Here is a 57,671-nt window from a genome sequence, read left to right on the forward strand (position 1 = left end):
TGGGATGTCCTGTCATGGGAACGCCTGTAGGCGGCATGACCTATGATGACGCTAGAGATCCGAAGAAGAGGGAAGAGTTATACCAGGATATGCTGGAGTCCCTCAGAAAGCTGGCGGCTTACGGCAAAGAAAAAGGCTTGAAGGAGATCCATATTGAAGCGACTCCTCTGATCACGGAATTTCCTCACAGCCCGGAGGTGTCCGTCAAGATGATGCAGGATCTTGAGGGAAGCAAGATCCCGATTAAGTTGCTTGTAGACTGGGGACACGCCCTGTTCAAACCTCTCCTTAAAGAAGAGGCGGACATTGAGCTGTGGTTTAATAAATGTGCTCCATACATCGGTTCCATCCATCTCCAGCAGACGGATGGACTGTGGGACAGGCACTGGGATTTCACTCATGAAGGAGGAATTGTCACACCGGAGCTGATCAGGCGGGCGACGGAAAATGCGCATCTGGATGATATTCCTCAGTATCTGGAAGTGGTCACTATATTTGAGGATGATGACGACCATGTATACGAGGGGATGAAAAAAACGATGGATTACCTGCACAGAGAGCTCGGTTAAAGGGGGGAAGATGGTATGGATTACAGGGAAATGTATGAGAAAATACTGGATGAGCACAGGCAGGTATATGAGAAGACTGATCAGGCGGGACTGAGAGACTTTATAGAGGAAGTAAAAAAACATGACCGTATTTTCCTTATAGGCGTTGGAAGGGAAGGCATGGCAACAAGAGCTTTTGCCATGAGGCTGATGCATATGGGGAAGGAGATCCACTGGATCTGGGACGATACCACTCCCGCGATCGGGGAAGGCGACATGCTGATCGCGACTCTGGGAGACGGGCGTATCGGGCATATTAATTATGTATGTGAACGGGCGAAAGAGGCCGGGGCCATGATCTATGTGGTGACCGGTTCGCCGAGTGGAGATACGGCTAAAAATCTGGCAGACAAAGTCTTTTTTGTCCCGGCAGCAGTGTACAGAGGGACTGATGAGGTGGTTCCCTCCTTCCAGCCCATGGGAAACCTGTTCGAGCAGTGCCTGTTCATTCTGTTTGATATGATCGTTATGATGATAGTGGATGAGACGGAGGGACTGTCTTTCGAAAAAATGGCTAAACGCCACAGAAATGTAGAGTAAGGAGGCGTCTTGGATGAGTACGAAAAAAATCCTGAACAAGGATGTATCAAACGTGGTGGAGGAGAGTCTTACAGGTTATTTGATGGCCTATAAGAAATATTATAAAAAAATCGGTGAGTACAATGCATTTCAATACAGAGGGCACAGAAAAGACAAGGTCGCTCTGGTCATCGGCGGCGGGAGTGGACACGAGCCCCTGTTTACAGGGTATTGCGGGGCCGGACTTGCAGATGCCGTGGCATGCGGAAATATCTGTGCTTCCCCCAACCCGGAACTGATCATGATGGCTGCGAAAGCAGTGGATCAGGGGAAAGGTGTACTCTTTGTATATGGAAACTACGCGGGAGACAATCTGAATTTTGATATGGCGGAGGAGATGTGCAGGGCGGAAGGTATGAAGACAGCACACGTCCGCGAGTGGGATGATTTCGCATCGGCTCCCAAAGAGAGGATAACGGACCGTCGTGGCATCGCGGGAGATGTTTATACTATTAAGATTGCGGGAGCGGCCTGCGATGCGGGCCTGGATCTGGATGAGGTTGTGCGGATCACGGAGAAGGCCAGAGATAATACCAATACGATCGGGCTTGCCACTTCCCCCGGAACTCTGCCGGGCAATGATAAACCTACTTTTGAGATCGCGGATGACGAGATGGAGTTCGGTATGGGGCTTCACGGAGAGCCGGGGATCGAGAGGACAAAGATGATGCCCTGCTGTGATATGGTGGAGAGAATGTACAATGAGCTTATGGCTGAAATGGGACTGAAATCGGGAGACGAGATCGCTGTCCTTGTCAACGGGCTTGGCTCCACCCCTCTGCTGGAACTGAATCTTGTCTATTATGAGCTGTATAAGCGCATGCACAGAGACGGGCTGAAGGTGTACGACGCAGAGGTCAAGACATACTGCACCTGCATGGAGATGGGAGGATTTTCCATCACTTTCCTGAAGCTTGACGATGAACTGAAAAAGTATTACGATGCGCCCTGCTATTCTCCCTATTACGCCAAAGGATCATTTTCAGGAGTGGTGGAGGACGCCTCTTCAGACGCGGACGAGGAAGAGCCGGAATTCGACGAGACCGATGTGGAGCCGGCTGTGATCACCAGGAGCAAAGACGGTGTCCTGGAGGAGCTCAATGCTGAAGATACGAGGAATATGCTTCTCTACATAGCGGATAAGATCATAGCTAACAAGCCCTACCTGACAGAGGTGGACAGTGCGATCGGTGACGGAGATCACGGCATAGGAATGGCCGGCGGCATGCAGAAAGCCAAGAAGAAACTTCTGAAAATGCAGGGAGAAGAAAATGCCTACCATCTCTTTGAAACCGCGGGACAGGCGATGCTCATGTCCATGGGCGGCGCGTCAGGAGTTATTTTCGGAAGTCTCTATCTGGCCGGCGCGAAAGGAATGGATCCCAAGGGGACTATCACAGCAGAAGATCTTGCTAGGATGGAGAAGAAGAGCCTTGACGCCATTCAGGAGAGAGGCGGTGCCCAGGTAGGGGACAAGACAATGGTAGATGCGCTGGCACCCGCTGTCGACGCCCTTGAGGCCAACTCTGGAAAAGGACTTCTTGAAATGCTCAAAGCGGCAGAAGAGGCAGCCAGATGCGGTATGGAAGACACAAAGAAATATGTAGCGAAATTCGGACGCGCGAAATCTCTCCTTGAGAGGGCTATCGGACATCAGGATGCGGGCGCTACGTCTGTGTACCTGATCTTCCAGGGAATGCGTGAGTTTGTAGAAGGTGCGATAGATTAGGAGATAAGGTGTTATGAGCAGAAAAGTAAAATGGGGGATCCTTGGGTGTGCCTCCATCGCAAAAGTGCGCACCATCCCGGGACTTCTCCAGGCCGACAATGCGCAGCTTTACGCAGTGGCCAGCAGAGGAGGAAAAAAGGCGGAGGAATTCAGGGAGCTGTTCTGTGCAAAGAAGGCGTACGATACGTATGAGGCTCTTCTGGCGGATGAGGATGTGGAAGCCGTTTATATTCCTCTCCCGAATTCCCTGCACTGCGAATGGGTGAAAAAAGCCGCAAAGGCAAAGAAGCATATCCTGTGTGAGAAGCCGCTGGCTTTGAATGAGGAGCAGGCGAAGGCGATGTTTGACGTCTGCGAAGAGGAGGGCGTTCTCCTTATGGAGGCATTTGCCTATCGACATGCGCCTCTGATCCGGAAGGTGAAGGAACTGATTGATCAGGGGGCTGTCGGGGAAGTGAAATATCTGGAGTCCCATCTCACAGATGTGCTGACAGATATGTCCAACATCCGGATGAACCGGAATCTTGGAGGAGGATCTTTCTACGATATGGCCTGCTACAATATCAGCGCTATCAGCTATCTGCTGGGCTTTAAGGAGCCGGTCCGGGTCAAGGCTCTGGCAGAGATGTCTCAGGAATACGGAGTGGATGTCAGCAATACAGCACTTCTGATGTACGAGGATGGCGTCCAGGCGGCCAGCTACTCTTCCCTGAATTCATACCCGAGAGGGTATTATGCGGTGGTAGGGGAGAAGGGAAGGATAGAAGTCCCCTGCAATTTTAACTGCCGGTATATCCAGAAGTTCACGGTCACTTCCGGAGGCAATGTGGATAATGTGGAGATCCTGGATGAGGAGAAGACAGAGCACACTGTCATGTGTCCGGACAATTACATGCTCGAGATCGAGCAGTTCGGAAGATGTATCCTAGAGGGCGAAAAGCCGCTCGTGTCCAAAGAAGAGACTCTTTTGAACGCGAGGATACTTGACCGGATTTTTGAGGATGCGAATAGATAGGAAAATGTTGAAAAGTTTTGAGAGGCCGGACAGAAGTAAAAGCTGTCCGGCCTCGTATCAGATTGGCTTTCTGAGTGTCATGCCAGCAAATCCTTCAGACACGCCATCAGCCGGTCATTGTCCTCCGGCATCATGACACAGAAGCGGATGTACTCCCCCTCCAGGCTCTCGAAGGAGGAGCAGTCGCGGATCATCAGGCCCTGGCGGATGGCCGCCTCGAAGACCTGGAAGGAGGAGAGATCCTCCTTTAGGATGCGCACCAGGATGAAGTTGGCGTAAGGTGTGTAGACCCGGGCGTGGCGGAAGCCGGAGAGGATCCCTGTGAGTCGGTCCCTCTCGGAGCCGATGAGCCGGCGGGTCTTCTCGATGTAGGGGGCGTCCTTTAGCATCAGCTCCCCCGCCAGTGCGGCGATGCTGCTGACGCTCCAGGGGTTCTGGTGGATCGCCAGGGACGAAAGGAAATCCCGGTTTCCCGTGATCCCGTAGCCAAGGCGCAGACCCGGGGCGGCGAAGAATTTGGACACGCCGCGGATGACCATCAGGTTGTCGAAGTCCCGTGTGAGGGGAACGGCAGTGATGTGGCCCGGATCGGGGGCGAACTCCACATAGGTCTCGTCCACCATGACAAAGATGTCCCGCTCCCGGCAGGCGTCTATCAGGGCTTTAAGGCTGTCCTGGCTGACGGCGGAGGAGGTGGGGTTGTTGGGGTTGCACAGGATGAGCAGATCTGTGTCCTTGGGGAGAAATCCAAGGAGATCCGGGATGTCCAGCCTGAAGCGGTTCTCCTCCTTCAGGTCGTAGGCAGTGATCCTGCCGCCGGTCAGCTCAAGCTCCCGCTGGTACTCCGAGTAGGTTGGGCCGATGACCACCGCGTGGCGGGCTTTTCGCTGGCTGATGAGAAGACAGATGAGCTCTGTGGAGCCGTTTCCCACAGCCACGAAGGAGGCGGGGATGTGGCAGTAGTCTGAGATGGCGGCCTTCAAGGACGCGTAGTCCCGGTCGGGATAGCGGCTGATGACGTCCAGGTTTTCTGCCAGGGCTTCCTTCACAGAGGAGGACAGGCCCAGGGGATTGACATTTGCCCCGAAGCCTGTGATCTCCTCCTTTTTGATGTGATAATACTTTTCGATCTGTTCCAGGTCGCTGCCGTGGAAGGCAGGGCGTTTTGCGCTTTTCATGTGTATTCCTCCATGTTTCTCTTAAATTTTTCTTTATTCTCTTATATTCTTCCAGATTTTCAGATTACGGCATTGCCATTCTGATTGCAGTAATGATATAATCTATTATAGTATGTCTAATAAAGGCGATGCAAGAAGAGGTGGAAGGCTTGAAGAATAAAATTAAGAAATTTTCAAAAGGTGACTTTCAGACGGCGGGCCCGGAGATCGTGTTCGACGAGACCTGTCTGATCCTTACCATCGGTGAGGGGGAAGTGTACCGTGGAAGTTTTACGATCAGAAGCCAGACAGACGGGGCGATCCGGGGGATTGTGTATCCGTCTTCTTTTCGTATGCGCTGCGTGGAACAGGGATTTGAGGGAAATCCCGTCACAGTGAGGTTTGAGTACGACGGGAGAAATCTGCGCCCCGGCCATGTGGAGCAGGGGAAGTTCTCGGTTGTCTGCAACGGGGGAGAGTACGAGGTGGCCTTCACTGCCATCATCGAGAAGCCCTATGTCATGACCGCCTACGGAAAGGTCCAGAGCACGGATGATTTCAAGCGTCTGGCCATCAAGGATTTCTCGGAGGCCCAGAGGCTGTTCCGCTCCCGGGAGTTCTACGAGGTGCTCAAGTACGAAAATCCCAGAACCTTCCATCTCTATGACAATATGCGCAAATGGGCCCTGGACGAGCAGGCTATGGAGGAGTTCCTGGTCGGGATCAAGCAGAAGGAGTGCATCTTCCTCACCCTCCAGGGGGAGGGAATGCTCTTTGAGGATCTGAAGGAGGCCACTAAGGGGAGCTTCACTGTCATCAAGAACACGTGGGGATTTATGCCTGTACACATCAAGACAGAGGGGGGCTTTATCACTGTGCCCCGGCCGGAGATCACCACCGACGACTTTGTGGGCAATGTGTATGAGCTGGAGTTTGTGGTGAACACAGATCACCTCCACGCGGGACGGAACTTTGGCAAGATCTACCTTGTTACCCCCTACGAGACTCTCACATACGATGTGGAGGTCCTGCAGAACGGGGAGTACGACGAGAACCGCCGGGAGATCGAGTTTCTGGCAGCTCAGATCCTGAAGGAATACATTGCCTGCGAGGCGGGCAGGATCGACCTGAATACCTGGACGAACAGCGCGGTGGAGAAGTCCAAGAAAATGCGCCAGTATGCGCCCCTGGATGACGGGCTGCAGCTCTTCCAGGCCCATATCTATATAAAGGGGGAGCGGATCGAGGAGGCCAAGTGGATCCTGGAAAACTATAATTACAATCGGTTTGCCATCGGCAAGGATCCGATTACAAACGCCTACTATCTGTATCTGACCGCTCTCATCCGGAAGAACGGAAGCCATGTGGAGAGGGTGCTGGATGAGATCGGGAAGACCTACCTGCGGCACCAGGACTCCTGGGAGCTGCTCCTCATGCTGCTGACCCTAGACCCCCAGTACCGGGATCCCTACCGCAGGCTCCGGGTGCTGGAGCAGCAGTTCTACGGGTACGAGACCAACCAGGTGCTTTTCTACCAGATTGCCTACCAGTGCTTTATGGAGAGGACGAACCTCTTGAAGAAGCTGGGAAAATTTGAGCTGCATGTGCTGAATTTTGCCGTGAAATACAGGCTGCTGACAAAGGAGCTGGCCCTCTACGCGGCCAACCTGGCCAGCCAGCAGAAGAGCTATGACGACCTTCTGTTCCATATACTGGAGCAGATCTACGACATGTACAAGGAGCCCATGATCCTGAACACCATCTGCACCCTCCTCATCAAGGGAAATAAGATGCAGCAGCGGTATTTTGTCTGGTATCAGCGGGCAGTGGACGCTGAGCTGAAGATCGCCCAGCTCTACGAGTACTATATGGAGACCATCGAGGAGGATAAAGTGCGGGAGGCCCTGCCCAGATCCATTTTCCTGTACTTCATGCACGGGAACAGTCTGGACTACAAGAAGGCGGCTCTCCTCTACGCCAACCTGATCACCTATGAGCAGTACGCCAGCGATCTGTACATCAGCTACCGGGAGCAGATGGTGGAGTTCGCCTGGGATCAGCTAGTGAAGAGGCACATCAACGAGTCCCTGAAGATCATTTACAAGCGCTTCTGCACCGAGGAGGAGATGACCGGGGAGAGGCTGGAGGCCATGCGGGATATCTGCTACGCCTACGAGGTGACTACAAAGGTGAAAGGCCTCAAGTGCGTCCTCGTCATCGAGAAGGACGGCTCCATCAAGCAGAGGGTACCCTACCGGGAGGAGGGGGCTATCGTCTACCTCTACGACAAAGAGGCCAGGATCATCTGGGAGGGCATGGACGGCCGCCACTACACGGACTCCATTGCCTTTGAGACAAGGCGGATGTTCTATGAGCCCAGATACCTGGAGATGTGCAAGAAATATATGTCCCACATGAACAGCTGGGGCGGGGATGGCGGCAAGGAAGAGGTCACCTTTGAAAATCTTCATATAAAGGATATAGATGAGTTTGACGAGAAGGAAGTGTTCCAGCTGTGCAGCAGGAGAATCCGTGAGGACAACTACGAGGAGGATGATTTCCTCCTGTACCTGTGCTTTGAGATGTTCAGGCGGCAGCAGTACGACAAGGTGACGCTGACCTATCTGTCTAATTTCTACTGCGGAGCTACAAAAGACATGAAGCAGCTCTGGAAGACAGCCAGAGATTACGGCGTCCAGACCGGGAAGCTGGGGGAGAGGATCATCACCCAGATGCTCTTCTCGGAGGACATGTTCGATGAGGAGGAGATCTTCATTGAATATTATCTGGGTGGAAACGCCTACTTCCGGCTGAAGCAGGCCTACCTGGCCTACGTGTCCAGAGAGTACATGGTGCGGGGCCGCAGTACCGGGAACACCATCTTTGAGATCATTGTCAATGAGAGGCGTCAGGAGGAGGAGCTGGCAGATATATGCAAGATCGCCCTGCTGCGCTACTACTCTGAAAGGGAGTACGGGCACGAGGTGGAGGGAGTGCTCCACAGCGTGCTGGGAGAGCTCTGCGAGAAGCAGATCATTTTTCCCTTCTACCTGAAATACCCGGAGAGCTGGCTGCGGGAGGCCCAGCTCTATGACAGGACCATGGTGGAGTACCGGGCCTCCAAGGGAGGAAAGGTGCGCATTGTCTATAAAATGCGACAGGACGGCGTGGACGATCTGGGATACCAGAGCGAGAGCCTGACCCCCATGTATGAAAATATTTACGTGAAGGATTTCATCCTCTACAAGGGAGACCTGGTGCGCTATTATTTCCAGGAGTCCCAGGGAAAGAAGACCTCCAGCCAGGAGGAGCACACCCTGGAGCAGACAAGGGATGTGCCGCCCATCGGCCGCTATGGAAGGCTGAACGCCATGTCGTCCATGGGGCCCGAGGAGAGGAAGGCGGCCATGGAGGAGTATCAGCAGGAGATCTATCTGGCTGAGCAGATCTTTGAGGAGTATTAAGGAGGAATTTTGCTGTGAGAGGCGGAAGCATATTAGGAATCGAACTGAATGACCAGTACTGCCAGATCAGCTTTTACGATGAGGAGAAGAATGAGCCGGAGACGCTGGAGACGGCGGTGGACAACTACCAGATCCCGCTGATCCTGGGCTACTACCGGGAGCAGTGGGTGTACGGAAGAGAGGCGAAGCGCCTTGCCACGGTGAACGAGGGCTGCACGGTGATAGACCTGTTTGAGCGGGCCAAGCGCCAGGAGAAGGTGCGGGTGGGGGCCAAGAACCATGACGCGGTGTGGCTGCTGGCCAAATTTTTCCAGCTGGCCCTGGCCCAGTTCCGGCATATCGAGTACCTGACCTTTTCAGTCCCCTACACGGATATTGACATCAGCAAGATGCTCAAGGGAGTGGGACAGTTTGTGGGCGTGCCCAAGGAGTCCGTCTACGTGCAGGACTACAAGGAGAGCTTCTGCCACTACATGTTCTACCAGCCAAAGGAGCTGTGGCAGTACGAGGCGGCCCTCTTCTACTGCGACAGAAATGAGATCAGGGCCTACATGCTGCGGCGGCTGCGGAAGCTGAGGGGCCGCGGGGACGAGCTCTTTGTGGCGGTGGACGAGGTGGCCAACGCCCATATGAAGGAGCTGGCGGCGGTCTATCCGGTGCTGAACGTGGACAAGGCAAAAGATGCGGACGAGAGGTTCAAGTCCTTCATCCAGAGCGTGTTTGACAAGAAGGTTGTCTCCTCCGTCTACCTGACAGGGGAGGGCTTTGAGAACAACTGGTACCCGGCCTCCCTGAAGGTGCTCTGTAATGGCAGACGGGCTTTCCTAGGCAACAATCTGTACAGCCGGGGGGCCTGCTACACAGCCTACAGAAAGTGCAGGGATTACGAGGACAGCCCCATCTATCTGGACAACACAAAGATGACGGACCAGATCTGCCTGCGCATGCGGGTGAACGGCAAGGAGGGCTGGTATCCCATCGTCCAGTGGGGCTCCCACTGGTACGAGGCGGACGGGCAGTGGGATGTGCTCCTGGAGGACACCTCTGACATTGAGATACACATTGAGTCCCTGGGGAGCGGGGAGCTCCAGGCGGAGACGGTCTCCCTGGCCGGGCTTCCGGAGCGGAAGGACTATGCCCTGCGGCTCACCATAGAGGTCATGTTCCTGGACGAGTACACCTGCAGGATCAGCTTCAGGGACGCAGGCTTCGGAGAGTTTTTCCCGGCTACGGATTTCCATGTAGAAAAGACGATTCACTTAGGAGGAAGCAATGGGCAGTTTAATTCTCTGTCATAAGAAGAAGGCAAAACATCCATATGAGATATCCAGGATCCACATGCGGATCTACACCATAGAGGAACTGTGCTATTATTTCTGCAACAACCTGTACCTGGTGGACTACACCATCATTAACAGGCAGCTCTGCGACTGGCTGGAGGAGGAGCTGGAGCTCTACGACCTGGCGGAAGAGCTCAGGGGCATCCTGGACCAGAACGGGCCGGTGGAGCAGTTCCTTCTGGCAGTGCTGAGCCACGCTTCCATCTACTCCTCCTCGGAGATCACCCGGATCCACAATGTGCTGGAGCACTTGAAGAACCAGAATGAGGTGGAGAGGGAGAAGTATAAGGCGGACAATCTCCTGAAGGCGGGGGAGGTGGCCTCGGCCATCCTTGTGTATCAGTCTATTGTGGGTAAAGAGTGGGACGACTCTGTGGGCAAGGAGTTTTACGGCCAGGTCTACGGCTGTCTGGGGTCGGCCTACGGCAGGCTCCTTCTCTATGAGGAGGCGGCCGCCATGTACGAGAAGGGCTTTAATGTGTGTCAGGACACGAAGATGCTGAAGGCCTATCTCTACTGCTGCTACAGGTATCTGCCCCAGGAGCAGTACGTGAAGATGCTCTCCAACGAGCCGGTCTACTTAAGCATCGGCTCAGTGCTGAAAGAAGAGATCCGGAAGGCGGCCGAGAGCGTGCAGGTGGAGGCGACGGACGAGCAGCTTAAAAAGTGGAAAAAGGAATACCAGAGAGGCAACATCTGAGCGGAGGCTCTTTGCTTGAAGAGACACTTATCCATAGTTGACAGGCCGTGGATAAGTGTGTTATTATAACTAGGCGATTTAGCGTGGTAGAGTAATCAATTGATAAATTGCTACTACAATAAAGCTGAATACGGGAGGAAACGAGAGATGAAAAAGAGACTGGCACTTGTGATGGCACTGACGATGACCACAGCGACCCTGCTGGCGGGCTGCGGCGGCAGCTCCGATAAGGGCGGGGACGACAGCTCGGACAGCCAGAGCGCATCAAAGACAGAGTTTACAGAAAAGAAAGAGGGAGACACATTCACAGTCGGCTTTGACCAGGACTTCCCGCCCATGGGATTTGTGGGAGAGGACGGAGAGTACACAGGCTTTGACCTGGAGCTGGCACAGGCTGTCTGCGACAAGATGGGATGGGAGTTCGTCCCGGAGCCCATCGCCTGGGACGCCAAGGACGCCATGCTTGAGTCCGGGGCTATTGACTGTATCTGGAACGGATTTACCATGAATGGCAGAGAGGACGACTACACATGGTCCGAGCCCTACCTGGACAACAGCCAGGTGTTTGTCGTGAGGGCTGATTCCGGCATCCAGTCCGCCGCGGACCTGGCCGGAAAGACGGTGGACGTGCAGACAGACTCCTCCGCCCAGGCGGCTCTGGAGGACAACCAGGAGCTGTCCAGCACCTTCGGCAATCTCCAGGTGATCGCGGACTACAACACGGGATTTATGGAGCTTGAGTCCGGTGTGGTGGACGCTGTGGCCATGGATATCGTGGTGGCCAGCTACCAGATCGAGTCCAGAGACGCGGACTTTGTGATCCTGGACGATGTGATCTCCACAGAGGAGTACGGCGTGGGCTTTGCCAAGGGCAACGAGGCAGTGAGAGACCAGGTGCAGACAGCCCTTGATGAGCTGGCTGCGGACGGAACTGTGGCTGAGATCTCCACAAAGTGGTTTGGCGAGGACATCACCACCATCGGAAAGTAAAAAGGTAAGAAAATATACAAAAAGGGCTGTCCTTTTGGGCAGCCCGTTTTGCCGGACTGGCAGAGAGGAGTTTTGTGATGGAATTTTCGGTTATGCTGGATCTCCTGATCAAGGGAACCGTGATGACGGCGGAGATCTTTTTCGTGACGCTGGTGCTGTCGCTCCCTTTGGGCCTGCTTGTGTGCTTTGGGAGAATGTCGAAAAATATTATTGTCCGCTCGTTTTTTAAATTTTACATATCAGTCATGCGGGGAACGCCCCTGATGCTGCAGCTCATGGTGTTCTATTTCGGGCCCTACTATCTGTTCCACATACAGATCACGGACACCTGGAAGCAGCTGGCCTGGATACTGGGATTTTCCCTGAACTATGCGGCCTATTTTGCGGAGATCTACAGGGGAGGCATCGAGTCCATGCCCCGGGGACAGTACGAGGCGGCCAAGATCCTTGGATACAGCAGGTCCCAGACCTTTATGCGGATCATCCTTCCCCAGGTGATCAAGCGGGTGATGCCCTCCATCACAAATGAGGCCATCACTCTTGTGAAGGATACATCCCTCGCCTTCACCCTGTCCATTATGGAGCTGTTCAACCAGGCCAAGGCCCTGGCGGCCCGGGAGACCAACATGATCCCCTACGCCATCGCGGCCCTGATCTACTATGTGTTCTGTCTGCTCGTGGCCTTTGTCATGGAGCGGGTGGAGAAAAAGATGAGCTATTACCGGTAGTGAGGAGGAGGCAGTCATGAGTCTGTTGGAAATTCGAGGTTTAAAAAAGAGCTTTGACGGCCTGGAGGTGCTGAAGGATATCTCGCTCCAGGTCAGACAGGGGGAGGTGCTGGGCATCATCGGCCCCTCCGGGTCCGGAAAGTCCACCCTTCTTCGGTGCGCCACCGGTCTGGAGACGCCGGACGGAGGAGAGATACGCTACGAGGGGACCTTTGGGCTGGTCTTCCAGAACTTTAATCTTTTCCCCCACTACTCTGTCATGAAAAATATCACGGACGCGCCTATCAAGGTACAGAAGCGCAGCAGGGAGGAGGTCTTTGCGGAGGCCCGCGCCCTGCTGGCCAAGATGGGGCTCTCCGACAAGGAGGATGCCTATCCCTACCAGCTCTCCGGCGGACAGCAGCAGAGGATATCCATCGCACGGGCTCTGGCCATGAACCCGGACATTCTCTTCTTCGACGAGCCCACGTCGGCTCTGGACCCGGAGCTGACCGGGGAGATCCTGAAGGTTATCCGTGATCTGGCCGCGGAGCACATGACTATGGTCATTGTCACCCACGAGATGAATTTTGCCAGGAACGTGGCGGACCAGATCATTTTCATGGACAAGGGCGTTATCGCTCAGCAGGGCACGCCGGAGGAGGTTTTTGGATCTTCTAACGAAAGAATGAAGGAATTTCTTGGGAAATTAGGGGAAAACTTATAAATCATCCAATGTTATTAAGAAATACTAATAAATAGACCGGAAAATAAATAATGAGTGCCAATCTTTGGCTGGCGGGGAGGAATATTGCTTTTCTCCCCGCCTTGTATTATACTTTTATGGGAAATTCAGCTGAATTTCCCGGAAACCAGACAATATGAAGCAACAGGCAGCGGCTCTTACGGGGGCGCTGCGTGGAATAAGGAGCGAAGGAAGCATACATGGAGAACTTTGAAAAAGTGACAACAGGTCTTGGAGAGGAATGTGGTGTTTTTGGAGCTTATGATATGGATGGGGGCGATGTGGCCCCCACTGTCTATTATGGGCTTTTTGCACTGCAGCACAGAGGGCAGGAGAGCTGTGGGATCGCGGTGACGGACACGTACGGGGAGAGAAAGGTGCGCTCAAAGAAGGGGCTGGGCCTCGTCAACGAGGTGTTTGACGAGGAGTCCCTCCACTCCCTTCACGGCAATCTGGGAGTGGGACATGTCCGCTACTCCACAGCCGGGGGCTCCAGGGCGGAGAATGCCATGCCCCTGGTCATTAACTACGTGAAAGGGGTGCTGGCCATCGCCCACAATGGGAACCTGACCAATGCGGTGGAGCTGCGGCATGAGCTGGAGCATACAGGGGCCATCTTCCAGACCACCATCGACTCGGAGGTGATCGCCTACCACATTGCCAGAGAGAGGCTGAAGGCGCCCAATGTGGAGGGAGCTGTGAAGAACGCCATGAAGAAGATCAAGGGGGCCTACGCCCTTGTGGTCATCTCTCCCAGAAAGATGATCGGAGCGAGAGATCCCTTCGGCCTGAAGCCCCTGTGCATCGGGAAGAGGGACAACACCTATGTCCTGGCCTCCGAGAGCTGCGCTCTGGCGGCCATCGACGCGGAGTTTGTGCGGGACGTGGAGCCCGGCGAGATCGTGTCCATCACAAAGGACGGAATCTCCTCGGATATGAGTATGGCCATCGACCCGGCAAAGCAGGCCAGATGCATTTTTGAATATATCTACTTTGCGAGGATGGACAGCACCCTGGACGGGGTGAATGTGTACCATGCCAGGATGACAGCCGGCCGGGCCCTGGCAGAGTCCTACCCGGTGGACGCGGACCTGGTGGTGGGTGTCCCCGACTCAGGCCTTGTGGCCGCCAGAGGCTACTCAGAGCAGTCCGGCATCCCAAACGGTATGGCCTTCCACAAGAACAGCTACGTGGGAAGGACGTTCATCAAACCGAGGCAGAGCGAACGGGAGTCCAGCGTGCGCATCAAGCTGAACGTGATCCCGGAGGTGGTCCGGGGCAAGAGGATCGTCATGGTAGACGATTCCATCGTCCGGGGTACTACCTGTGCCAACATCATCCGCATGCTGAAGAAGGCGGGGGCCACGGAGGTGCACGTGCGGATCAGCTCTCCACCCTTCCTGTACCCATGCTATTTCGGGACGGACGTGCCCTCCAACGAGCAGCTTATCGCCCACTCCCACACCACGGAGCAGATCCGGGAGATGATCGGGGCGGACTCTCTTGGCTACATGGAGATCGACAAGCTGAGGGACATGGTGGGAGACCTGTCCTACTGTGACGCCTGCTTCACAGGGAATTACCCCATGGAGGTGCCCGGGAAGGATGTCTCCCTGGCTTTTGAGTAGAAGCTGTGCTAGAATGAGAGAAAGAGAAGAGAAACCATTTTTGAGCAGAGAAAGGAAAGAAAATCTATGAGTCACGACAGATATGTAAGCCCGCTCTCCGAGCGGTATGCCAGCAGGGAAATGCAGTACATTTTCTCACCTGATATGAAGTTCCGCACATGGAGGCGCCTGTGGATCGCTCTGGCGGAGACGGAGAAGGAGCTGGGACTTCCCATCACCGATGAGCAGATCGAGGAGCTGAAAAGCCACGCGGACGACATCAACTACGATGTGGCGAAGGAGAGGGAGAAGCTGGTGCGCCACGACGTCATGTCCCACGTCTACGCCTACGGCCAGCAGTGCCCCAAGGCAAAGGGGATCATTCACCTGGGCGCGACATCCTGCTATGTGGGGGACAACACGGACATCATCATCATGTCCGAGGCGCTGAAGCTGGTTCGCAGGAAGATCGTGAATGTGATATCCGAGCTGGCGGATTTTGCCGACAGGTACAAGGATCTTCCCACTCTGGCTTTCACACACTTCCAGCCGGCACAGCCCACCACGGTGGGAAAACGCGCCACTCTCTGGCTCCAGGAGTTCATGATGGATCTGGAGGATCTGGAGTATGTGCTGGGGAGCCTGAAGCTCCTTGGCTCCAAGGGAACAACGGGCACCCAGGCCAGCTTTCTGGAGCTCTTTGACGGGGATCAGGAGACCATCGACAAGATCGATCCCATGATCGCCAGGAAGATGGGCTTTGATGCCTGCTATCCGGTGTCCGGCCAGACCTACTCGAGAAAGGTGGACACAAGAGTGCTGAACGTGCTGGCGGGCATCGCTGCCAGCGCACACAAGATGTCCAACGACATCCGTCTTCTGCAGCATCTGAAGGAGGTGGAGGAGCCCTTCGAGAAGAACCAGATCGGCTCCTCAGCCATGGCATACAAGAGGAACCCCATGCGCAGCGAGAGGATTGCGTCCCTCTCCAGATACGTCATGGTGGACGCCCTGAACCCGGCCATCACATCCGCCACCCAGTGGTTTGAGAGAACCCTGGACGATTCCGCCAACAAGCGCCTCAGCGTGCCCGAGGGCTTCCTGGCCATCGACGGCATCCTGGACCTGTGCCTGAACGTGGTGGACGGCCTTGTGGTCTACCCGAAGGTGATCGAGAAGCATCTCATGGCAGAGCTTCCCTTCATGGCTACCGAGAATATTATGATGGATGCCGTGAAGGCAGGAGGAGACCGGCAGGAGCTCCATGAGCGCATTCGTGAGCTGTCCATGGAGGCGGGAAAGAACGTGAAGGAGAAGGGCCAGGAGAACAACCTCCTGGAGCTCATCGCGGCTGACCCGGCCTTTGGACTTAGCCTGGACGAGCTGAAGAGGACTATGGACCCGGCGAAGTACACGGGCCGCGCCTCCGTCCAGGTAGACAGATACCTGACGGACATCGTCCGCCCCATGTTGGAGGAGAACAAAGAGCTCCTGGGTGTGAAAGCGGAGATCAATGTGTAAGAAGAATAAACAGAGGAGCCAGTCCGGCTCCATACAGGGCGGGCAGGAAGCAGAATGTTTCCTGCCCGCCCTTTGTCTGTCAAAAAAAGGTGTGATAAAAAACTAACAAAATTTCAAGTCTGAATTTGTGCAGAACACACAAAAATAATCTTCTTGACAATGCGGGTATTGCAAAAAAGTTACAATTAGGGTAGTATGAACTTGTCATTGAACAGACCTATAAATCATAAAGATTTATAGATGAGACAAATGAGACATGCAATTGGATACGGACGATCTCTTTCACGAGAGAGCTGACAAAGAGCAGCCGCCGAAGAGGCAAGCCGGAGGACGAAAAAGCTGGTTCACCGGTGAAACTTTCAGGCAAAAGGATTGGAAGAGGGACGAATTCTGAATATAATGCAAAGATGGGCATGGGGCGGATGCCCATGCGCAGGCAGAAGTAGACAGAGCGGGGCGGCAGACACGTAGAAGTGTTTGTGACGCCTCTTTTTTATTCCAGAGAAAAGACCTCCGGACAGGTAGAAGGAGAGAAGAGGATGGACAGCTACATGATTTTGACTAACAATCCGCTTGCGGCCCGGAAGCTGGAAGGGCGCAGGAGGGTATGTTATATATCCGTTCCCTATGAGGAACTTCTAAGAGAGGCGGAGAAAAAGATCTGCCAGGGCTACAGGCTTCTGTCGCACCCCCTGTCGGGGAGTGTGAAGCCGAAGGAGACACCATACAAATCGGTCATGCTGAGCGGGAAGAAGGAGGAGGTGGACCCGCAGTCCGTCAGGCTGATCGAGGCGGCCATACAGACCTGTGAGAAATTCACAGACCGACAGAAGAGCTACGGGCAGGAGGTGTACGAAGACTTTCAGCTCATTGACTGGACTCTGCTGGAGAGTGCAATGGAGTCGGCGGACGTATGGTAGACCCGTCATTGAGAGGCAGCGAAAAGCTGCGGGAAATCATGGCAAGCAATCATAGCGTAGAAGAGCAAGGAGGTAAAGAAACGTGAGATTAGAAATGGGCCACATTTACATCAGGGATATCCAGTTCGCGGACGAGAGCAGAATTCAGGACGGTGTCCTTTATGTGTCAAAGGAGGAGCTGGAAAAGACAGCTCTGGAGGATGAGAAGATCAAGGCAGTGTCCTTTGATATTGCCCGCCCCGGCGAGTCCGTCCGCATCACACCGGTGAAGGACGTGATCGAGCCGAGAGTGAAGGTGGAAGGGACAGGAGGCGTATTCCCGGGAGTGATCTCCAAGGTAGACACAGTGGGAAGCGGAAAGACATACGCTCTCAAAGGCATGGCTGTAGTGACAGCGGGACGCATCGTCGGATTCCAGGAGGGTATCATCGATATGACAGGACCGGGAGCACAGTACACACCCTTCTCCCAGACACTCAATCTGGTGATGGTGTGCGAGCCGGTTGACGATATCAAACAGCATGACTATGAGAAGGCAGTCAGATTTGCCGGATTCAGAGTTGCGGCTTACATTGGGGAGCTTGCCCGCAGCCTGACACCGGATGAGACAAAGGTGTACGAGACATGCACCATAAAGGAGGGGATGGAGAAATACCCGGACCTTCCCAGGGTAGCTTACGTGCAGATGCTGCAGAGCCAGGGGCTTCTCCACGACACCTACGTGTATGGGGTAGACGCGAAGAAGATCCTTCCCACGATCCTGAGCCCCACGGAGATCATGGACGGCGCCATCGTTTCAGGAAACTGCGTGTCCGCCTGTGACAAGAACCCCACCTATGTACATCAGAACAACCCGGTAGTGCACGACCTCTTTGAGGAGCACGGTAAGACGCTGAACTTTGTGTGCCAGATCATCACCAACGAGAACGTGTACCTGGCGGACAAGCAGCGCTCCTCCGACTGGACGGCAAAGCTGTGTAAAATGCTGGATCTGGACGGCGTCATCGTATCCCAGGAGGGATTTGGAAACCCGGATACAGACCTGATCATGAACTGCAAAAAGATCGAGGCCGAGGGCGTGAAGACCGTCATCATCACAGATGAGTACGCCGGACGGGACGGCCGGTCCCAGTCCCTGGCGGACGCGGACGCGGCTGCGGATGCCGTTGTCACAGGGGGAAACGCCAACCAGGTAGTGATCCTGCCCAAGCTTGACAAGGTCATTGGCACCCTGGACTATGTGACAAAGATTGCGGGAGCCAGCGAGGAGACCCTGCGGGAGGACGGCTCCCTGGAGGTGGAGCTGCAGGTCATCACAGGGGCCACAAACGAAACCGGATTTAACAAACTGAGCGCAAGGTAGAAGGGAGGACATACAGGAAATGAGTAAGATCAAAGTTGTACATTATATCAATCAGTTCTTCGCCAACATCGGCGGGGAGGAGAAGGCAGACTACCCGGCGGAGCTGCGCGTGGGCGAGGCTGTGGGCCCCGGACTTGCGTTCAAGATGAATTTTAAGGACGAGGCGGAGATCATCGCCACCGTGGTGTGCGGCGACTCCTATTTCAACGAGAATCTGGAGAAAGCCAAGGCAGATATCCTGGCCATGGTCAAAGAGCAGGACCCGGATGTGTTCATCGCCGGACCGGCCTTCAACGCGGGGCGCTACGGCGTGGCCTGCGGCACCATCGCGGCGGCTGTCCAGGAGGAGCTGGGTATCCCGGCGGTGACAGGCATGTACGTGGAAAATCCGGGAGCGGATATGTTTAAGGACAAGGTCTACACGATCTCCACAAAGAACAGCGCGGCTGGCATGAGAGCGGCGGTGGCTAAGATGGCCCCCCTGGCCCTGAAGCTGGCAAGAGGAGAACAGATCGGAGCCTCCTGCGAGGAGGGGTATATGCCGGGCGGCGTCAGGGTAAACTTCTTTGAGAAGGAGAGGGGATCCAAAAGAGCGGTCCAGATGCTCCTCAAGAAGCTGGCCGGCAAGCCCTTTGAGACAGAGTATCCGATGCCCAGCTTTGACAAGGTGGCGCCCAATCCACCTATCAAGGATCTGGCCCATGCCAAGATCGCCCTTGTCACATCCGGCGGCATCGTTCCCAAGGGAAATCCGGATCACATTGAGAGCTCAAGCGCGTCGCACTACGGCGAGTATGATATCACCGGGGTGACGGACCTCACATCCGACACCTACGAGACGGCCCACGGCGGGTACGATCCGGTCTACGCCAACGAGGATGCGGACCGGGTGCTCCCGGTGGACGTACTCCGGGAGATGGAGAAGGAAGGAAAGATAGGCGAGCTGCACCACATCTTCTATACGACAACAGGAAACGGCACGGCTGTTGCCTCTGCCAAGGCCTTTGCGGATGAATTTTCCCAGAAGCTGAAGGCGGATGGCGTGGACGGCGTGATCCTGACCTCTACATGAGGCACCTGTACTCGTTGCGGTGCAACGATGGTGAAAGAAATTGAGAGGGCTGGCATTCCGGTAGTACACATCTGTACAGTAACACCGATCTCCATGACCGTAGGAGCCAACAGGATCGTTCCGGCTATCGCGATCCCCCATCCCCTCGGAAATCCGGCTCTGGACCACGAGGAGGAGAAGAAGCTCCGCCGCCATATTGTGGAGAAGGCGTTGACAGCCCTTACCACGGAAGTGGACAGTCAGACGATTTTCGATTAGAATAGATGAAAAAAGAAAAAGGAGATGTTACCCATGAGCAAAGTTTATGACGTGATCGTCCTGGGCGCCGGCCCGGGCGGGCTTGCGGCCGGTCTGTACGCCGGCAGGAGCAGGCTCTCCACCCTGATCATCGAGAAAGGCCAGGACGGAGGACAGATCGCCATCACGGACGACATTGAGAACTATCCGGGGCAGATTGTGGAGGGAGAGACAGGACCCTCGCTCATCGCCCGCATGACACAGCAGGTGGAAAAATTCGGCGCCGAGAGAGTCTCCGACACCATCAACGCGGTGGAGCTGGACGGCGAGATTAAGATTTTGAAAAGCGCCAAGGCAGAGTACCAGGCAAAGAACGTGATCATTGCCACAGGAGCCTATGCCCGGCCCATCGGCTGCAAGGGTGAGGCGGAATTCAGAGGAAAGGGAGTTTCCTACTGCGCTACCTGCGATGCCAACTTCTTTGAGGATCTGGAAGTGTTTGTCGTAGGAGGAGGCGACTCCGCAGTGGAGGAGGCCATGTACCTGACCAAATTTGCCAGAAAAGTTACCATCATCCACAGAAGAGACGAGCTGCGCGCAGCCAAATCCATCCAGGAGAAGGCCTTCGCAAACCCGAAGATCGAGTTCTTCTGGGACAGCGTGGTGGAGGAGTTAGGAGGAGACGACATCCTCCAGTGGATGAAGGTGAAGAATGTCAAGACCGGCGAAGTGAGAACTGTGGAGGCGGACGAGGAAGACGGCATGTTCGGCGTGTTCGGTTTTATCGGCACTGTACCCAACTCAAAGCTCTTTGAGGGAATTCTGGATATGGATGAGAGAGGCTATATCCGGACAGATGAGGACATGCACACCAGCATCCCCAACGTCTACGCGGTGGGAGATGTCCGCATCAAGAGCCTGCGCCAGGTCGTGACGGCGGCCGCGGACGGAGCCATCGCCGCCGTACAGGTGGAGAGGAGCCTGTCGGATTATTTCTAAAATTTAAAAGGAGTGTAGAAAACAATGATCGATGTTGACAAGACCACATTTGAAGAGGAAGTGCTGAAAGCAGACGGATATGTATTCGTAGATTTTTACGGGGACGGCTGTGTGCCCTGTCAGGCCCTCATGCCCAAGGTACATGAGTTTGCCGACACATACGGGGATAAGATGAAATTCACATCCCTGAATACCACAAAGGCCCGCCGCCTTGCCATCTCCCAGAAAGTGCTGGGACTCCCGGTGATGGCCATCTACAAGGATGGAGAAAAGGTGGAGGAGCTTGTGAAGGACGACTGTACGCCCGAGAGCATTGAAGCGATGATTAAGAAATATCTTTAATCATAAAAAACAAAAGCAGCAAAAAACAACAGAAGAAAGGAGAACGCATAATTATGGCTATTTTGGAAGGCAAAAAAGTAATAATTATCGGAGACCGTGACGGAATTCCGGGGCCTGCCATCGCTGAGTGTGTAAAGACAGCGGGCGGGGAAGTGGTATTCGCGTCCACGGAGTGCTTTGTCTGAACGAGCGCAGGCGCAATGGATCTGGAAAATCAGAAGAGAGTAAAGGAGTTCGCTGACGAGTACGGCCCGGAGAACCTTGTTGTAGTTCTCGGAGCCGCAGAGGGCGAGGCTGCAGGACTTGCAGCTGAGACCGTGACAGCGGGAGACCCCACCTTCGCAGGTCCATTGACAGGAGTCCAGCTTGGACTTCAGGTTTATCACGTATGCGAGCCGGAGATGAAGGAAGAATTTGACGAGGCTGTCTATGATGAGCAGATCAGCATGATGGAGATGGTTCTCGATGTGGATGACATCATTTCCGAGATGACAGCTATCAGAGAGCAATATTGTAAATTCTAGGAGGGCGGGGCGGTGTCACCCCGCCGCCCTGCTTATTATGGTAAAAAGAAGAAAGGGGAAAAACCCATGAACAGTGTGATCAAAGGGGCAAGCTACATTTTAGTACATACGCCTGATATGGTTTTGTATAACGGAACAACACAGACGACAGAGCGCATCGTCAATCCCGAGTCGGAGTATCTGAAGGAGGTGCCTGACAGGCTCCGCACGTACGAGGAGGCGGTATCCTACTGGCCCAACCAGACCTACATCGGCAACGTCCATCCGGAGGAGCTGGCGGAGGTGGAATTCCCCTGGTACGACAAGAAGATGGAGGGGGCACAGCGCTACGGCAAATTCGGTGAGATCATGCCTGAGGAGGAGTTCCTCCTTCTTGTGCAGGCCAGCGACATGTTCGAGGTGGTACGGCTGGAGAAAGGGTTTGTGGCAGCCCACAGGGAGGCCTTTGCCAAGGATCCGGTGATCACGGAGGAAATCCTTGAAAGAGTGCACGAGGGCGTGGAGCTCTCCGAGATCGAGCAGTTTGTAAACGAGGAGCACGCGGAGGGACTCTATTTTGACGGCAAGCTGGTAGGCTGCGTGAAGGCTGCCCACGATATCGACCAGAACCTGTCCGCCCATGTGATGCACGAGAACCTGATGAGCAAGGCGTCCAGCGTCCTGGCACTTCTCTACGCTGTCCGCAACGCGGGCATCAGGAAGGAGGACGTGGAGTACGTCATCGACTGCGCGGAGGAGGCCTGCGGGGACATGAACCAGAGAGGCGGGGGTAACTTCGCCAAGGCGGCAGCAGAGGTGGCGGGACTTGTGAACGCTACTGGCTCTGATGTGAGAGGCTTCTGCGCAGCGCCTGTGCACGCGGTCATCGAGGCGGCGTCCCTGGTGAAATCCGGCGCCTACAGGACCGTGGTTGTCACAAGCGGCGGCTGCACGGCCAAGCTTGGTATGAACGGCAAGGACCATGTGAAGAAGGGCCTCCCCATCCTGGAGGACTGCCTGGGCGGATTTGCCGTTGTCATCACAGAGAACGACGGCGTAAGCCCGGAGATCGACCTTGGCATGCTGGGACGCCACACAGTGGGCACAGGTTCTGCTCCCCAGGCTGTCATCGGCAGTCTTGTAGCGGATCCTCTGGACAGAGCGGGCATGAAGATCCCGGATATCGACAAGTATTCACCGGAGATGCAGAACCCGGATATCACCAAACCGGCGGGAGCCGGAGATGTGCCTCTTGCCAACTACAAGATGATCGGCGCTCTGGCTGTGAAGAGAGGAGAGCTGGACCGCAAGGAGCTGGCAGACTTTACAAAGAAGCACGGACTGACCGGCTGGGCGCCCACCCAGGGACATATTCCCTCCGGTGTGCCTTACATCGGCGTTGCCAGGGAGGATATCCTGGAAGGAAAGATCAAGAATGCCATGATCATCGGAAAGGGAAGCCTCTTCCTTGGCCGTATGACCAATCTTTTTGACGGCGTGTCTTTCGTGATCCACGGAAACACGGCAGAGCAGGAGAAGAAAGAGAGCGGCGTCTCCGAAGAGGAAGTAAAAGGGCTGATCGCAAAAGCCATGAAAGAGTTCGCGGCAGCGCTTCTGGCAGAGTAAAGGAGGGTGGAACATGGCTGATCATATTGAGAAAATAATCGCCTCCACCTTTATGGAAATGGCAGAGGGACTGGAGAGCGGCCGGTTCGGGAAAAAGCCCAAGATCGCTCTCACCGGTATGGGAAGCGAACACGGCGAGGAGAACGCTATGGAGGCGGCTGTTGCGGCTGCCAGGGAAGGCATTGATGTGTATTACATCGGCACCCTTGAGGCGGAGGGCGTGACCACGGTGAAGGTGGCGGACGAGGATGAAGGACACAGGAAGATGGAGGAGCTCCTGAAGAACAAGGAAGTGGACGGGGCTGTCACCATGCATTTCCCGTTCCCCATCGGCGTCTCCACTGTGGGCCGGGCCGTCACCCCTGCCAGGGGAAGAGAGATGTTCGTGGCCACCACTACGGGTACCTCCAGCGCGGACCGCATTGAGGGCATGATAAAAAATGCCATTTACGGGATCATCGCCGCAAAAGCCTGCGGAAAGGAGCATCCCACAGTCGGGATCCTGAACGTGGACGGGGCGCGTCAGACAGAGATTGCCCTGAAGCAGTTGAAGGAGAACGGGTACGATATCACATTTGCCGAGTCCGCCAGGGCGGACGGAGGCTGTGTCATGAGAGGAAACGATGTGCTCCAGGGGTCGGCGGATATTATGGTATGTGATTCGCTGTCCGGGAATATCCTGATCAAGATGCTCTCCTCCTTCACGACAGGAGGAAGCTATGAGGCGTCAGGATTTGGCTACGGCCCTGGTATTGGGGAAAATTATGAGCAGCTGGTGCTGATCATTTCCAGGGCTTCCGGCGCGCCTCTCATCAAGGGGGCGCTGAGCTATGCGGCTGAGCTGTTGAGAGGTAAGGTGTTTGATATCGCGAAGGAGGAGTTCGCCGCAGCCAAGAAGGCGGGCCTGGCGGATATCCTGGCAGCGAGAAAGGCGTCTGCAAAGCCTGTGGAGCAGGAGGAAGTGAAGGCGCCGGCCAAGGAACCGGTGACATCACAGATCGCGGGGATCGAGATCATGGATCTGGAGGACGGCGTGCGGGCTCTCTGGAAGCTGGGGATTTATGCGGAGAGCGGCATGGGCTGTACAGGGCCTATCATCCTGGTGTCTGACGCCAACCTGGGCAGAGCCCAGGAGGAGCTGAAGAAGGCCGGATATATCAACTAAAAGTATAAGGAGAGGAGGCAGCGTCTGGTATGCCGGGACGCCGCCTCCTCTTTTGCTATTGTTTTTGTGTAAGAACAGTCCAAAATTCCTCTGTCATTTTTGAAAGGATGGTGTTATAATAGGCTGAACTTGTAAATGGAAACAGCGGATAGAGGGATGGAAAAAGGGATGGAAATTCAACAGGTTACACTGCAGAAGACTGCATTTCTCGATTTACTGATGCTGGCAGATCCCCAGGAGGACATGATAGAGAAGTATCTGGACTCCGGGGATATGTTTGCGTTATACGATGACCAGGGGCAGGTGCAGTCTGTCTGTGTTGTCTGTCAGATTGGGAAAAGAAAATGTGAGCTGAAGAACCTGGCCACCAGGGAGGAGGCTCAGGGCAGGGGGTATGGCACGGCCCTTGTCCACTATGTGTGCGAGAAATACAGCTATCAGTGCGACACCATGTATGTGGGGACCGGGAACACGGAGAAGACGATCCGCTTTTACCAGCACTGCGGCTTTGTCCACTCCCACATCGTGCCCGGTTTTTTTACGGCCAATTACAGGGAGCCCATCCGGGATGATGGCATCCTGCTGACAGACATGGTCTATCTGAAAAAGGACTTAAGGACCGAGGCGGATCCCAAGAGAGTGCTGGATCTGGCTCTGGAGGCGGGGCGTATCCTCCTGAAGAACGGGGGCGAGATTTTCCGTGTGGAGGAGACGATCAAATATATATGCAGCCGCTTCCACGTGGAGGATGTGGACACTTTTACCCTCAGCCACGCCATCATTGTCAGTATCAAGATCGGCGACGGGGACACCTACACAAGGGTGAAGCATATTCCGCTGTCCTCCTCCCACCTGGGGATCGTGGCGGAGGTGAACGCCCTGTCCCGGGAGATCTCAGCCGGGCTTGTGGGGATTGACGAGGCCTTTGCGCGGCTCAGGGAAATCGAGCAGATCCCGCCCACAAAGGGATACTTCCAGATCCTGGCCGCGGGCATGGGCAGCGGCTGCTTTGGATTTCTTCTGGGGGCGGGCGTGACGGACAGCCTGGCGGCCTTCCTCATAGGCTGTCTCCTGTACGTGTGGGTCCTGACGTCCAAGCGGTTTCACATGTCCAAGATCATCGTCAACATTGTGGGTGGGGCCCTCATCACATTCCTGGCCCTCCTGTTCCGGCATTTCTTCCCGGCTGTCCTTCACCTGGACGGCATGATCATCAGCGGCATCATGCCCCTGGTGCCGGGGATGGCCTTCACAAACGCCATCCGGGACATTGCGGACAGTGACTTTCTGTCGGGTACAGTGCGGATGATAGACGCTCTCCTCGTCTTCGTCTACATTGCCATCGGCGTCGGCTTTACGCTGGGAGTCTACACAAATATCATGGGAGGAGCGGGCATATGATGAGTGTTGTGCAGGATGTGCTTTTGAATTTTTTCTGTGCCTTTTTCGGCACTATCGGCTTCGCGGTCATGTTCAACGTGCCCAGGCGCTTCTATCTGAGCTGCGGGCTGACGGGGGCCATGGGCTGGATGGTGTACTGTCTGGCAGTACAGGGAACCTCGGCGGCTGTGGCGTCCTTTTTCGGGGCCCTGGTGGTGGTGCTCATCTCCCGGATCCTGACTGTGCGGCTGAAATGTCCTATCACCATCTTTATGATATCCGGTATTTTTCCCCTGGTGCCCGGGGCGGGGGTGTACTACACGGCCTACTATCTGGTGACAAACCAGCTGGGGGAGGCGGCCCAGCGGGGGCTTGGCGCGGTGAAGGTGGCCTTTGCCATCGTCCTTGGCATTGTGTTCATCGTCTCCATCCCCAGAGAATTTTTCCAGCCCCGGTACTGGAAAAAGAGATGGAAGCTCCGCAGAGCCTCCAAAGAGGCTTGATTGTCATAAATTAAGTGTGGTACAATAAGGTATGTTATAATCCTTTTATGGTATGGATATAGAAGGACAAAAAGGAGGCGGAGACTATGTCAGCTATTGCGGGAACGATTTACGGGATGCTCAGGGAGAGCAGATACACAGTGGTGCTGAGCGGACGGGGCATGCTGGAGGAGAGCGGCTACCCGGTGGTGCGGGACGGAGGAGAGTCCTATGCCATTGAAGAAAAGTACGGGTACTCCGCCGAGGAGATCTTTTCCAGCGCCTTCTTTTCTACCCGGAAGCAGCAGTTTTATGAATTTTACAGGAATGAAATCCTCTCGGCAGTAGACATACCGCCCGGAAAGGGGTATTATGAGATGGCCAGGCTGGAGCAGGCCGGTATCTTTCAGACCATCATCACAAGAAGGCTGTTCCACCTTCCCAGCCGGGCGGGCTGCAGCAATGTCATTGAGCTGCACGGCAGCATTTTCAGAAATTACTGTCCTCATTGCGGCAGAGAGTATCCTGTAGAATACATAAGGAACACGGACAGAATTCCCCTGTGCGAGACATGCGGGCAGGCGGTGAGGCCGGACGTCATCCTCTTCGGGGAGATGGTGGACAACCAGGTCATCACCAGGGCCGCCACTGAGATGCAGAAGGCGGATGTGCTCCTTGTGCTTGGGACCAATCTGAAATCCTTCCTCTGCAGCCAGCTCACCGGCTACTATGAGGGGGAGAAGCTGATCGTCATAGACGGAGAAGACCACTTCTCCAACAAGGACGCGGACATCTTCTGGCAGAGCCGGGTGGATGACGCGCTGGGAGAAATAATCACAGAAATGGAGAGAGACAATGAGTAAAGTAAGAACAAGATTTGCACCGAGCCCCACAGGCAGGATGCATGTGGGCAATCTGCGGACTGCGCTCTACGCGTATCTGATCGCAAAGCACGAGGGAGGTGACTTTATCCTCCGGATCGAGGATACGGACCAGGAGCGCTTCATGGAGGGGGCTCTGGATATCATATACAGAACACTTGAGAAGACAGGACTTGTCCACGATGAGGGACCGGACAAGGACGGAGGGGTGGGCCCCTACGTGCAGAGTGAGAGAAATGCTTCCGGCCTCTATCTGAAGTATGCCAAGCAGCTCATCGAGCAGGGGGACGCCTACTACTGCTTCTGCGACAAGGAGAGGCTGGAGTCCTTAAAGAGCAAGGTGTCCGGCGACGGCACGGAGATCGTGGTCTACGACAAGCACTGCCTCCATCTGAGCAAAGAGGAGATTGAGGCTAATCTGGCGGCCGGCAAGCCCTATGTGATCCGCATCAACATGCCAACGGAGGGGACGACTACCTTCCATGATGAAATCTACGGGGACATCACAGTGCCCAATGAGGAGCTGGACGACATGATCCTGATCAAGTCAGACGGGTATCCCACCTACAACTTCGCCAACGTGGTGGACGACCATCTGATGGGGATCACCCATGTGGTAAGGGGGAATGAGTACCTGTCCTCCGCTCCCAAGTACAACCGCATCTATGAGGCCTTCGGCTGGGATGTGCCGGTGTACGTGCACTGCCCGCTGATCACGGACGAGAACCACAAGAAGCTGAGCAAGCGGTGTGGCCATTCCTCCTACGAGGACCTGCTGGATCAGGGCTTTGTGTCAGAGGCCATCGTCAACTACGTGGCCCTGCTTGGCTGGTGCCCGGAGGGGACCCAGGAGATCTTCTCCCTGGAGGAGCTGGTGAAGGTCTTCGACTACCGCCATATGAGCAAGTCCCCGGCCGTGTTTGATGTTCAGAAGCTGAAGTGGATGAACAGCGAGTACCTGAAGGCCATGGATTTTGACAAATTCTACGAGATGGCAGAGCCCTACATCAGGGAGGTCATCACCAGGGATATGGACCTGAAGAAGATCGCCGCCCTCGTGAAGACGAGGATCGAGATCTTCCCGGATATAAAGGATCATATTGATTTCTTTGAGGAGCTTCCGGAGTACGACACCTCCATGTACTGCCACAAGAAGATGAAGACCAACGAGGAGACCTCTCTGGAGGTGCTGCGGGAGACACTGCCTCTCCTTGAGAGCCAGGAGGATTACAGCAACGATGCCCTCTACGCCACGCTGAAGTCCTATGTGGACGAGAAGGGCGTCAAGATCGGCTATGTGATGTGGCCGCTGCGGACAGCCGTGTCCGGCAAGCAGAGCACTCCGGGAGGAGCCACAGAGATCATGGAGGTTCTGGGAAAAGAGGAGTCTCTGGCCCGTATCCGCAGAGGAATTGAAAAGCTGGAAGCGAGGTAGGAAATGCAGCTTAACAAGGCCCAGCAGGAGGCGGCCTGCCACAGGGAGGGACCCTGTATGGTCCTGGCGGGACCCGGCTCCGGCAAGACACTCACCATTGCGGCGAGGATTAAGTATTTAATAGAGAAATGCAGAGTAAGGCCAGAAGAAATTCTGGTCATTACTTTTACCAGATACGCGGCCCGGCAGATGAAGGAGCGGTTCGAGGGCCTTATGGCCGGCAGGAGGCTGCCCGTCACCTTCGGCACTTTTCACGGGATCTATTATGGCATCCTGAAGTGGGCCTACGGACTCACCTCAGCCAACATCCTGGCTGAGGAGGAGAAACGGGAGCTGCTGCGGCAGATCCTGACCCTGCCCCAGATGAGCCCGGACATGGAGATAGAGGACGAGAAGGACTATATGGAGAGGCTTCTCTCCGAGATGGGGAAGGTGAAGAACAGCGGGATCAGGCTTGCGGACTACGAGTCTCAGGTCAGCCCACGGCATTTCCAGGACATATGCAGGCTTTACGAGGCGAAGAAGAAGCAGATGAAAAAGATCGACTTTGACGACATGCTGCTCCTGTGCTGGAAGCTTTTTAAGACAAGGCCGGACATACTGGAGCGGTGGCAGAAGAAATTCCGCTACATCCTGGTGGATGAGTTCCAGGATGTGAACCGGGTTCAGTACGAGGTGCTCCGGATGCTGGCTCTGCCGGAGAACAATCTCTTTGTGGTGGGGGACGACGACCAGTCCATCTATCAGTTCCGGGGCGCCAGGCCGGGGATCATGCTGGGCTTTCCAAAGGATTATCCGGGGACAAGGAAAATCCTTCTGGATGTGAACTACCGGTGTACCTCCTACATCCTGAAGGGGGCGGTCCGGGTCATTGAGCACAACAAAAAGCGGTATCCAAAGAAGCTGTGCACAGTCAAGGAGAAGGGGGCGCCGGTCCATGTCCAGGAGGTGAGGGATCCCACGGAGGAGGCAAGGTACATTATCTTTGCCATACAGAAGAGGATGGAGGAGGGAGTGGCCATAAAAGACATGGCTGTTCTCTTCCGGACAAACATGGACGCCGGCATCCTGGCGGGACAGCTGATGGAGCGGCGGCTGCCCTTTTCCATGCGGGACTATGTGCGCAATGTGTTCGAGCACTTCATCGGGAGAAATATCCGCAGCTACATGGAGCTGGCCTGCGGGAAGCGGGACAGGAAATATTTCCTGGATATCGCCAACTGCCCCAAGCGCTATATCAGCCGGGAGAGCATGGAGAGGGGAGACGTCTCCTTTGAGGACCTGCGGAAGTTCTACTGTGATAAGGACTGGATGCAGGACCGCATCGACCAGTTTGAGTGGGATATCCGGATGATGGAGCGAAAGACTCCCTATGCGGCTGTCCAGTACATCCGCAAGAGGATCGGGTACGACGACTACCTCCGGGAGTGGGCGAAGGCCCGGCGCACAGGGGAGGAGGAGCTCTTCGAGATATTGGAGCAGATCCAGGAAAGCACAAAGGATTTCCAGACAATGGAGGAGTGGTTCCGCTATACCGACGAATACGGGAGAAATCTGCGGGAGCAGCAGAGGCAAAGGAGCGATGAGCGCCGCGAGGGCATTTCCCTCATGACCATGCACAGCGCCAAAGGGCTGGAGTTTGACACGGTTTTTATCCTGGGCGCCAACGAGGGCGTGACTCCCTACCGGAAGGCAAAGCTTGAGGAGGAGCTTGAGGAGGAGAGGCGGATGTTCTACGTGGCCATGACAAGGGCCAGGGAGAAGCTGGTCATCACCTACGTGAAGACAAAAAACGGAAAGGACGCGGATCCTTCCCGGTTCGTGGAGGAGCTTCTGCTTCGCCGAAAAAAGAAGAAGGACGCCTAGAAGGCGTCCAGATCTTCCTCGAATTCCTGCTCGTCCAGCCACTCGTCAAAGGCGTCGGCTGCGATTTCGTACTCCTCATCGTCCTCGATGTTCTCCAGATCCGGATTTTCCGGGTCTGTCTCAATGTAGCGGTAGATGTACACATCCCCCTCTTCTTCCCCGTTTTCATCCAGCGGAAGGAGAGCGATGTACTGACGTCCGCCTGCCTCGTAGATGGTGAGGACGGCACACTCAAGCACTTCGTCGTTGTCCAGTGTCAGTGTTACCGTGATCTCTTCATTCTGCTGTTCTCTCATGATCATTTTCTCCTTTTGCTTTTTCCTGTTTTCAGAGAGTTCCTCTGTCTTTACTCTACCAGAGAGCGGCTGCAAAAGCAAGACATATCACGAGACATATCCGTGCGATACGGGACTGGTCAAACGGTGTAAAATGTTGTAAAATACTAACTAAGTATGAAATCAAAGCGATGACATTAAGGAGGAGCATATATGAAAAACCGAAAGTTCATGGCTGTCCTTGCCATGATCCTTGTCTGTGTCCTGTCGGCGGCAGGCTGCAAGAAGAATGTGGGAAGTCCGGAGGACAACCCGGTGCAGGAGGAAGACGAAGACGGGGAGGAAGAGGACGGACAGGCTGAGGAGGAAGGATATACATTTGGCTTCAGCGCCATTGACATGGAAAATCCTTATTTTATCACTCTGGAGAATTCCATCCGGGAGGCCCTGACAGAGAGAGGAGATGAGCTGATCACCATGGATCCGGGAACCGACGCGGACACCCAGGCGTCCCAGATCCAGCAGATGATCGATGACGGAATAGACGCCATTTTCTTAAGCCCTGTGAACTGGGAGAGCATCACACCCTCCCTGCAGGCTCTTAAGGAGGCCGGGGTGAAGATCATCAATGTGGACACCCAGGTGAAGGAGATGGATTATGTGGACGCCTACGTGGGGTCAGACAATGTGGAGGCAGGCCGGATCTGCGGACAGGCCCTGCTGGAGCGCTGCCCGGAGGGCGGGAAGGTGCTGATCCTGGAATGCCCCACCCAGAACTCCATCAATGACAGGATCACCGGCTTTGAGGAGGTTATCTCCAATGCGGATCCGGGCTTTGAGGTTGTGGCCCGGGAGAACACGGACGGGAAATTTGAGAAATCCCTCGAGGTGGCGCAGTCTGCCCTGGAGGAGCACCCGGATGTGACCGCCATCATGTGCGGCAACGATCAGATCGCCGTTGGAGCCCAGACCGCAGTCAATCTGCTGGGGCTGGACAATGTGATCATCTACGGCGTGGACGGTTCCCCGGATATTAAAAAGGAGCTTTTGAAATCCGACACACAGATTGCCGGCACGGCCGCCCAGTCCCCCATCAATATGGGAAAGACAGCTGTGGAGGTGGCTCTGGCGATCCTGAACGGTGAGGACTATGAGAAGGAAAACTATGTGGAGATCATTGACATGATCACAAAGGACAACGTGGAAATGTATGGAGCAGACGGCTGGCAGTAGAGGCAGCAGGAAGGATGGACAATGACAAAAAAAGAGGGGAAACCTTTGCCGCTTGGGGCGGAGGTACGAGAGAACAAGGTTAATTTCGCGGTGGAGGCGCCGCCGGAGAAGACGTGTGAGCTCCTGCTCTACAAAAAGGGAGAAAAAGAGCCTGCACTGTGCTTTGACATGCCACGAAGGGAGGAGACGGGGGCCGTGCGTTTTCTGGCTCTGGAGGATTTCCCGGCGCAGGAGTACGAGTACTGCTACCGGATCGGAGAGGAGATGATCGTGGATCCCTATGCCAGGAAGCTTTCCGGGACAGAGAAGTTTCACGAGACGCTGGATGACACCGCTCAGACGAGGCGACCGGTCCGGGGCGTCCTCTATGTGGACGACTACGACTGGGAGGGGGATAAGCGGCCCTGCATACCCATGCACAGAGTGGTGGCCTACAGTCTCCATGTGAGAGGGTTTACAAAACACGCGTCTTCCCGCGTAAAGCACAAGGGCACCTTTGCCGGCGTTGTGGAGAAGATCCCCTATATGCTGGAGCTGGGGATCAACCAGATCCACTGCATGCCGGTGTACGAGTTTATGCCCTCCCCCAAGTACGTAAACTACTGGGGCTATGGCCCTGGCTGCTATTTTGCGCCCAAGGCGGCCTACGCGGCGGGGGACCCGGTGACTGAGCTGAAGGACATGGTCAAGACCTGCCATAAGGCGGGAATCGAGGTGATCCTGGAGATGCCATTTGAGGGGAACACGCCCAGGATCCTTATGGAAGCCTGTTTGCGCCACTATATGCTGGAGTACCACGTGGACGGTTTCATCCTCAATCCTGACGTGACTCCTGTGGAAGGAGTGTACAGCGACCCCATGCTGCGGGGCCTGAAGCTCTTAAAGCACCAGACCGGATTTCAGAATGTGATGCGCCGTTTCCTGAAGGGGGACGAGGGGATGGTGGGCGATGTGATCTACTGGCTTCGCCGTCAGGCAGGCGCGGAAGGGTTCTACAATTATATCGCCAACCAGAACGGGTTTACCCTGAACGACCTTGTCTCCTACGACGCCAAGCACAATGAGGCCAACGGTGAGAACAACCAGGATGGACCGGACTACAATTACAGCTGGAACTGCGGGGCGGAGGGCCCAAGCAGGAAAAAGGCGGTCATGGCCCTCCGGGAGGGGCAGAGAAGGAACGCCTTCTTCCTCGTGCTGCTGGCTCAGGGAACTCCCTGCATTCTGGCCGGCGATGAGTTCGCCAACACCCAGAAGGGGAACAACAACGCCTACTGTCAGGACAATCCCACAGGCTGGCTGGACTGGAGCCGCCTGGAGCGTGAGAAAAAGCTCTTCTCCTTTGTGAAGGAGCTGATCGCCCTGCGCAAAGCCCACCCGGTGCTCTCCCAGGAGAAGGAGCTGCTGGGCATGGATCAGATCAGCTGCGGCGTGCCCGATGTTTCCTACCACGGCGCCTACGCATGGCAGACCCCGTCGGAGGTGTCCAGTCGCCAGCTGGGAGTCTATTACTGCGGCAAGATGGCCGGAGATGAGGACTGCTTTGTGGCCTACAATATGCACTGGCTGGAGCATGAGTTTGCCCTTCCGGCCCTCCCAAAAGGGAAGAAGTGGTATCTGGTCGCGGACACAAAGGAGGGCATCCTGGCGGAGGAGGAGCCGCTGGAAAACCAGAGGGAGGCGCTTCTCAAAGACAGGACCATCGCCGTCTTCACAGGGCGGTAGGAGATGGAGAGGACAAAGATCAAGGAGCTTCTCCGGGCGCTGCTTCAGAGAGCCTCTGTGTTTGACTCCTTTTCTCTGAAGTGTGTTGCCATCCTCTGCATGGCGGCGGATCATACGGGGAGGATACTTTTTCCCGGGGAGGAAAATCTGATCCGCATCGGAAGGCTGGCCTTTCCCATATTTGCCTTTCTTTTGGCGGAGGGATTTTTCCATACAAGGGATAGATACAGATATCTTGCAAGACTGGGGATCTTCGCACTTTTGTCGGAAATCCCCTTTGATCTGGCCTTTTTCCAGACAGTCTGGTATCCCCAGAGGCAGAATGTGTTTTTTACCCTCTTTATCAGCGTGGCTCTGATGGCGGTGCTGGAGCGCAGCAGAGAGTGGCCGGAGCGCATCCTGGAGATCTTTATCGCTATGTGGTTTGCGGAGGCTCTCGGAGCGGACTACGGCTTTCGGGGCGTCCTACTTGTGCTGATCTTCTATATAGGGAGGGCGAGGCCCTGGGCCGGCCTGGCCCTGGCCGGCGCCTGGAATTTCCTGTGGCAGTCGGCGGTGCAGCGCTTCGGGGCGCTGGCTGTGATCCCCATTGCTCTCTACAACGGGAAAAAGGGCCGTGGCATGAAATATTTTTTCTATATATTTTACCCGGCCCACCTGCTCCTGCTCTGCCTGATCAGGTATGTGCGGTGACAGGGGCGGAAGTATTGTGAAGACGGAAGTATTGTGAAGACCGAAGTATTTTGAGAAGGAAGTATGACAAAGATGAAGGCATGGAGACATTTTCGCACGATCACTCACCACAAGATCCTTGTCATGAAGGGATGCTTTAAGCTGGGGCTGTACAGGCAGGGACTGCTCCACGACATGTCCAAGTACTCGCCCACTGAGTTTCTGGTGGGATGCAGGTATTACCAGGGGACGAGGAGCCCCAACAACGCGGAGAGGGAGGCAAAGGGCTACTCCTCCGCCTGGCTCCACCACAAGGGGCGGAACAAGCATCACTATGAATACTGGATCGATTACGGAATGAAAAAAGAGGATGGGATCATCGGTATGAAGATGCCGGCCCGGTATGTGGCGGAGATGTTCGTGGACCGGATCTCGGCCTCCAAGACCTACCAGAGGGATAAATACGAGGACTGGCACCCGCTGCAGTACTACGAGCAGGGGGCAGCTATGCTGGGGAAGATGATCCACCCTGAGACAGCGGAGCTTCTCCACGATCTTCTGAAGCGGCTGGCCCGGGATGGGGAGGAGAAGACCTACGCTTACATCAGGAATGTGGTGCTGAAAAAGGACTTTCCCTACAACAGGAAGTGGAAGCCGGGGCAGGACAGCGGGAAAAGGGAGAATTCCCACAAAGGGGAGAAGAGCTGGAACTGGTAGAAAGAGTAACATACTCAGTGGTATAATAGAAAAAGAGAGGCTGTTTTCGGCCTCTCTTCGCTGTTTTTTATGGGAGTAATGGACAGGCGGCCTACTCCGGGTAGACCAGCCTCTCCTCTGTGATGCCTTCCAGCACTTCTTTTAAATACCTGCCCGCCAGGTATTTGGCCATGGGAAGGTTCATGTCCAGATAATTGCCGCAGTCCTTCGGGGATGCCCCGGGGACTTCTCCCTCGTAGCCTGCGATAAAGGCGAACATGCTCTTCATGAGGGGGATGATGTCCTTTGACTCGTAGTCGCCGGCTAGCAGCAGGTAGAAGCCGGTGCGGCAGCCCATGGGGCCAAAGTACAGCACCCTGTCTTTGTAGTCCGGGTCGTTCCGCAGGAAGGTGGCGCCCAGGTGTTCGATGGTGTGCACCTCCGCCGTGTTCATGACGGGCTCGTCGTTGGGGCTTGTCATGCGCAGGTCAAAGGTGGTTACCACGCAGTTCCCCGCCATGTCCTTTCTGGACACATACACGCCCGGAACCAGCTTTATGTGGTCAATGGTAAAACTCGTGATCTTTTCCATGTCGAAATCATCCTTTCCAAATCGTTTTGTCCTTGAGGGCCGGATACAGCAGGCGCCTTCTTATGCCATTGCCAGGCAGAAGAGCGCTCCAAAACAGCCCTACACTTCAGTCTACCACTTTTTTCACCGATTTTCTATGGAAAAACAGCAGAGGTGTGGTATAATAATCACATCGTGATTATTATACCTGCGCATAATGCGGTTTCTGCGGAACCGCAGAAATCCGCTGCGCATCCGCCGGAGGGAGTGGCCGCGCGAAGCGAAGCTGAGGAGGCATGACAGATGAAACTATACATTGTCCGCCACGGAGAGACGGACTGGAATAAAGCGAGAAAGATACAGGGACAGTCGGATATTCCCCTCAATGAGTTTGGAAGGCACCTGGCCAGGGAGACGGCCAAGGGCCTGGCAGACATACACTTTGACCTGTGCTTTACAAGCCCTCTTTCCAGGGCCAAGGAGACGGCGCAGATCATCCTGGAGGGAAGAGACGTCCCGATTATAGAGGAGCCCCGGATCGAGGAGATGTCCTTTGGGGAGTATGAGGGGAAGTGCTGCTCCAGCGATGGATGGGAGCTGCCGGAGGAATTCCACCGCTTTTTTGACGGGCCGGATAAGTACAGGGCCCCGGCGGGCGGAGAGGATTTCGGACAGGTCAGAGACAGGACGGGGGAGTTCCTGGAGGATCTGGCGCGAAATCCCCAGTACGCGGACAAGCAGATCCTGGTCGCCACCCACGGCGCGGCCCTGGCGGGACTGCTCTGCTACATCAGAAAGGATCCCCTCTCCCGGTACTGGGGCACAGGGGTGCACAAAAACTGTGCGGTCACAGAGGTGGTCTGGGAGAATGGTGAATTTCATATTTTGTCCGAAAATGTGGTGTACTACAAAGACAAGGTAGAGCCCTGGGCGAAATAGCCGATCATAGAAATTGAAAAATACATTGGAGGATACAGACATGATCAATGACAAGAAAGTATTATTCAGCGGGATGCAGGCGACAGGAAACCTGACCCTTGGAAACTATCTGGGAGCACTGAAGAACTGGGTCACACTGAGTGACGAGTACGAGTGCTTCTACAGCGTGGTGGACATGCACTCTATCACTGTGCGCCAGGACCCGGCGACTCTGAGGAAGAGAGCCAGAGCGCTCCTCATCCTCTACATCGCGGCCGGTCTGGATCCGAAGAAGAACTGTATCTACTACCAGTCTCATGTGTCCGGACACGCGGAGCTGGCCTGGATCCTGAACTGCTTTACCTACATGGGCGAGCTGAACCGGATGACCCAGTTCAAGGACAAGGCGGCCAAGCATGCGGACAATATCAACGCCGGGCTTTTCACTTACCCGGTGCTGATGGCGGCGGACATCCTGCTCTATCAGGCAGACGTTGTGCCTGTGGGAGTAGATCAGAAGCAGCATCTTGAGCTGACGAGAGATATCGCGGAGAGATTTAACAATATTTACGGGGACGTATTCACCATTCCGGAGGCCTATATTGGAAAAGTGGGGGCCAAGATCATGAGCCTTCAGGATCCTGCAAAGAAGATGTCCAAGTCGGATGAGAACCCCAACGCCAGCATTTACCTGATGGATGATCCGGACACGATCATGCGCAAATGCAAGCGGGCCGTGACGGACTCCGAGGCTCAGATCCTCTACAGGGATGAGCAGCCGGGCGTCAAGAACCTGATCAACATCTACAGCGCCTGCACCGGAAAGACGCCGGAGGAGGTAGTGAAGGAATTTGACGGAAAGGGCTACGGCGATTTCAAGATGGCTGTGGGCGAGTCTGTTGTCTCTGTTCTGAAGCCTCTCCAGGAGGAGGCCGCAAGACTCACAAAGGACAAGGCATACATTGACGGTATTATCAAGGAAAATGCGGAGAAGGCCGGCTACTACGCCAATAAGACGCTGCGCAAGGTGCAGAAGAAAGTGGGATTTCCGGAGCGGATCCGCTAGACCGTACCCGCACTGCACAGAAGAACAAGGATACGGAGGCTTACAGGATGGCAATACAGACTGCGGGAGAGCAGAAGTATTATGATTTTATAGAGGAGAGGGCCAGGAGTCTGCGGACGGGGATGATCATCTGGATCAGTCTTCTGGCGGCAGCCCTTATCGCTATCTTCAACAGCCCGGTCATCGGGGCGGTTCTGGCTGTGGCCGGAGTCCTGCTGGCCGTGCTGAACGTGAGAAACCAGCGGGCCCTTGGCGCAAAGCTGTCAGGGATTGAGGACAAGGCGGATTTTTTTAATCAGCTGATCGCGCCTGACGCGGTGGAAATACCTGCCTTTCGCCTGCTGGTGACGAGAGAGTTTGTCCTCTCTTTCCGGTCGGATGTCTTTATCTACCGCCTGAGTGACATGGATAAGGTGGAGGTGGGACTCGGAAGAGGCGGGGAGAAGGCCCTGTTCCTCACGGACAGAAGCGGGGAAAGACACGAGATTGCAAGGAGCGCAGGAAAAGAGGACCCGGATTTTGACAGGGCCTACGAGGCTGTGCGTGAAAGGCTTGCGCCGGCACAGGAGTAAAAGTGAAAAAAGCGAATAAAAGCTCCCGGCTGTGAACAGGATCCGTTCGCAGCCGGGAGCTTTTTGCGGGCTGGCACATTTATTTTTTTTCAGCCAGCTTCTTTTTATGCTTTTCCATCAGCGCGTGGATCCTCTTTGTGGGATCCAGGACAGCTCCGATGGAGATGTCGTGGTTCATGGAATCGATGATCAGCGCGATGAATTTACTCATGTCCGCCACGACGAAATATGGCTTGTTCAGTGTCTCGGGCGGCAGATAGGTCAGGTTGGTGGTGATCAGGCGGTCGATGTAGCCCTTGTTGTAGTAGTCGTCGAAGATCTCCATACCGTTGGTGAAAAGGCCGAAGGTGGTGCAGACGAAGACTCTGGCAGCCCCTCTGTCCTTCAGCTGCTTTGCCACGTCCAGCATGCTCTCGCCGGAGGAGATCATGTCATCCACGACGATGAGATCCTTGCCCCTGACGTCGGAGCCAAGGAATTCGTGGGCCACAATGGGATTTTTGCCGTTCACGATGGTAGAGTAATCCCGCCGTTTGTAGAACATGCCCATCTCCACTCCGAGTACGTTGGAGAAGTAGACAGCCCTGTGCATGGCTCCCTCGTCCGGGCTGACGATCATCAGGTGCTCCTTGTCCACCTTCAGTTCTGGTTCTGCGCGGAGCAGCGCCTTCATGAACTGGTAGGGGGGATTGAAGTTGTCAAATCCGATGAGAGGGATGGCGTTCTGCACCCGGGGATCGTGGGCGTCAAAGGTCATGATGTTGGACACGCCCATGTCCACCAGCTCCCGCAGGGCCATGGCGCAGTCCAGGGACTCCCGCTTGGTGCGCTTGTGCTGGCGGCTTTCATATAAGAAGGGCATCAGCACATTGACCCTGTGTGCCTTCCCGTTGGCGGCTGAGATGATGCGCTTCAGATCCTGATAGTGGTCATCCGGTGACATGTGGTTCAGATGGCCGTTTACAGAGTAGGTCAGGCTGTAGTTGCACACATCCACCATTACAAAGAGATCCTTGCCCCGGACCGTCTCCCTGATGGTACCCTTTGCCTCTCCGCTCCCAAAACGGGGGCAGCGGCACTCGATGAGATAGTTGTCCATCTGATAGGAAGAAAAGACGGGAGAGCTGAGCGTCTCCTTTGAGGTGTCCTTCCGGAATTGGACGATATAGTCATTTACCTTTTGGCCCAGCTCCGTGCAGCTCTCGAGAGCCGCGATCTTTAAGGGAGCTACAGGCAAGGCATGCTCAAGTACTTTTAAATCTGACATAGGTTCCTCCAGTCATATATATTTTTCCTCTATTATTTATAGCACTTTTATGGTAAAATGGTCAACTAATCGGTCAAAATATGTTATACTTTATTAGATCAGAAATTGCAGAGGTATTGTATATGGCACACAGACATGTTATCAAGAGCATAGAGCCCGGCAGCATAGCAGATGAGCTGGGCATAGAGAAGGGGGACATCCTTGTGTCCATCAACGGTCAGGAGGTGGAGGATGTCTTTGACTATCACTTTTTCGTCAATGACGAGGAGCTTGTGCTCACCATAGAGAAGCCGGACGGCGAGGAGTGGGAGCTGGAGATCGAGAAGGACTATGAGGAGGATCTGGGCATCGAGTTCGAGCAGGGGCTCATGGATGAGTACCGCTCCTGCAGGAACAAATGTATTTTCTGCTTTATCGACCAGATGCCGGAGGGAATGAGAGATACCCTCTACTTCAAGGATGATGATTCCAGACTCTCCTTCCTGCAGGGAAACTATGTGACTCTGACCAATATGAGCGACCACGATATTGACAGGATCATCCGGTATCACCTGGAGCCCATCAACATTTCTTTCCACACGACCAATCCGGAGCTCCGCTGTCAGATGCTCCACAACCGGTTTGCCGGGGAGGCGCTGAAGAAGGTGGACAGGCTGTATGAGGCGGGGATCGAGATGAACGGCCAGATCGTCCTCTGCCGGGGCATCAACGACGGGGAGGAGCTGGAGAGGACCATCCGGGATCTGGCCGGCTACCTGCCCTATCTGCAGAGTGTGTCCGTGGTGCCGGTGGGCCTTACAAAGTACAGGGAGGGACTCTTTCCCTTAGAGCCCTTCACCCCCGAGGACGCCAGGCAGGTGCTGGCGGTGATCCGCCGCTGGCAGGATGAGCTGTACGAAAGGTGGGGGACACATTTTATCCATGCGGGAGATGAGTGGTACCTTTTGGCCGGAGAGGACATGCCCCCGGAGGAGCGGTATGACGGGTACCTGCAGCTGGAAAACGGCGTGGGGATGATGCGGCTTCTGGAAAACGAGTTTCAGGAGGCCTTTGAGAGGCTGCCAGGAGATGACCTTCCCAGGGAAGTGTCCGTGGCCACGGGCAAGCTGGCCTACCCTCTTATTTGCGGTATGGCACAGAAGCTCCAGAGCAGGTATCCCGGGACAGTGGTCCACACCTACCAGATCGAGAACCGGTTTTTCGGGGAGAGGATCACAGTGGCGGGGCTTATCACGGGGCAGGATCTGAAGGAGCAGCTGGCGGGGAAGAGACTGGGGAAGGCACTGCTTCTGCCCTGCAATATGTTCCGCAGCCAGGAGGAGGTTTTCCTGGATGACATGACCCTTGAGGAGCTGAAAGATGCTTTACAATCCGAGATAGATATTGTAAAATCAAGCGGGCAGGATTTTATTGATGCCGTGCTGAGACAACGATAAGAAAACCGGCCGCCCGGCGGCCGGGGAGCAGATAAGAAATAGCAGGAAAAGGAGAGAAATATGAGCAAACCAGTGGTGGCCGTCGTGGGGCGGCCAAATGTGGGAAAATCCACTCTATTTAACGTGCTGGCCGGTGAGAAGATCTCCATCGTAAAGGACACGCCGGGCGTGACCCGGGACCGGATTTACGCGGATGTGTCATGGCTTGACCGGGAATTTACGCTGATCGACACAGGGGGAATTGAGCCGGAGAGCAAGGATATTATCCTCTCCCAGATGCGGGAGCAGGCGCAGATCGCCATAGACACGGCGGATGTCATCATCTTTCTCACGGATGTGCGGCAGGGGCTGCAGGACGCGGACGCCAAGGTGGCGGACATGCTGCGCAGATCCGGAAAGCCGATTGTGCTTGTGGTGAACAAAGTGGACAATTTTGACAAATTCATGCCTGATGTCTATGAGTTCTACAATCTTGGCATCGGGGATCCGGTTCCCATCTCCGCCTCCTCCAGGCTGGGGCTGGGAGATATGCTGGACGCCCTGATTGCCCATTTCCCGGAGCATGCAGGGGAAGAGGAGGAGGACGAGCGGCCCAGGGTGGCCATCGTCGGGAAGCCCAATGTGGGGAAATCTTCCATCATCAACAAGCTCCTTGGAGAGCAGAGAGTGATCGTGTCGGATATCGCCGGCACTACCAGGGACGCCATTGACACGGAGATGGTCCACGACGGGAAGGAGTATGTGTTTATCGACACAGCGGGACTTCGCCGGAAGAACAAGATCAAGGAGGAGCTGGAGCGGTACAGTATCATCCGCACCGTGACAGCTGTGGAGCGGGCGGACGTGGTCCTGGTGGTCATCGACGCCACAGAGGGAGTCACGGAGCAGGATGCCAAGATCGCGGGCATTGCCCACGAGAGAGGCAAGGGTATCATCATTGTGGTGAACAAGTGGGATGCCATTGAGAAAAATGACAAGACTATGCGTGAGTATGAGAACAAGGTGCGCCAGGTTCTCTCCTTTATGCCCTACGCGGAGATCATGTACGTGTCAGCCAAGAGCGGGCAGAGGCTTCCGAAGCTGTTTGAGAAGATCGACATGGTGATCCAGAACCAGAACCTCCGGGTGGCCACGGGAGTCCTCAACGAGATCATGATGGAGGCTGTGGCCATGCAGCAGCCCCCCTCGGACAAGGGAAAGAGGCTGAAGCTCTTCTATATTACCCAGGTGGCGGTGAAGCCCCCCACCTTTGTTATCTTTGTCAATGACAAGGAGCTGATGCATTTTTCATACACCAGGTATCTGGAAAATAAAATCCGGGAGGCCTTTGGATTTAAGGGGACGTCTCTTAAATTCTTTATCCGCCAGCGGAAGGAGAAGGAGCAGTAATCATGATAGAACGAGTCATTTGTCTGGTCATTGGCTATGCCTTTGGGCTGATCCAGACCGGATATCTGTACGGAAAGACACAGCATATTGATATACGGACAAAGGGCAGCGGAAACGCGGGGACAACCAACGCCCTGCGGACTATGGGATGGAAGGCGGGAGTCATCACCCTCCTGGGGGACTGTCTCAAGTGCGTGTTCGCGGTCCTTGTGGTCCGACTGATCTTCGGGGGCACATACGGCGACATTATGCCGGTGCTGTCCCAGTACGCGGGCCTTGGAGCCATCCTGGGACACAATTATCCTTTCTATATGAAGTTTAAAGGCGGCAAGGGCATTGCGGTCACGGCCGGCATTATCATCACCACCTGGAATATCTGGATCATGCTGATCTGCCTGGCTGTATTTCTTGCCAGCGTGGCAGCCACAAAGTATGTGTCTGTGGGTTCCCTTGTGGTTGTGGTTACATATTTTATCTGCGTGGTGGTGTACGGACAGATGGGCGGATTTCATGTGGATGGAAGCCATCTTGTGGAGATGTATGTGCTGGCTGCGCTTGTGGTTGTCTCTGCCTTTTACAAGCACAGGGCCAATATCGGCCGGCTGATGAACGGGACAGAGAACAAGCTGAGCGTGGGAAAGAGCAAATCATAAGGAGCGGATAGTAACGGTCCAGTGAGCCGTCATTATAAAGAGATCATACGGCTCTGTCCCCGCCGGGATGGGCGGGCAGGCCGGGAAGGAGGAAGATTATGGCAAAAGTTGGGATTATGGGAGCTGGAAGCTGGGGGACAGCCCTCTCGCTTCTCCTCCACAAGAACGGACATGAGGTGACTGTCTGGTCTATCAATGCGGAGGAGGTGGAGATGCTCTCCCGGGAGAGAGAGCACAAGAGCAAGCTCCCGGGCGTGAAGATCCCGGAGGATATGGAATTTACCACAGACTTGGAGAAGACCGTGACGGACAAGGATTTCGTTGTCCTGGCAGTGCCCTCTACCTTTACGAGGAGTACGGCCAGGAACATGTGTCCCTTTATTAAGGAAGGACAACTTCTCGTAAATGTGGCAAAGGGCATTGAGGAGTCCACGCTCATGACCCTCTCCGAGCAGATCGAGGAGGAGATCCCCCAGGCCAACGTGGCGGTCCTCTCCGGACCCAGCCACGCGGAGGAGGTGGGACGGATGATCCCCACAAGCGTGGTAGTGGGCGCAAAGACGAAGGAGACAGCCGAGTACCTCCAGAAGATGTTCATGAACGAGGTGTTCCGTGTGTACACAAGCCCGGACATTTTGGGCATTGAGCTGGGCGGCTCCCTGAAAAATGTCATCGCTCTGGCGGCTGGAATGGCCGACGGCCTGGGCTACGGGGACAACACAAAGGCAGCCCTCATTACAAGAGGCATTCACGAGATCGCGCGGCTGGGCGTGAAGATGGGCGGAGCCCTGGAGAGCTTTATGGGGCTGACCGGCATCGGCGATCTGATCGTGACCTGTGCCAGTGTCCACAGCCGGAATCGGAAGGCGGGTTACCTGATGGGACAGGGCAAGACCATGCAGGAGGCCATGGACGAGGTGAAGATGGTGGTGGAGGGTGTCTACTCCACAAAAGCCGCTGTGGCTCTGGGAAAGAAGTACGGCGTGGATCTTCCTATCATCGAGCAGGTCAATGCCATTCTCTTCGAGGGAAAAAACGCGAAGGAGGCGGTCTACGACCTGATGATGCGCAAGGGTAAGGCAGAGCACAACGCGAAGCCGTGGAGCTAGCGACGTAATTGGAGACGTAATACTTTTCAAAAGTGTTACGTCTGGAATTAAACCAACTGGTGCATAATTGTGTATCACAGATTGGACAGAATCTATACAGCACTTGACAGCTAAAACAGAAAAAGCGAGGGTTTTCCCGCATTTTGCGGAAGAGACCCTCGCTTTTTTTGACAGATTAATTTCGGTGTGTGAGAAGAAATGTGCGACAATATAATTGTGAGTTAACACAATTATACACCAGTTAACTTAAAATGAGACGTAACACTTTTGAAAAGTATTACGTCCCCGTTTAACCGTTTCACTACACCACCGCGTGGCGCTTGACAAATGCCTTGAAGTCGTTGATGGCCGGTGCCTGGTACACGTCCTTCAGGCTGCACATGTAGAAAATCCGCTCCCAGGTGGGATTGGCGATGCGGATGATCTGGACCGGCATGTAGGAGAGGAGAGCCATGTGGGGCACCACGGCGATGCCGAAGCCGGCGGACACAAGGCCCGCCACCGCCTGATCCTCCTCCACTTCGTAGACATACTGCGGATGTCCCTTGCACTCCTTGAACAGCTTGTCAATGATGGGGCGCAGGCCGCTGCGCCTGGAAAAGCCGATGTGCGGGTAGGGCAGTGTGTCTGCCAGGTCGATCTCGTCCCGGGTGCACAGCGGATGGCCGTTGGGTACGATCAGCACCAGCTCCTGCCTGGCTACGGGGACGAATTCAATGGAGGGTTCGTTCTCCATCTTGGAGCAGAAAGCGATGTCGTATTTCCGGCTTTTCAGCCCCTCGATCATGTCCGGCGTAAGACCGGTGGAGTTGTGAAAGCGGAAATCAATGTTCTGCTTCGGGTGTTCCTTTATGTAGTTCCGCACAAGGCCGGGCACAAGCTGGGTGCTCAGCGTGCGCAGCACGGCTATGTCGATCTGCCCCTCGCCGCTGCCTGTCATCTGGAGCTTGTTCACGCTGGAGTCCAGAATACTTAAGGACTGCTCCACATCCTCCAGAAAGGCCCGGCCGCACTTGGTCAGGACCACGTTGCGCCCCTCCTTTTCAAACAGCTTAACTCCCAGCTCGTTCTCCAGGGACGAGATGGCGTGGCTGAGGCTTGGCTGAGTGATGGACAGAAGCTCCGCCGCCTTTGTATAGTGCTCCAGATGAGCAAGTGTTACAAAATACCGCAAATGATATAGGTTCATCAGGGTTCCTCCTGTGTATGTACGTATTGGATATATTTTATCATAAACTATAAATGTTTTCTATGAATTCGTATTACATTATGAATTTGTTTTTATTTTAACAATAGAATATAATAAGGGCATAGTAAATATCACAAGATTGAACCTGGAAAAAGTAAGTGAAGTGTTCAATTTTAACAACGGAAGGAGAAAAAACTATGTCAAAGAAAAATCCAATCACAGTCAGCTCATGGACATTAGGTGACCAGTGCAAATTTGAAGACCGCGTCATCGCTTCAAAAGAGGCGGGATACGAGGGCATCGGCCTCCGCGCAGAGACATATGTGGACGCGCTCGCAGAAGGGCTGCATGATGAGGACATCCTGGCAATTCTTGACAAGCATGGAATGAAGGTAACTGAGGTCGAGTACATCACAATGTGGGCAGAGGACAACCGATCCTACGAGCAGAAGTACAAAGAGCAGATCTGCTTCCACATGTGCGATCTGTTCGGTGTGAACCACATCAACTGCGGACTGATGGAGACATATTCCGTAGAGCACACAGCACAGAAGTTAAAAGAGCTCTGCCAGAGAGCCGGCAAGAGAATCATCGGCGTTGAGCCGATGCCCTACAGCGGAATCCCGGATCTGAAGAAGGCATGGGATGTTGTGAAGGCTTCCGGCGCTGAGAACGCTTACATGATCCTGGATACATGGCACTGGGTAAGAGCAGACCAGCCGTACGACATCCTGACAGAGGAGATGGCAAAGAAAGTAATCTCCATCCAGATCAACGACGCTTACGACAGACCGTATGCAAAATCCATCTTAAGAGACGAGTCCATGCACGACCGTCTGGCTCCCGGAACAGGCGCAAAGGACACGGCAGGATTTGTGAAGATGATCAAGGATGCCGGAGTAGACCCGAAGGTGATCGGCGTGGAGGTTATCTCCGACGAGATCCTGTCAAGAGGGCTGAAGGAGGCCGCTGCCTATACATATGAGAACACAGAGAAGGTGTTAAAAGAGGCATGGCCGGAAATGGTTGAAGATTAATAGAGAGTAAATTTTCTAACGCGGACATTCGGACTTATCTTTTTGACTTGTGTGGTAAAATATCGAGGTTACGTGCAATCGGAAAGATAAGTCCGATGTGCGCAGCCAAAAAAGTGTTAAAAATAAGACGGGATTGACAAGAACCTGTCAGAAAACCGCAAAGTGAAAATATGAATAGCTGAGAGTGAGGAAAAAGATATGAAATTTAAGACAATGTTCTCCCCGATCCAGATCGGGCCTATGACAGTAAAAAACCGTTTCGTTGTTCCGCCCATGGGCAACAACTTCGCCAACACAGACGGAACCTGGAGTGACCAGTCCGTAGCTTACTACTCAGAGAGGGCAAAGGGACAGTTCGGCCTGATTACCATTGAGGCCACAGTTGTGCACAACAACGCAAAGGGCGGCCCGAGAAAGCCCTGTCTCTACGATGACAACAGCATCGAGAGCTTAAAGAAGATCACAGATGCCTGTCACGCTGAGGGGGCAAAGGTTTCCATCCAGCTGCAGAACGCAGGCCCGGAGGGAAATGCGGTAAATGCAGGCGCTCCCATTGTGGCAGCTTCCGCCATCCCCTCTGTATATGGAAAGGACACACCGGTGGAGGTTCCCACAGAGACAGTGTACGAGCTCGTAAAGGGATACGGCGATGCAGCTGAGCGCGCCATGAAGGGCGGAGCCGACGCTGTGGAGATCCACATGGCTCACGGCTATCTGGTAAACTCCTTCATTTCACCGAGAACCAACAAGCGTACCGACGAGTTCGGCGGCAATTTCGAGAACAGAATGCGCTTCCCCCGCCTGATCGTAGAGGAAGTAAAGAAGAGAGTGGGCGGAAAGGTTGCCATTCTGGCGCGTATCAACAGCTCTGACGAGGTTGAGGGCGGAGACGACGTGCACGACAGCGCGGCAATCGCAGCATACCTTGAGGACTGCGGCGTGGAGGGACTTCATGTATCCCGTGCCGTTCACATCAAGGATGAGTATATGTGGGCGCCCACAGCTGTACACGCTGGATTTTCCGCTGACCTTGTAACAGAGATCAAGAAGGCCGTATCCATCCCGGTCATCACAGTAGGCCGCTACACAGAGCCATACTTTGCGGAGCTGATGGTGAGAGAGGGACGCGCGGATCTGGTGGCATTTGGCCGTCAGTCACTGGCAGATCCCCACATGCCGGAGAAGGCTATGAACGATGATCTGGAGGATATGTTCCCCTGTATCGCATGTCTCCAGGGATGTGTGGCAAACATGTACAAGGGCGAGCCGATCTGCTGTCTGGTGAACCCCTTCCTGGGACACGAGGCAGAGGGCCTGAAAAAGGCAGAAAAATCCAAGAAGGTCATGGTAATCGGAGGCGGTGTGGCCGGCATGTGCGCGGCATTTATCGCAGCCCAGAGAGGACACGATGTATCCCTCTATGAGAGCTCTGACAAGCTTGGCGGAAATATGAGACTGGCCGCTTACCCGCCGGGAAAAGGCGATATCACAAACATGATCCGCAGCTACATCGTAAGATGTGAGAAGACAGGCGTAAAGATCCACAAGAATACAACCGTTGACCTTGACTTTGTGAAGGCCGAGAAGCCGGACGCAGTGATCGTGGCAACAGGATCCCGCACACTGATCCTTCCCATCGAGGGAATCGACAACCCGGCTATCATCCACGGCTCCGACCTTCTGGACGGTAAGAGAGCTGCCGGCAAGAAAGTCCTCGTTGTGGGCGGCGGCATGGTAGGCTGCGAGACAGCTGCCTTCTTAGGCGAGCAGGAGCACGATGTGACAGTCATCGAATTCCGCGACACAGTGGGCGCTGACGTGATCCACGAGCACAGAGTATTCCTCATGGAGGACTTCAAGAACTACGGCATCAAGCAGATCACAAACGCGAAGGTGTGCAAGTTCTACGAGGACGGCGTGGCTTACGAGTCTCCGGACGGCACACAGCACGAGGTGAGAGGCTTTGACTCTGTTGTCCTTTCCATGGGCTTCAGAAACTACAATCCTTTTGCCGAGCAGCTTGAGGAGCTTGGACAGGAGGTCTATGTGATCGGTGACGCCACAAGGGCAAGGAGAGCTCTGGACGCTACAAGAGAGGCCTATGCGGCTGCAATTCAGATCTAAGCGCGACAAAAAACAGGCGCGCGGCGCGAAAATGATTGAGGAGGAAAAGATCATGGAAAAAAGAATTTCTGGACATACAGGGCTGATGGCATTATTCGGAAGCCCGGTGGGACATTCAGGATCCCCGGCAATGTACAACTTCAGCTTCCAGCACGACGGACTGGACTACGCTTACATGGCATTTGACGTGACAGTTGAGCAGATGCCCAAGGTGTTTGAGGCCATCCGCCTTTTCAAGATGCGTGGCGGAAACTTTACTATGCCATGCAAGAACATCGCGGCGGAGCTGGTGGACAAGCTGTCACCGGCCGCGGAGATCATCGGAGCCTGCAACACCTTTGTCAATGACGACGGCGTCATCACAGGACACATCACAGACGGCATCGGCTTTGTGAACAACCTGGCCCTTCACGGCTTTGACGTGAAAGGCAAAAAGGCTGTTGTTCTGGGAGCAGGCGGCGCTGCCACAGCCATCCAGGTACAGTTTGCGCTGGAGGGGGCAAAGGAAGTACATATCTTCAACATCAAGGACGACTTCTATGCGAGAGCTGAGAGCACAAAGGCCAAGCTGGCCGAGAAGTGCCCGGAATGCGTTGTCACAGTAGATGACCTGGACGACAAGGAGAAGCTGGCCGAGGCTGTCAAGGGCTGCGACATCGTGGTCAATGCCACCATCATGGGCATGAAGCCCCACGATGATGTGACACTCATCGACAAGTCCCTGTTCCGCAAGGATCTTGTGGTAGCTGACACTGTCTACAACCCGGAGAAGACAAAGATGATCCTGGAGGCAGAGGCGGCAGGCTGCAAGGCTGTCGGCGGCGTGGGCATGCTGCAGCAGCAGGGCGTTGTAAACTACGAGCTTTTTGTAGGAAAGAAGATGCCGCTGGACGAGTACAACAGGTTCCAGGCAGAGCAGGCAAAATAATATAGTTTCAACAAGAAAAGGAGTAAGAGAAGTGAAGGCGAAAAAGTATATCTTATCACTGGCAATGGTGTACATGGCTTACTTTACACATGGTATCCAGGCCATCATCCTGTCACAGAACCAGGTAAACTTCTACACCCAGTGGGGGTACACGGACGCGGTGGAAGGCGCGGCGGCCGTATCCCTTGCGATCACAGCCACCGGCTTTGGTAAAATGCTGACTGTATGGCTGGGCGGAGAGTTCTCCGACCGCATCGGACGTAAGAAAATGGCCGTTGCAGGCGGCGTGCTTTACATCATCTGCTTTGCGGGACTTCTGTTCACAGCAAGCTTCCCCATCGCATGTGTTTGCGCGTTCCTGTCAGGAGCAGCCACATCCGGCTTCTGGGATGCATCCCTCTATCCGGCAGCACAGGAGTCCGTAAAACAGAGGTATGCGGGAAGTGCCCTGATCGGCATCAAATTCTTCGTATCCCTGTCAGGTATCATTTACCCGCTGCTGGCTGTGCAGTTCTCAGCAGCAGGCAGCTGGCACATCAACATCTGGATTCCGCTTGTTATGTCCATCATTGCGGTTGTGCTTGCAGTGATCGCACCGTTTGCATACGATGATCAGATGAAAGAGACTGTAAAGACAGCAGACGGAAAGACAGAGAACGCAGCTCAGGCTGAGATCGAGGCTGCCAAGGCCAAAATGCTTGTAAAGCCAAGCGGGCTTGTAAACTTCTTCACTATGTTCTACGGCTTTGTCTGCATGTTCATCATGTACGGCGCGCAGCAGTACACAAAGGCCTTTGGAATGAGCAACTGCGGCCTGACAGAGGCCCAGGCGGCAGGTATGACATCCATCTACACAGTTGGTTCTGTCATCGCTGTTGTATTCTGGGCAGTCATGATGGGCAAGCTGCAGTGGAACCCGCTGAAGGTAGTCCTGATCGACTCCATCTTTACAGCAGTGGCTCTGGCCATCGTTCTTCTTGTGAGCAACGTGGCAGTGATCTACGTGGCCATCGCTCTTTTGGGCTTCTTCGCGGCAGGCGGAGCTCTCCAGACAGGTCTTGGCATCCGCCAGGAGATGTGCCCGGGACCGAAGGGAAGGAACACTGGTATCTACTACACATGGATGGGACTTGCAAGTTGCTTCCTGCCCTACATCGTGTCAGCCATGACAACCTCCATCGGAGAGGCAGCCGCTGTATACACAATGATGGGACTTCTTCTCGCGGCAGCAGTCATCGCGATCCTGATGATGCTCTACCTTGTTTCTCAGTATAAGAAGATCTTTGGAAAGAGCGCTCTGAGCAAATAGGACGAGAGGAATCATACATATTTAGAGTGATTTGATTGACGACCCGACGGTTTGGACATAAGACATCAGAAAAAAGAAGATAAAGGGAGAGGATCCGTCTGCTTGACGGATCCTCCTTTGTCATGTAAGGTTAAAAGAAGAGAGAGCAGGAGGGAAATAAAAAATAAAAGAAAAAACACAAGAGCGGATGGAGGGAAACGCATGCGCATTTTAATAGCAGAGGATGAGAAGAGTCTGAACAGGATACTGACCGCCCGGCTGAGGGCGGAGCACTACAGCGTGGACTCCTGCTTTGACGGGCAGGAGGCCCTGGACTATCTGGCGGGGGCGGAGTACGACGCGGTGGTGCTGGACATCATGATGCCGGTCTTGGACGGGCTCACGGTGCTCCGGAGGATCCGGGCAAGGGACAAGGCTCTGCCGGTGCTCCTTCTGACTGCCAGGGACAGCATTGAGGACCGGGTGGCAGGACTGGACGCGGGGGCCAACGACTACCTGGTGAAGCCCTTTGCGGTGGAGGAGCTGCTGGCCAGGATACGGGTCATGCTGCGAAGGCCGGAGCAGTCCGGTGAGGGAAACTGTCTGACTGTGGGGGATCTGACCCTGTGCACGGACACCCACAGGGTGACCCGGGCGGGGAAGGAGATCACCCTCTCGGGAAAAGAGTACACGCTCCTGCGGTACATGATGCAGAACCAGGGGATCGTGCTCTCCCGGGACAAGCTGGAGCAGCACATATGGAACTATGATTACTCGGGAGGCTCCAACGTCATCGACGTGTATATCCGGTATCTGCGGAGGAAGATCGACGAGGGGCACGAGAGAAAGCTGATACACACAGTTCGGGGAGCCGGCTATGTACTGAGGGCGGAATGATGAAGAGATGGTCTATCAAACTGAAGCTGACCTGCCTGTACGGGGGATTTATGATCCTCCTCATTGTGGCGGCTCTGGCCATCCTCTTTTCCCTCAGCACCCAGGAGGTTCTCTCCTCTGTGCAGTCTGATCTAAAAGAGCAGGTGCAGGGCAGCGTGGAGGAGCTGGAGGAGGAAGACGGAAAGCTGGAGGTGGACTCGGACTTCTACACTATGGAGAACGGGGTCTATCTGTCCGTGTACAGTGTGGACGGAGATTTTCTGTACGGCCGGATCCCCGCCGGCTTTGGCGGCCAGCCGGATTTTGAGCATGACATCCTGCGGACAGTCCGGGAGGGGCAGGAAACCTTCTATGTGTTTGACATGGAGCAGCGCATCCAGGGGTACGGCTCCGTCTACATCCGGGGGATTACCTCGGTCACCAGGGCGGAGAACAGCTTTACCGTGACGCTGCGGTTTGCCCTCATTCTCCTGCCTGGTCTGGCAGTGGTGATGATCCTTTTGTCCTACTTTTTTGTCAGGAGAGCTCTCTTGCCTGTCAGGAGGATCACGGATACGGTAAAGGAAATACGGGAGGAGGAGGATCTGTCCAGGCGGGTGGATCTGCCGGACGGAAAGGATGAGATCTACCATCTGGCGGACACCTTTGACCAGCTGCTGGCAGAGCTGCAGGAGGCCTTTGCCAGAGAGAGGCAGTTCACCTCGGACGTGTCCCACGAGCTTCGCACGCCGGCTGCGGTGATCCTGCTCCAGAGCGAGGAGCTGCTCGCAGATCCCTCCCTCTCTGAGGAGCAGAAGGAACAGCTGGAGGCGATCCGCAGAAAGGCCAGGGACATGTCCTCCATGATCTCCCAGCTCCTTCTTCTGTCCCGGGCAGACCAGGGGCGCCAGGCGCTGCAAAAGGAGTTACTGGACATCAGCGAGCTGACCCAGATGACAGCGGAGGAGCAGCAGCTTCTGGCGCAGGAGCGGCATATTTCCATAGAGACGGACATTGAGCCAGGGATCGTGATGGAGGCAGACGAGAGCTTTTTTATCCGGCTTCTCGTGAACCTGATCTCCAACTCCATCTCCTACGGGCGGGAGGGAGGCACTACAAAGGTGTCCCTGCGCCGGGAGGGGAAAATGGCGGTCCTTGCCGTGGCAGACAATGGCCAGGGAATTGAGGAGAAGGATCTCCCCCGCATCTGGGACCGGTTTTACCGGGCGGACGCCTCCCGCAGCGATGCCGGCCACTCTGGGCTTGGCCTTTCCATTGTAAAATGGATCGCCCTGGAGCACGGCGGAGAGGTGGCTGTGGAGAGTGAAAAGGGGAAGGGCAGCGTCTTTACCTGCAGATTTCCCCTGTAAATAAAAAAGAAAAATCCTTCGGATTTTTGAATGAAACAGAAGCGCTGGATCGTATTCATAGTGAAACAGTAAAAAACAATTTCATTTAAAAAGACGGAGGGATCAGATATGAAGAGAATTACAGCAGTGATCGGAGCAGTGGCGGCGGCAGCCATGATCGGAGGAACAGCGGTCTTTGCGGCGGGCCCCGGGTATGGCGCAGCCGGATCCGGATATGGAAGCGGCGGAAACTGCCAGGGAAGCGCTGGCTTGGCCGGGCAGAGCACACGGGTCTGCGAGTACTGCGAGCAGTATGGCGGGCATTACACGGACAGCAATGGGGACGGCATCTGCGACCACTATCAGGCCATGACAGAAGGGAATACAGTCGGCGGCAGCGGGCAGGGCAGATATCTGAGCGGACACCGGGGCGAACACCGGGGCGGACACCAGGGTGAACACGCAGGCGGACATCACCAGGCGGAGTGTATCTGGCGCTGAAAGGCAAAGTGAGGGTACGAAGGGGCATGCGCAGTGAGGAAGAGGCAAACAGGGCCATAGAGCTCTATGCGGATACTGTGAAGAGGATCTGCATGGTACATTTGAAAAACAGGGCGGACACAGAGGACATCTTTCAGACTGTCTTTCTGAAATATGTCCTCAGCTCCCAGGTCTTTGAGAGCCCGGAGCACGAGAAGGCGTGGATCATCAGGGTGACAGTGAACGCCTGCAGGGATCTTTTGAAGAGCTTTTTCCGGACAAGGACCGTGCCCCTGGACCAGCTGCCCGAGAGGGCCAAGGGTCAGAAGGAGGACTACAGCGAGCTGCTGGAGGCGGTCCTGTCCCTGCCGGAGAAATATAAAGATGTGGTGTATCTCTATTACTATGAGGGGTACAAAGCAGAAGAGATCGGCCGTCTTCTGGGGAAAAAGGTCAACACCGTTTACACACTCCTTACGAGGGCCAGACACCTGTTAAAAGAGAAGCTGGAAGGGGTGATGGACATTGAGTGAAAAATGGAGAGAGGCCTTTGATCAGGTCCGGGCCGACGAAGAGCTGAAGGAGCACACAAGGGACTATCTGCAAAAAAGAGTGTACAGCAAAAAGAGGATCGGGGGAATTCCTGTCAGGGCAGCGGTGGCGGCGGCAGCCTGCCTTGTTCTCGTGGCTCTCGCATCGGGGGGCAGCTATGTCTTTTTCACCCCTACGGCCTACATCAGCATTGATATCAATCCATCCCTGGAGCTTGGCATCAACCGGTTTGACAGGATCGTGTCCGTGGAGAGCTACAACGAGGAGGCAAAGGAGCTGCTGGATGAGTTGGACATCCGCTTCCTGCCCTACCAGGAGGGGATCCAGGAGCTTCTGGACAGCACAGGGCTGCAGGACTATCTCGCCCAGGACGGTCTTCTCTCCTTCACGGTGGCGGGAGACAGCGATGAGCAGAGCAGCCAGATACTGGATCACGTGGAGACCTGCGCCAGGGGCCACCAGAACATGCAGTGCCACTTAAGCGGCATGGATGAGATGGAGGCGGCCCACCAGGAGGGCATGTCTGTGGGAAAATACAGGGCCTACCTGGCGCTGAGGGATGTGGATCCGTCTGTGACCCTGGAGGAGGTCAGAGGGATGTCCATGCGCCAGATCCAGGAGCTGCTGGAGTCCTACGGCGTGGATCCCGAGGCGGTTCAGTCTGAAGAGGACTGTGAGAATGGCCAGACAGAGGGCAGCGGCCAGTCCGGGACAGAGGAGGATGCAGGGACCGACACAGAAGAAGACGAAGGAGAGCACGCAGGAGAGAGCGAAGGCAACAGATACCGCCATCACGGAGAAAATGAAGAGGAGGGCGGACACGGGCACCAGTGAATGTAATCCAGTGGCTGCCCGGTATGGTGAGTGCCGGGCAGCCTGCTCTTAAAGCGGATAGCGGGCAGGATAGGGTATCCAATGCGCTACAGTTTAAAAAAAATTACAAATTCTATCTTGTTTTAATCTTTCTTTAATCTTTTCTGGTTATAGTAAGTACAACAAAGGAACACAGCAATCAAATAATCAGGAAAGGAACCGGCCCGGGCAGGGCCGGGAAAGGGAAAGAAAAGATGAGAAGATATAAGAGATTGACAACAGCACTTCTGGCCGCGGCATTGGCGGCAGGTATTGTGACAGGATGTGGAGCCTCCGGCCGGGATATCGGCCAGGACGAGGCCAAGAGGATCGCCTTTGAGGACGCGGGGGTTAGCGAGTCCGACATATCCAGGCTGAAGGTGGAAAAGGACAGGGATGACGGCATCCTCCAGTATGATGTGCAGTTCAGCGTGGACGAGAAGGAGTACAGCTATGACATCAACGGCGCCAACGGCGAGATCCTCAGCGCGGATGTGGAGACGAAGGGCACAGCCGGCCAGAGCGCAGCAGCCCCTGGCCAGGACAGTGCAGCCACCGGGACAGGTGATGCACCGGCCGGAGAAAACGCGGGGAATACCGGGAATGCAGGAAACACCGGGAATGCGGGAAATACAGCGGGGGCAGCCAATGTGGCTGTCAGTGAGGCGGACGCAAAAGCCGCGGCCCTGGAGAGAGTGCCGGGCGCCACTGAGGCGGATCTCCGCATGGAGCTGGACTTTGACGACGGCTACTACATTTACGAGGGAGACATCATCTACAACCAGAAAGAGTATGAATTTGAGATCGATGCCCAGACAGGCAGCTTCCTGAAGTGGAGTGAGGAGAGACATTAGATTTCAGCATGTTCAGACATGGCAAACACAAAAGCCAGGGCAGGCGCCGGACAAAAGAGTAAGTCCGGCGCCTGCCCTTTAAAATTTTATTTATACAGACGCCCTGCGGGATGTCCGCAGCTGTCTTGCGGCCCTTGTAAGCCTGTGCTTATTTTACACGCCAAGGGCATTGTGGACGGATGTCAGGACCTGGCGCAGCTCCTCGGCGCCGATCTGCCCCGGGGCGGATGCCATGGAGCCTGAGCCGAAGGTGAGGCAGGAGCCGAAGACCTCGCAGGAGAGACGGCTGATGCTGCCAAGGCCGGACATGGACATGGTGATGATGGGCCTGTCCGCATAGTCGGAGGCCATCTCCTCTGTGGCGGCAAGCAGAGTGAGCACGTCCTTTTTGCTTTTTGGCATAACGGCGATCTTGGGGATGTCCGCTCCCATATCCTGCATCTTGCGCAGCCGGTAGACGATGTCGGATTTGGCCGGAGTCTTGTCAAAGTCGTGGTTGGATGCCACCACCTTTGTGCCGGATGCGTGGATGGCGCTGATGAGATCAGAGACGATCTCATCTCCCGTGAAAATCTCCACGTCGATCAGATCCGCCAGGCCTGTGGCGGCCACGGCCTTGTTGAGGGATACGTAGGCGGCAGTGTCCATCTCATGGACGCCGCCCTCTTTCTTTGTGCGGAAGGTGAAAAGAAGAGGAGTGTCCCCCAGCTTTTCCCTGACGCCGGACAGCACGTCCAGCACAGCCTGGGTGTCCTCTATAGCCTCAAACCAGTCCACGCGCCACTCCATCAGGTCCATGGACATGGACTTGTACTGCTCTGTGAGGGAGAGGATTTCCTCCTTCGTCTTTCCCACATTTGGGATGCACACAGCCGGGATGCCGCTTCCCAGCTCCAGATTTCTTACCTTTACTGTATTCATGAACCTTTTCCTCCCTAGTCCTCGTCATCGTCTGTGTAGACATAGGAGATGCCAAGCTTCTCCTTCATGTACTCGCTGTCCACTCTCTGGCCCAGCATCAGCTCGATGGCCGCGATGGCCTGGAAGAGCATCATGCCCTGGCCGTTCATTGTCTTGCAGCCGGCCTTTCTGGCCATTTTCAGCATGGCTGTCTCGTGGGGAGAGTACACTACATCTGTCACGATCAGATCCGGGCGGAAGAAGGAGGCGTCCGGAATGTAGGTGATGCCCTCCAGCGGCTTCATGCCCACGCCGGTGGCGTTTGTGAACAGATAGCTGTCAGCCATCTCCGCTTTTAAGCGGTCCAGATCCTCCAGGGGATAGAAGACAGCCTTGCAGTCTGTGTTCTCGTTGATCTTTCTCACGGTCTCGATGGCGTTGTCTTTAAATTTATCATCCCTTGCGAAGATGGACATCTCGGCCACGCCGTCCAGGGCGGACTGGATCTGCACAGCTGTGGCGGCTCCGCCGGAGCCCACGATAGTGACCTTCTTGCCTGTAGGGTCAATGCCGTTGTCCTTCAGGGACTGCACATAGCCGATGCCGTCCGTGTTGTGGCCGATCAGGTATCCGTCCTTGTTCACGATGGTGTTGACGGCCCCGCAGAGCTTGGCGGCGGGAGACACCTCGTCCAGATATTTGTGGACGATGGTCTTGTTCGGCATGGAGATATTGGAACCACGCATTTTCAGGGCTCGGAGGCCTTTGATGGCGTCCTCCAGGTCGTCTGCGTCCACCTCGAATGCAAGGTTGACAATATCCACGCCCAGCTTTTCGTAGGCGGCATTGTGGGTAGCAGGTGACTGAGAATGGCGGATTGGGTAGGCCATAAGTCCGATCAGCTCTGTGTGCCCGGTGATCTGGTGTCTTTCCATAATTCATCTCTCCTTTATGATAAAAACTTTGTATGTCTTTATTTTAACAAAACAGGCATTGTCAATCAAATACTTAATATGCATGGAAATCATAGATGAAATCTATCAAATGAAAATTCTAAAAGGGACAGCGCCGGCATATATTCTAACAGCACATGTGGAAGGGGCGCGAACTATGGATCATTATGAGTTATACAAGGACATACAGGTCAGGACAAACGGGGAAATATACATAGGAGTGGTGGGGCCGGTTCGAACCGGAAAGTCCACCTTTATCAAGCGGTTTATGGAT

54 protein-coding genes and 1 riboswitch (2 of these 55 cut by a window edge) are annotated in these 57,671 nt (G+C 54.9%); of the genes, 47 read left to right on the top strand and 7 right to left on the bottom strand.

The window, feature by feature from the left end; genetic code table 11:
* The 4 genes in view from H7U36_RS09440 to H7U36_RS09455 are tightly spaced (at most 15 nt apart) and all read left to right on the top strand, a layout consistent with a single transcriptional unit that may run on beyond the window.
* A protein-coding gene (locus H7U36_RS09440) for a sugar phosphate isomerase/epimerase family protein (protein ID WP_033124518.1) crosses the window boundary here: on the top strand, window positions 1-569 show its 3' portion. The gene continues 319 nt to the left of window position 1, outside the view; only the last 569 of its 888 coding nucleotides appear in the window; the start codon falls outside the window, past its left edge; it ends in the stop codon at window positions 567-569.
* Between the two features lie 15 nt (window positions 570-584).
* The gene (locus tag H7U36_RS09445; RefSeq protein ID WP_138302682.1) at window positions 585-1,148 is read left to right on the top strand and encodes an SIS domain-containing protein; all 564 of its coding nucleotides are present in this window, start codon (window positions 585-587) and stop codon (window positions 1,146-1,148) included.
* Window positions 1,149-1,161: 13 nt separating this feature from the next.
* Complete coding sequence (gene dhaL / locus H7U36_RS09450) at window positions 1,162-2,916, top strand: dihydroxyacetone kinase subunit DhaL (protein WP_191493376.1); 1,755 nt, start codon at window positions 1,162-1,164, stop codon at window positions 2,914-2,916.
* A gap of 13 nt (window positions 2,917-2,929) precedes the next feature.
* Window positions 2,930-3,931, top strand: coding sequence for a Gfo/Idh/MocA family protein (locus H7U36_RS09455; protein ID WP_138302680.1), 1,002 nt, complete (start codon window positions 2,930-2,932; stop codon window positions 3,929-3,931).
* 77 nt (window positions 3,932-4,008) lie between these two features.
* Here H7U36_RS09455 and H7U36_RS09460 read toward each other — a convergent pair whose 3' ends face one another.
* The gene (locus H7U36_RS09460) at window positions 4,009-5,109 is read right to left on the bottom strand and encodes a pyridoxal phosphate-dependent aminotransferase (RefSeq protein ID WP_033124522.1); all 1,101 of its coding nucleotides are present in this window, start codon (window positions 5,107-5,109) and stop codon (window positions 4,009-4,011) included.
* Between the two features lie 149 nt (window positions 5,110-5,258).
* Between H7U36_RS09460 and H7U36_RS09465 the strand changes: the two genes are divergently transcribed.
* The 21 genes from H7U36_RS09465 to H7U36_RS09565 all read left to right on the top strand — a co-directional run bounded on the left by H7U36_RS09465 (window position 5,259) and on the right by H7U36_RS09565 (window position 30,433).
* A complete protein-coding gene (locus tag H7U36_RS09465) occupies window positions 5,259-8,552 on the top strand; it encodes a DUF5717 family protein (protein WP_033124523.1) in 3,294 nt (1,097 codons plus the stop codon).
* A 14-nt stretch (window positions 8,553-8,566) separates the two neighbouring features.
* Window positions 8,567-9,850 carry a DUF5716 family protein gene (locus H7U36_RS09470; protein ID WP_191428677.1) on the top strand — a complete coding sequence of 428 codons (1,284 nt, stop codon included), beginning with the start codon at window positions 8,567-8,569 and terminating at the stop codon, window positions 9,848-9,850.
* Window positions 9,825-10,592: a hypothetical protein gene (locus H7U36_RS09475; protein ID WP_033124525.1), complete on the top strand. Its 768-nt coding sequence runs from the start codon at window positions 9,825-9,827 to the stop codon at window positions 10,590-10,592. Before H7U36_RS09470 ends, H7U36_RS09475 begins: the two co-directional genes overlap by 26 nt.
* Window positions 10,593-10,739: 147 nt before the next feature.
* On the top strand, window positions 10,740-11,582 hold the full coding sequence (locus tag H7U36_RS09480; RefSeq protein ID WP_191493379.1) for an amino acid ABC transporter substrate-binding protein: 843 nt from the start codon (window positions 10,740-10,742) through the stop codon (window positions 11,580-11,582).
* A 77-nt stretch (window positions 11,583-11,659) separates the two neighbouring features.
* Window positions 11,660-12,310: an amino acid ABC transporter permease gene (locus H7U36_RS09485; protein ID WP_033124527.1), complete on the top strand. Its 651-nt coding sequence runs from the start codon at window positions 11,660-11,662 to the stop codon at window positions 12,308-12,310.
* Window positions 12,311-12,326: 16 nt separating this feature from the next.
* Complete coding sequence (locus tag H7U36_RS09490) at window positions 12,327-13,016, top strand: amino acid ABC transporter ATP-binding protein (protein WP_033124528.1); 690 nt, start codon at window positions 12,327-12,329, stop codon at window positions 13,014-13,016.
* A gap of 218 nt (window positions 13,017-13,234) precedes the next feature.
* Window positions 13,235-14,662 carry an amidophosphoribosyltransferase gene (purF, locus tag H7U36_RS09495; protein ID WP_033124529.1) on the top strand — a complete coding sequence of 476 codons (1,428 nt, stop codon included), beginning with the start codon at window positions 13,235-13,237 and terminating at the stop codon, window positions 14,660-14,662.
* Window positions 14,663-14,728: 66 nt separating this feature from the next.
* On the top strand, window positions 14,729-16,162 hold the full coding sequence (gene purB / locus H7U36_RS09500; protein WP_033124530.1) for an adenylosuccinate lyase: 1,434 nt from the start codon (window positions 14,729-14,731) through the stop codon (window positions 16,160-16,162).
* Between the two features lie 273 nt (window positions 16,163-16,435).
* A riboswitch (glycine riboswitch) is annotated at window positions 16,436-16,547 on the top strand.
* A 154-nt stretch (window positions 16,548-16,701) separates the two neighbouring features.
* Entirely contained in the window at window positions 16,702-17,082 is a 381-nt protein-coding gene (locus H7U36_RS09505; RefSeq protein ID WP_033124633.1) for a GrdX family protein, read from the top strand.
* Window positions 17,083-17,164: 82 nt separating this feature from the next.
* The gene (locus H7U36_RS09510) at window positions 17,165-18,445 is read left to right on the top strand and encodes a glycine/sarcosine/betaine reductase component B subunit (protein WP_205156060.1); all 1,281 of its coding nucleotides are present in this window, start codon (window positions 17,165-17,167) and stop codon (window positions 18,443-18,445) included.
* Between the two features lie 19 nt (window positions 18,446-18,464).
* Window positions 18,465-19,775, top strand: a complete 1,311-nt coding sequence (gene grdB, locus H7U36_RS09515) for a glycine reductase complex selenoprotein B (protein ID WP_138302676.1) — start codon at window positions 18,465-18,467, stop codon at window positions 19,773-19,775.
* A gap of 33 nt (window positions 19,776-19,808) precedes the next feature.
* Complete coding sequence (trxB, locus tag H7U36_RS09520; protein WP_138302675.1) at window positions 19,809-20,753, top strand: thioredoxin-disulfide reductase; 945 nt, start codon at window positions 19,809-19,811, stop codon at window positions 20,751-20,753.
* Window positions 20,754-20,777: 24 nt separating this feature from the next.
* Window positions 20,778-21,095, top strand: coding sequence for a thioredoxin TrxA (trxA, locus tag H7U36_RS09525; protein WP_138302674.1), 318 nt, complete (start codon window positions 20,778-20,780; stop codon window positions 21,093-21,095).
* A gap of 53 nt (window positions 21,096-21,148) precedes the next feature.
* A complete protein-coding gene (gene grdA / locus H7U36_RS09530; protein WP_138302673.1) occupies window positions 21,149-21,619 on the top strand; it encodes a glycine/sarcosine/betaine reductase complex selenoprotein A in 471 nt (156 codons plus the stop codon).
* Between the two features lie 66 nt (window positions 21,620-21,685).
* Window positions 21,686-23,224, top strand: a complete 1,539-nt coding sequence (gene grdC / locus H7U36_RS09535; protein ID WP_205156061.1) for a glycine/sarcosine/betaine reductase complex component C subunit beta — start codon at window positions 21,686-21,688, stop codon at window positions 23,222-23,224.
* A gap of 13 nt (window positions 23,225-23,237) precedes the next feature.
* On the top strand, window positions 23,238-24,389 hold the full coding sequence (gene grdD, locus H7U36_RS09540) for a glycine/sarcosine/betaine reductase complex component C subunit alpha (protein WP_087173184.1): 1,152 nt from the start codon (window positions 23,238-23,240) through the stop codon (window positions 24,387-24,389).
* A 168-nt stretch (window positions 24,390-24,557) separates the two neighbouring features.
* The gene (locus H7U36_RS09545; protein WP_205156062.1) at window positions 24,558-25,790 is read left to right on the top strand and encodes a GNAT family N-acetyltransferase; all 1,233 of its coding nucleotides are present in this window, start codon (window positions 24,558-24,560) and stop codon (window positions 25,788-25,790) included.
* Window positions 25,787-26,272, top strand: a complete 486-nt coding sequence (locus H7U36_RS09550; RefSeq protein WP_243127112.1) for a threonine/serine exporter family protein — start codon at window positions 25,787-25,789, stop codon at window positions 26,270-26,272. Before H7U36_RS09545 ends, H7U36_RS09550 begins: the two co-directional genes overlap by 4 nt.
* Window positions 26,273-26,358: 86 nt before the next feature.
* On the top strand, window positions 26,359-27,114 hold the full coding sequence (locus tag H7U36_RS09555) for an SIR2 family NAD-dependent protein deacylase (RefSeq protein ID WP_243127111.1): 756 nt from the start codon (window positions 26,359-26,361) through the stop codon (window positions 27,112-27,114).
* Entirely contained in the window at window positions 27,107-28,567 is a 1,461-nt protein-coding gene (gltX, locus tag H7U36_RS09560) for a glutamate--tRNA ligase (protein ID WP_138302669.1), read from the top strand. Before H7U36_RS09555 ends, gltX begins: the two co-directional genes overlap by 8 nt.
* A gap of 3 nt (window positions 28,568-28,570) precedes the next feature.
* Window positions 28,571-30,433, top strand: coding sequence for an ATP-dependent helicase (locus H7U36_RS09565; RefSeq protein ID WP_191428329.1), 1,863 nt, complete (start codon window positions 28,571-28,573; stop codon window positions 30,431-30,433).
* On the opposite strand, the gene H7U36_RS09570 is transcribed toward H7U36_RS09565, so the two are convergent.
* Window positions 30,430-30,729, bottom strand: coding sequence for a DUF1292 domain-containing protein (locus H7U36_RS09570; protein ID WP_226394164.1), 300 nt, complete (start codon window positions 30,727-30,729; stop codon window positions 30,430-30,432). The two genes, H7U36_RS09565 and H7U36_RS09570, sit on opposite strands and share 4 nt — an antisense overlap.
* 192 nt (window positions 30,730-30,921) lie before the next feature.
* Between H7U36_RS09570 and H7U36_RS09575 the strand changes: the two genes are divergently transcribed.
* The 4 genes from H7U36_RS09575 (at window position 30,922) to H7U36_RS09590 (ending at window position 35,055) form a co-directional block, all read left to right on the top strand.
* The gene (locus H7U36_RS09575; protein WP_033124545.1) at window positions 30,922-31,941 is read left to right on the top strand and encodes a sugar ABC transporter substrate-binding protein; all 1,020 of its coding nucleotides are present in this window, start codon (window positions 30,922-30,924) and stop codon (window positions 31,939-31,941) included.
* A 21-nt stretch (window positions 31,942-31,962) separates the two neighbouring features.
* Window positions 31,963-33,666, top strand: coding sequence for an alpha-amylase family glycosyl hydrolase (locus H7U36_RS09580; protein WP_033124546.1), 1,704 nt, complete (start codon window positions 31,963-31,965; stop codon window positions 33,664-33,666).
* A gap of 3 nt (window positions 33,667-33,669) precedes the next feature.
* Complete coding sequence (locus tag H7U36_RS09585; protein WP_138302666.1) at window positions 33,670-34,359, top strand: TraX family protein; 690 nt, start codon at window positions 33,670-33,672, stop codon at window positions 34,357-34,359.
* A gap of 72 nt (window positions 34,360-34,431) precedes the next feature.
* Window positions 34,432-35,055 carry a DUF5662 family protein gene (locus tag H7U36_RS09590; protein WP_243425724.1) on the top strand — a complete coding sequence of 208 codons (624 nt, stop codon included), beginning with the start codon at window positions 34,432-34,434 and terminating at the stop codon, window positions 35,053-35,055.
* A 91-nt stretch (window positions 35,056-35,146) separates the two neighbouring features.
* Here H7U36_RS09590 and H7U36_RS09595 read toward each other — a convergent pair whose 3' ends face one another.
* The gene (locus H7U36_RS09595) at window positions 35,147-35,626 is read right to left on the bottom strand and encodes an S-ribosylhomocysteine lyase (protein WP_033124547.1); all 480 of its coding nucleotides are present in this window, start codon (window positions 35,624-35,626) and stop codon (window positions 35,147-35,149) included.
* 282 nt (window positions 35,627-35,908) lie between these two features.
* On the opposite strand from H7U36_RS09595, the gene H7U36_RS09600 reads away from it, so the two are divergent.
* Genes H7U36_RS09600 through H7U36_RS09610 form a run of 3 tightly spaced genes read left to right on the top strand, consistent with a single transcriptional unit; the run spans window position 35,909 to window position 38,161 of the window.
* Window positions 35,909-36,544 carry a histidine phosphatase family protein gene (locus H7U36_RS09600; RefSeq protein ID WP_138302665.1) on the top strand — a complete coding sequence of 212 codons (636 nt, stop codon included), beginning with the start codon at window positions 35,909-35,911 and terminating at the stop codon, window positions 36,542-36,544.
* Window positions 36,545-36,584: 40 nt separating this feature from the next.
* On the top strand, window positions 36,585-37,589 hold the full coding sequence (trpS, locus tag H7U36_RS09605; protein WP_033124549.1) for a tryptophan--tRNA ligase: 1,005 nt from the start codon (window positions 36,585-36,587) through the stop codon (window positions 37,587-37,589).
* A gap of 47 nt (window positions 37,590-37,636) precedes the next feature.
* Window positions 37,637-38,161 (top strand): hypothetical protein, encoded by a 525-nt coding sequence (locus H7U36_RS09610; RefSeq protein WP_205156063.1) that lies wholly within the window; start codon window positions 37,637-37,639, stop codon window positions 38,159-38,161.
* A 79-nt stretch (window positions 38,162-38,240) separates the two neighbouring features.
* On the opposite strand, the gene H7U36_RS09615 is transcribed toward H7U36_RS09610, so the two are convergent.
* Complete coding sequence (locus H7U36_RS09615) at window positions 38,241-39,428, bottom strand: ribose-phosphate pyrophosphokinase (protein ID WP_033124551.1); 1,188 nt, start codon at window positions 39,426-39,428, stop codon at window positions 38,241-38,243.
* A gap of 122 nt (window positions 39,429-39,550) precedes the next feature.
* Between H7U36_RS09615 and H7U36_RS09620 the strand changes: the two genes are divergently transcribed.
* The 4 genes from H7U36_RS09620 to H7U36_RS09635 all read left to right on the top strand — a co-directional run bounded on the left by H7U36_RS09620 (window position 39,551) and on the right by H7U36_RS09635 (window position 44,015).
* Window positions 39,551-40,864 (top strand): DUF512 domain-containing protein, encoded by a 1,314-nt coding sequence (locus H7U36_RS09620; protein ID WP_138302664.1) that lies wholly within the window; start codon window positions 39,551-39,553, stop codon window positions 40,862-40,864.
* Window positions 40,865-40,924: 60 nt separating this feature from the next.
* Window positions 40,925-42,253: a ribosome biogenesis GTPase Der gene (gene der, locus H7U36_RS09625; RefSeq protein ID WP_205156064.1), complete on the top strand. Its 1,329-nt coding sequence runs from the start codon at window positions 40,925-40,927 to the stop codon at window positions 42,251-42,253.
* 5 nt (window positions 42,254-42,258) lie between these two features.
* Entirely contained in the window at window positions 42,259-42,906 is a 648-nt protein-coding gene (gene plsY, locus H7U36_RS09630; RefSeq protein ID WP_191493293.1) for a glycerol-3-phosphate 1-O-acyltransferase PlsY, read from the top strand.
* Window positions 42,907-43,004: 98 nt separating this feature from the next.
* Window positions 43,005-44,015: an NAD(P)H-dependent glycerol-3-phosphate dehydrogenase gene (locus H7U36_RS09635; protein WP_191493291.1), complete on the top strand. Its 1,011-nt coding sequence runs from the start codon at window positions 43,005-43,007 to the stop codon at window positions 44,013-44,015.
* Between the two features lie 301 nt (window positions 44,016-44,316).
* On the opposite strand, the gene H7U36_RS09640 is transcribed toward H7U36_RS09635, so the two are convergent.
* On the bottom strand, window positions 44,317-45,204 hold the full coding sequence (locus H7U36_RS09640) for a LysR family transcriptional regulator (RefSeq protein ID WP_191428333.1): 888 nt from the start codon (window positions 45,202-45,204) through the stop codon (window positions 44,317-44,319).
* Between the two features lie 197 nt (window positions 45,205-45,401).
* On the opposite strand from H7U36_RS09640, the gene H7U36_RS09645 reads away from it, so the two are divergent.
* The 10 genes from H7U36_RS09645 to H7U36_RS09690 all read left to right on the top strand — a co-directional run bounded on the left by H7U36_RS09645 (window position 45,402) and on the right by H7U36_RS09690 (window position 55,544).
* Window positions 45,402-46,241 (top strand): sugar phosphate isomerase/epimerase family protein, encoded by an 840-nt coding sequence (locus H7U36_RS09645; protein ID WP_033124556.1) that lies wholly within the window; start codon window positions 45,402-45,404, stop codon window positions 46,239-46,241.
* 198 nt (window positions 46,242-46,439) lie between these two features.
* A complete protein-coding gene (locus H7U36_RS09650; RefSeq protein WP_205156065.1) occupies window positions 46,440-48,365 on the top strand; it encodes an oxidoreductase in 1,926 nt (641 codons plus the stop codon).
* Window positions 48,366-48,417: 52 nt separating this feature from the next.
* Window positions 48,418-49,293 carry a shikimate dehydrogenase gene (locus tag H7U36_RS09655; RefSeq protein ID WP_033124638.1) on the top strand — a complete coding sequence of 292 codons (876 nt, stop codon included), beginning with the start codon at window positions 48,418-48,420 and terminating at the stop codon, window positions 49,291-49,293.
* Between the two features lie 31 nt (window positions 49,294-49,324).
* A complete protein-coding gene (locus H7U36_RS09660; RefSeq protein ID WP_138302661.1) occupies window positions 49,325-50,602 on the top strand; it encodes an MFS transporter in 1,278 nt (425 codons plus the stop codon).
* A 201-nt stretch (window positions 50,603-50,803) separates the two neighbouring features.
* Window positions 50,804-51,478: a response regulator transcription factor gene (locus H7U36_RS09665; protein ID WP_205148467.1), complete on the top strand. Its 675-nt coding sequence runs from the start codon at window positions 50,804-50,806 to the stop codon at window positions 51,476-51,478.
* On the top strand, window positions 51,475-52,827 hold the full coding sequence (locus H7U36_RS09670; RefSeq protein ID WP_330637082.1) for a sensor histidine kinase: 1,353 nt from the start codon (window positions 51,475-51,477) through the stop codon (window positions 52,825-52,827). The genes H7U36_RS09665 and H7U36_RS09670 overlap by 4 nt, the downstream gene beginning before the upstream one ends.
* Window positions 52,828-52,935: 108 nt before the next feature.
* Complete coding sequence (locus H7U36_RS09675) at window positions 52,936-53,307, top strand: hypothetical protein (RefSeq protein ID WP_205156066.1); 372 nt, start codon at window positions 52,936-52,938, stop codon at window positions 53,305-53,307.
* A 26-nt stretch (window positions 53,308-53,333) separates the two neighbouring features.
* Complete coding sequence (locus H7U36_RS09680) at window positions 53,334-53,819, top strand: RNA polymerase sigma factor (RefSeq protein WP_033124562.1); 486 nt, start codon at window positions 53,334-53,336, stop codon at window positions 53,817-53,819.
* Window positions 53,812-54,672 carry an anti-sigma-I factor RsgI family protein gene (locus H7U36_RS09685; RefSeq protein WP_205156067.1) on the top strand — a complete coding sequence of 287 codons (861 nt, stop codon included), beginning with the start codon at window positions 53,812-53,814 and terminating at the stop codon, window positions 54,670-54,672. The genes H7U36_RS09680 and H7U36_RS09685 overlap by 8 nt, the downstream gene beginning before the upstream one ends.
* A 251-nt stretch (window positions 54,673-54,923) precedes the next feature.
* On the top strand, window positions 54,924-55,544 hold the full coding sequence (locus tag H7U36_RS09690) for a PepSY domain-containing protein (protein WP_243426743.1): 621 nt from the start codon (window positions 54,924-54,926) through the stop codon (window positions 55,542-55,544).
* A gap of 153 nt (window positions 55,545-55,697) precedes the next feature.
* Here the strand turns inward: H7U36_RS09690 and aroD are convergent, their stop codons facing one another.
* Window positions 55,698-56,465 carry a type I 3-dehydroquinate dehydratase gene (gene aroD, locus H7U36_RS09695; RefSeq protein ID WP_205156069.1) on the bottom strand — a complete coding sequence of 256 codons (768 nt, stop codon included), beginning with the start codon at window positions 56,463-56,465 and terminating at the stop codon, window positions 55,698-55,700.
* Window positions 56,466-56,479: 14 nt separating this feature from the next.
* Complete coding sequence (locus tag H7U36_RS09700) at window positions 56,480-57,379, bottom strand: shikimate dehydrogenase (RefSeq protein WP_033124564.1); 900 nt, start codon at window positions 57,377-57,379, stop codon at window positions 56,480-56,482.
* Window positions 57,380-57,554: 175 nt separating this feature from the next.
* Between H7U36_RS09700 and spoIVA the strand changes: the two genes are divergently transcribed.
* Window positions 57,555-57,671: the start of a stage IV sporulation protein A gene (gene spoIVA, locus H7U36_RS09705; protein WP_138304570.1), read on the top strand. 1,356 nt of this gene lie beyond the right edge of the window; the window shows 117 of its 1,473 coding nt (coding positions 1-117); the start codon lies at window positions 57,555-57,557; the stop codon falls past the right edge of the window.

Origin of the sequence: Faecalicatena fissicatena (genome assembly GCF_016900595.1) — a bacterium.
GTDB lineage: Bacteria > Bacillota > Clostridia > Lachnospirales > Lachnospiraceae > Claveliimonas > Claveliimonas intestinigallinarum.

Excerpts from the sequence above, each read along its gene's own strand:
- H7U36_RS09550 (WP_243127112.1), top strand. The coding sequence starts at position 25,787 with ATGATGAGTGTTGTGCAGGATGTGCTTTTGAATTTTTTCTGTGCCTTT.
- grdD (WP_087173184.1), top strand. The coding sequence starts at position 23,238 with ATGGCTGATCATATTGAGAAAATAATCGCCTCCACCTTTATGGAAATG.
- H7U36_RS09460 (WP_033124522.1), bottom strand. The coding sequence starts at position 5,109 with ATGAAAAGCGCAAAACGCCCTGCCTTCCACGGCAGCGACCTGGAACAG.
- H7U36_RS09635 (WP_191493291.1), top strand. The coding sequence starts at position 43,005 with ATGGCAAAAGTTGGGATTATGGGAGCTGGAAGCTGGGGGACAGCCCTC.
- grdC (WP_205156061.1), top strand. The coding sequence starts at position 21,686 with ATGAACAGTGTGATCAAAGGGGCAAGCTACATTTTAGTACATACGCCT.
- H7U36_RS09665 (WP_205148467.1), top strand. The coding sequence starts at position 50,804 with ATGCGCATTTTAATAGCAGAGGATGAGAAGAGTCTGAACAGGATACTG.
- trpS (WP_033124549.1), top strand. The coding sequence starts at position 36,585 with ATGATCAATGACAAGAAAGTATTATTCAGCGGGATGCAGGCGACAGGA.
- gltX (WP_138302669.1), top strand. The coding sequence starts at position 27,107 with ATGAGTAAAGTAAGAACAAGATTTGCACCGAGCCCCACAGGCAGGATG.
- H7U36_RS09575 (WP_033124545.1), top strand. The coding sequence starts at position 30,922 with ATGAAAAACCGAAAGTTCATGGCTGTCCTTGCCATGATCCTTGTCTGT.
- dhaL (WP_191493376.1), top strand. The coding sequence starts at position 1,162 with ATGAGTACGAAAAAAATCCTGAACAAGGATGTATCAAACGTGGTGGAG.
- H7U36_RS09580 (WP_033124546.1), top strand. The coding sequence starts at position 31,963 with ATGACAAAAAAAGAGGGGAAACCTTTGCCGCTTGGGGCGGAGGTACGA.
- H7U36_RS09565 (WP_191428329.1), top strand. The coding sequence starts at position 28,571 with ATGCAGCTTAACAAGGCCCAGCAGGAGGCGGCCTGCCACAGGGAGGGA.
- purB (WP_033124530.1), top strand. The coding sequence starts at position 14,729 with ATGAGTCACGACAGATATGTAAGCCCGCTCTCCGAGCGGTATGCCAGC.
- purF (WP_033124529.1), top strand. The coding sequence starts at position 13,235 with ATGGAGAACTTTGAAAAAGTGACAACAGGTCTTGGAGAGGAATGTGGT.
- H7U36_RS09570 (WP_226394164.1), bottom strand. The coding sequence starts at position 30,729 with ATGAGAGAACAGCAGAATGAAGAGATCACGGTAACACTGACACTGGAC.
- H7U36_RS09505 (WP_033124633.1), top strand. The coding sequence starts at position 16,702 with ATGGACAGCTACATGATTTTGACTAACAATCCGCTTGCGGCCCGGAAG.
- H7U36_RS09600 (WP_138302665.1), top strand. The coding sequence starts at position 35,909 with ATGAAACTATACATTGTCCGCCACGGAGAGACGGACTGGAATAAAGCG.
- H7U36_RS09645 (WP_033124556.1), top strand. The coding sequence starts at position 45,402 with ATGTCAAAGAAAAATCCAATCACAGTCAGCTCATGGACATTAGGTGAC.
- H7U36_RS09490 (WP_033124528.1), top strand. The coding sequence starts at position 12,327 with ATGAGTCTGTTGGAAATTCGAGGTTTAAAAAAGAGCTTTGACGGCCTG.
- trxB (WP_138302675.1), top strand. The coding sequence starts at position 19,809 with ATGAGCAAAGTTTATGACGTGATCGTCCTGGGCGCCGGCCCGGGCGGG.
- H7U36_RS09650 (WP_205156065.1), top strand. The coding sequence starts at position 46,440 with ATGAAATTTAAGACAATGTTCTCCCCGATCCAGATCGGGCCTATGACA.
- H7U36_RS09675 (WP_205156066.1), top strand. The coding sequence starts at position 52,936 with ATGAAGAGAATTACAGCAGTGATCGGAGCAGTGGCGGCGGCAGCCATG.
- H7U36_RS09680 (WP_033124562.1), top strand. The coding sequence starts at position 53,334 with ATGCGCAGTGAGGAAGAGGCAAACAGGGCCATAGAGCTCTATGCGGAT.
- H7U36_RS09480 (WP_191493379.1), top strand. The coding sequence starts at position 10,740 with ATGAAAAAGAGACTGGCACTTGTGATGGCACTGACGATGACCACAGCG.
- H7U36_RS09475 (WP_033124525.1), top strand. The coding sequence starts at position 9,825 with ATGGGCAGTTTAATTCTCTGTCATAAGAAGAAGGCAAAACATCCATAT.
- H7U36_RS09610 (WP_205156063.1), top strand. The coding sequence starts at position 37,637 with ATGGCAATACAGACTGCGGGAGAGCAGAAGTATTATGATTTTATAGAG.
- H7U36_RS09615 (WP_033124551.1), bottom strand. The coding sequence starts at position 39,428 with ATGTCAGATTTAAAAGTACTTGAGCATGCCTTGCCTGTAGCTCCCTTA.
- H7U36_RS09590 (WP_243425724.1), top strand. The coding sequence starts at position 34,432 with ATGAAGGCATGGAGACATTTTCGCACGATCACTCACCACAAGATCCTT.
- H7U36_RS09655 (WP_033124638.1), top strand. The coding sequence starts at position 48,418 with ATGGAAAAAAGAATTTCTGGACATACAGGGCTGATGGCATTATTCGGA.
- trxA (WP_138302674.1), top strand. The coding sequence starts at position 20,778 with ATGATCGATGTTGACAAGACCACATTTGAAGAGGAAGTGCTGAAAGCA.
- H7U36_RS09670 (WP_330637082.1), top strand. The coding sequence starts at position 51,475 with ATGATGAAGAGATGGTCTATCAAACTGAAGCTGACCTGCCTGTACGGG.
- H7U36_RS09455 (WP_138302680.1), top strand. The coding sequence starts at position 2,930 with ATGAGCAGAAAAGTAAAATGGGGGATCCTTGGGTGTGCCTCCATCGCA.
- H7U36_RS09620 (WP_138302664.1), top strand. The coding sequence starts at position 39,551 with ATGGCACACAGACATGTTATCAAGAGCATAGAGCCCGGCAGCATAGCA.
- H7U36_RS09445 (WP_138302682.1), top strand. The coding sequence starts at position 585 with ATGGATTACAGGGAAATGTATGAGAAAATACTGGATGAGCACAGGCAG.
- aroD (WP_205156069.1), bottom strand. The coding sequence starts at position 56,465 with ATGAATACAGTAAAGGTAAGAAATCTGGAGCTGGGAAGCGGCATCCCG.
- H7U36_RS09485 (WP_033124527.1), top strand. The coding sequence starts at position 11,660 with ATGGAATTTTCGGTTATGCTGGATCTCCTGATCAAGGGAACCGTGATG.
- H7U36_RS09640 (WP_191428333.1), bottom strand. The coding sequence starts at position 45,204 with ATGAACCTATATCATTTGCGGTATTTTGTAACACTTGCTCATCTGGAG.
- H7U36_RS09595 (WP_033124547.1), bottom strand. The coding sequence starts at position 35,626 with ATGGAAAAGATCACGAGTTTTACCATTGACCACATAAAGCTGGTTCCG.
- H7U36_RS09700 (WP_033124564.1), bottom strand. The coding sequence starts at position 57,379 with ATGGAAAGACACCAGATCACCGGGCACACAGAGCTGATCGGACTTATG.
- H7U36_RS09545 (WP_205156062.1), top strand. The coding sequence starts at position 24,558 with ATGGAAATTCAACAGGTTACACTGCAGAAGACTGCATTTCTCGATTTA.
- H7U36_RS09555 (WP_243127111.1), top strand. The coding sequence starts at position 26,359 with ATGTCAGCTATTGCGGGAACGATTTACGGGATGCTCAGGGAGAGCAGA.
- der (WP_205156064.1), top strand. The coding sequence starts at position 40,925 with ATGAGCAAACCAGTGGTGGCCGTCGTGGGGCGGCCAAATGTGGGAAAA.
- H7U36_RS09585 (WP_138302666.1), top strand. The coding sequence starts at position 33,670 with ATGGAGAGGACAAAGATCAAGGAGCTTCTCCGGGCGCTGCTTCAGAGA.